The sequence below is a fragment of the Maribacter spongiae genome (genome assembly GCF_047345125.1).
In the GTDB taxonomy this organism is placed as follows: Bacteria; Bacteroidota; Bacteroidia; order Flavobacteriales; family Flavobacteriaceae; genus Maribacter.
Genome location: NZ_JBLFEQ010000003.1, coordinates 115,344 through 173,014, shown reverse-complemented (window position 1 = coordinate 173,014; position 57,671 = coordinate 115,344). Strand labels below are relative to the sequence as shown.

General features: G+C 39.2%; 58 protein-coding genes and 1 tRNA gene (2 of these 59 cut by a window edge). 28 read left to right on the top strand and 31 right to left on the bottom strand.

Features of this window, described 5'->3' with window-relative positions:
- Positions 1–42, bottom strand: partial view of an AAA family ATPase gene (locus ACKWB9_RS05620; RefSeq protein WP_414002020.1) — the 5' portion only. The gene continues 522 nt to the left of window position 1, outside the view; only the first 42 of its 564 coding nucleotides appear in the window; it begins with the start codon at positions 40–42; its stop codon lies off the left edge, out of view.
- An 87-nt stretch (positions 43–129) separates the two neighbouring features.
- Between ACKWB9_RS05620 and ACKWB9_RS05615 the strand changes: the two genes are divergently transcribed.
- From ACKWB9_RS05615 to murA, 3 genes are all read left to right on the top strand, one after another.
- On the top strand, positions 130–417 hold the full coding sequence (locus ACKWB9_RS05615) for a DUF493 family protein (RefSeq protein WP_414002019.1): 288 nt from the start codon (positions 130–132) through the stop codon (positions 415–417).
- 84 nt (positions 418–501) lie between these two features.
- A complete protein-coding gene (locus ACKWB9_RS05610) occupies positions 502–1,155 on the top strand; it encodes a DUF4290 domain-containing protein (RefSeq protein ID WP_414002018.1) in 654 nt (217 codons plus the stop codon).
- Positions 1,156–1,171: 16 nt separating this feature from the next.
- The gene (gene murA / locus ACKWB9_RS05605; protein ID WP_414002017.1) at positions 1,172–2,479 is read left to right on the top strand and encodes a UDP-N-acetylglucosamine 1-carboxyvinyltransferase; all 1,308 of its coding nucleotides are present in this window, start codon (positions 1,172–1,174) and stop codon (positions 2,477–2,479) included.
- 61 nt (positions 2,480–2,540) lie between these two features.
- On the opposite strand, the gene ACKWB9_RS05600 is transcribed toward murA, so the two are convergent.
- Positions 2,541–3,539 carry a pirin family protein gene (locus tag ACKWB9_RS05600; protein ID WP_414002016.1) on the bottom strand — a complete coding sequence of 333 codons (999 nt, stop codon included), beginning with the start codon at positions 3,537–3,539 and terminating at the stop codon, positions 2,541–2,543.
- Positions 3,540–3,607: 68 nt separating this feature from the next.
- Complete coding sequence (locus ACKWB9_RS05595) at positions 3,608–4,054, bottom strand: VOC family protein (protein ID WP_414002015.1); 447 nt, start codon at positions 4,052–4,054, stop codon at positions 3,608–3,610.
- A gap of 356 nt (positions 4,055–4,410) precedes the next feature.
- On the opposite strand from ACKWB9_RS05595, the gene ACKWB9_RS05590 reads away from it, so the two are divergent.
- On the top strand, positions 4,411–5,256 hold the full coding sequence (locus ACKWB9_RS05590; protein ID WP_414002014.1) for a DUF2911 domain-containing protein: 846 nt from the start codon (positions 4,411–4,413) through the stop codon (positions 5,254–5,256).
- A gap of 125 nt (positions 5,257–5,381) precedes the next feature.
- Here the strand turns inward: ACKWB9_RS05590 and galK are convergent, their stop codons facing one another.
- The 9 genes from galK to ACKWB9_RS05545 form a co-directional block, all read right to left on the bottom strand.
- The gene (gene galK, locus ACKWB9_RS05585; protein ID WP_414002013.1) at positions 5,382–6,539 is read right to left on the bottom strand and encodes a galactokinase; all 1,158 of its coding nucleotides are present in this window, start codon (positions 6,537–6,539) and stop codon (positions 5,382–5,384) included.
- Between the two features lie 89 nt (positions 6,540–6,628).
- Positions 6,629–8,422, bottom strand: coding sequence for a sodium:solute symporter family protein (locus tag ACKWB9_RS05580; protein WP_414002012.1), 1,794 nt, complete (start codon positions 8,420–8,422; stop codon positions 6,629–6,631).
- 111 nt (positions 8,423–8,533) lie between these two features.
- Positions 8,534–11,065 (bottom strand): PIG-L family deacetylase, encoded by a 2,532-nt coding sequence (locus ACKWB9_RS05575; RefSeq protein ID WP_414002011.1) that lies wholly within the window; start codon positions 11,063–11,065, stop codon positions 8,534–8,536.
- Positions 11,066–11,311: 246 nt separating this feature from the next.
- Positions 11,312–12,265, bottom strand: coding sequence for a septum formation inhibitor Maf (locus tag ACKWB9_RS05570; protein WP_414002010.1), 954 nt, complete (start codon positions 12,263–12,265; stop codon positions 11,312–11,314).
- A gap of 36 nt (positions 12,266–12,301) precedes the next feature.
- Positions 12,302–12,889, bottom strand: a complete 588-nt coding sequence (locus ACKWB9_RS05565) for a Maf family nucleotide pyrophosphatase (protein WP_414002009.1) — start codon at positions 12,887–12,889, stop codon at positions 12,302–12,304.
- Between the two features lie 3 nt (positions 12,890–12,892).
- Positions 12,893–13,420: a KdsC family phosphatase gene (locus ACKWB9_RS05560; RefSeq protein ID WP_414002008.1), complete on the bottom strand. Its 528-nt coding sequence runs from the start codon at positions 13,418–13,420 to the stop codon at positions 12,893–12,895.
- Positions 13,404–14,168, bottom strand: a complete 765-nt coding sequence (locus ACKWB9_RS05555) for a Rossmann-like and DUF2520 domain-containing protein (protein WP_414002007.1) — start codon at positions 14,166–14,168, stop codon at positions 13,404–13,406. The genes ACKWB9_RS05560 and ACKWB9_RS05555 overlap by 17 nt, the downstream gene beginning before the upstream one ends.
- 108 nt (positions 14,169–14,276) lie before the next feature.
- Positions 14,277–14,654: a hypothetical protein gene (locus ACKWB9_RS05550; protein WP_414002006.1), complete on the bottom strand. Its 378-nt coding sequence runs from the start codon at positions 14,652–14,654 to the stop codon at positions 14,277–14,279.
- 121 nt (positions 14,655–14,775) lie between these two features.
- Complete coding sequence (locus ACKWB9_RS05545) at positions 14,776–15,150, bottom strand: hypothetical protein (protein ID WP_414002005.1); 375 nt, start codon at positions 15,148–15,150, stop codon at positions 14,776–14,778.
- Positions 15,151–15,257: 107 nt separating this feature from the next.
- Between ACKWB9_RS05545 and ACKWB9_RS05540 the strand changes: the two genes are divergently transcribed.
- The 5 genes from ACKWB9_RS05540 to bshB1 all read left to right on the top strand — a co-directional run bounded on the left by ACKWB9_RS05540 (position 15,258) and on the right by bshB1 (position 22,858).
- A complete protein-coding gene (locus ACKWB9_RS05540; protein WP_414002004.1) occupies positions 15,258–15,941 on the top strand; it encodes an RNA polymerase sigma factor in 684 nt (227 codons plus the stop codon).
- Between the two features lie 161 nt (positions 15,942–16,102).
- Positions 16,103–19,285, top strand: a complete 3,183-nt coding sequence (locus ACKWB9_RS05535; RefSeq protein ID WP_414002003.1) for a cytochrome c biogenesis protein — start codon at positions 16,103–16,105, stop codon at positions 19,283–19,285.
- A 170-nt stretch (positions 19,286–19,455) separates the two neighbouring features.
- The gene (locus ACKWB9_RS05530; protein WP_414002002.1) at positions 19,456–20,868 is read left to right on the top strand and encodes an MATE family efflux transporter; all 1,413 of its coding nucleotides are present in this window, start codon (positions 19,456–19,458) and stop codon (positions 20,866–20,868) included.
- Between the two features lie 39 nt (positions 20,869–20,907).
- Positions 20,908–22,086, top strand: coding sequence for a trans-sulfuration enzyme family protein (locus ACKWB9_RS05525; protein WP_414002001.1), 1,179 nt, complete (start codon positions 20,908–20,910; stop codon positions 22,084–22,086).
- A 55-nt stretch (positions 22,087–22,141) separates the two neighbouring features.
- Entirely contained in the window at positions 22,142–22,858 is a 717-nt protein-coding gene (gene bshB1 / locus ACKWB9_RS05520; protein ID WP_414002000.1) for a bacillithiol biosynthesis deacetylase BshB1, read from the top strand.
- Here the strand turns inward: bshB1 and ACKWB9_RS05515 are convergent.
- Both ACKWB9_RS05515 and ACKWB9_RS05510 read right to left on the bottom strand, forming a co-directional pair.
- Positions 22,855–24,945 carry a tetratricopeptide repeat-containing sensor histidine kinase gene (locus tag ACKWB9_RS05515; RefSeq protein ID WP_414001999.1) on the bottom strand — a complete coding sequence of 697 codons (2,091 nt, stop codon included), beginning with the start codon at positions 24,943–24,945 and terminating at the stop codon, positions 22,855–22,857. The two genes, bshB1 and ACKWB9_RS05515, sit on opposite strands and share 4 nt — an antisense overlap.
- Before the next feature lie 239 nt (positions 24,946–25,184).
- Complete coding sequence (locus tag ACKWB9_RS05510) at positions 25,185–27,182, bottom strand: ATP-binding protein (protein WP_414001998.1); 1,998 nt, start codon at positions 27,180–27,182, stop codon at positions 25,185–25,187.
- Positions 27,183–27,419: 237 nt separating this feature from the next.
- Between ACKWB9_RS05510 and ACKWB9_RS05505 the strand changes: the two genes are divergently transcribed.
- Positions 27,420–27,495 (top strand) — tRNA-His (locus ACKWB9_RS05505).
- Positions 27,496–27,617: 122 nt separating this feature from the next.
- Here the strand turns inward: ACKWB9_RS05505 and ACKWB9_RS05500 are convergent.
- The 3 genes from ACKWB9_RS05500 to ACKWB9_RS05490 form a co-directional block, all read right to left on the bottom strand.
- Positions 27,618–29,189, bottom strand: coding sequence for a M28 family metallopeptidase (locus tag ACKWB9_RS05500; protein ID WP_414001997.1), 1,572 nt, complete (start codon positions 29,187–29,189; stop codon positions 27,618–27,620).
- A gap of 315 nt (positions 29,190–29,504) precedes the next feature.
- Complete coding sequence (locus tag ACKWB9_RS05495) at positions 29,505–30,191, bottom strand: SGNH/GDSL hydrolase family protein (protein ID WP_414001996.1); 687 nt, start codon at positions 30,189–30,191, stop codon at positions 29,505–29,507.
- A 15-nt stretch (positions 30,192–30,206) separates the two neighbouring features.
- A complete protein-coding gene (locus ACKWB9_RS05490) occupies positions 30,207–30,659 on the bottom strand; it encodes a hypothetical protein (protein ID WP_414001995.1) in 453 nt (150 codons plus the stop codon).
- Positions 30,660–30,767: 108 nt separating this feature from the next.
- Between ACKWB9_RS05490 and ACKWB9_RS05485 the strand changes: the two genes are divergently transcribed.
- The 4 genes from ACKWB9_RS05485 (at position 30,768) to ACKWB9_RS05470 (ending at position 32,729) form a co-directional block, all read left to right on the top strand.
- Positions 30,768–31,232, top strand: coding sequence for a hypothetical protein (locus ACKWB9_RS05485; RefSeq protein ID WP_414001994.1), 465 nt, complete (start codon positions 30,768–30,770; stop codon positions 31,230–31,232).
- A 155-nt stretch (positions 31,233–31,387) separates the two neighbouring features.
- A complete protein-coding gene (locus ACKWB9_RS05480) occupies positions 31,388–31,900 on the top strand; it encodes a hypothetical protein (RefSeq protein ID WP_414001993.1) in 513 nt (170 codons plus the stop codon).
- Complete coding sequence (locus ACKWB9_RS05475; protein WP_414001992.1) at positions 31,888–32,511, top strand: cytochrome-c peroxidase; 624 nt, start codon at positions 31,888–31,890, stop codon at positions 32,509–32,511. The genes ACKWB9_RS05480 and ACKWB9_RS05475 overlap by 13 nt, the downstream gene beginning before the upstream one ends.
- Positions 32,490–32,729 carry a hypothetical protein gene (locus ACKWB9_RS05470; protein ID WP_414001991.1) on the top strand — a complete coding sequence of 80 codons (240 nt, stop codon included), beginning with the start codon at positions 32,490–32,492 and terminating at the stop codon, positions 32,727–32,729. Before ACKWB9_RS05475 ends, ACKWB9_RS05470 begins: the two co-directional genes overlap by 22 nt.
- Here the strand turns inward: ACKWB9_RS05470 and ACKWB9_RS05465 are convergent.
- Genes ACKWB9_RS05465 through ACKWB9_RS05455 form a run of 3 tightly spaced genes read right to left on the bottom strand, consistent with a single transcriptional unit; the run spans position 32,726 to position 34,739 of the window.
- Positions 32,726–33,490, bottom strand: a complete 765-nt coding sequence (locus ACKWB9_RS05465) for a TIGR02757 family protein (protein ID WP_414001990.1) — start codon at positions 33,488–33,490, stop codon at positions 32,726–32,728. The two genes, ACKWB9_RS05470 and ACKWB9_RS05465, sit on opposite strands and share 4 nt — an antisense overlap.
- Positions 33,487–34,044 (bottom strand): CPBP family intramembrane glutamic endopeptidase, encoded by a 558-nt coding sequence (locus tag ACKWB9_RS05460; protein WP_414001989.1) that lies wholly within the window; start codon positions 34,042–34,044, stop codon positions 33,487–33,489. The genes ACKWB9_RS05465 and ACKWB9_RS05460 overlap by 4 nt, the downstream gene beginning before the upstream one ends.
- Before the next feature lie 14 nt (positions 34,045–34,058).
- The gene (locus ACKWB9_RS05455) at positions 34,059–34,739 is read right to left on the bottom strand and encodes an ABC transporter ATP-binding protein (protein WP_414001988.1); all 681 of its coding nucleotides are present in this window, start codon (positions 34,737–34,739) and stop codon (positions 34,059–34,061) included.
- 147 nt (positions 34,740–34,886) lie between these two features.
- Here ACKWB9_RS05455 and folE point away from each other — a divergent pair, with 147 nt between their 5' ends.
- From folE to ACKWB9_RS05430, 5 genes are all read left to right on the top strand, one after another.
- Positions 34,887–35,486: a GTP cyclohydrolase I FolE gene (folE, locus tag ACKWB9_RS05450; protein WP_414001987.1), complete on the top strand. Its 600-nt coding sequence runs from the start codon at positions 34,887–34,889 to the stop codon at positions 35,484–35,486.
- Between the two features lie 73 nt (positions 35,487–35,559).
- Complete coding sequence (locus ACKWB9_RS05445) at positions 35,560–35,859, top strand: hypothetical protein (protein WP_414001986.1); 300 nt, start codon at positions 35,560–35,562, stop codon at positions 35,857–35,859.
- A 50-nt stretch (positions 35,860–35,909) separates the two neighbouring features.
- Entirely contained in the window at positions 35,910–37,130 is a 1,221-nt protein-coding gene (locus ACKWB9_RS05440; protein ID WP_414001985.1) for a sulfite oxidase, read from the top strand.
- Positions 37,130–37,588 (top strand): monoheme cytochrome C, encoded by a 459-nt coding sequence (locus ACKWB9_RS05435; protein ID WP_414001984.1) that lies wholly within the window; start codon positions 37,130–37,132, stop codon positions 37,586–37,588. The genes ACKWB9_RS05440 and ACKWB9_RS05435 overlap by 1 nt, the downstream gene beginning before the upstream one ends.
- 2 nt (positions 37,589–37,590) lie before the next feature.
- Positions 37,591–38,475 carry a sterol desaturase family protein gene (locus ACKWB9_RS05430; RefSeq protein ID WP_414002214.1) on the top strand — a complete coding sequence of 295 codons (885 nt, stop codon included), beginning with the start codon at positions 37,591–37,593 and terminating at the stop codon, positions 38,473–38,475.
- Between the two features lie 207 nt (positions 38,476–38,682).
- Here ACKWB9_RS05430 and ACKWB9_RS05425 read toward each other — a convergent pair whose 3' ends face one another.
- From ACKWB9_RS05425 to ACKWB9_RS05400, 6 genes are all read right to left on the bottom strand, one after another.
- Positions 38,683–39,000 (bottom strand): DUF6787 family protein, encoded by a 318-nt coding sequence (locus tag ACKWB9_RS05425; RefSeq protein WP_414001983.1) that lies wholly within the window; start codon positions 38,998–39,000, stop codon positions 38,683–38,685.
- 31 nt (positions 39,001–39,031) lie between these two features.
- Positions 39,032–39,499, bottom strand: a complete 468-nt coding sequence (locus ACKWB9_RS05420; RefSeq protein ID WP_414001982.1) for a DUF6146 family protein — start codon at positions 39,497–39,499, stop codon at positions 39,032–39,034.
- A gap of 67 nt (positions 39,500–39,566) precedes the next feature.
- Entirely contained in the window at positions 39,567–40,199 is a 633-nt protein-coding gene (locus ACKWB9_RS05415; RefSeq protein WP_414001981.1) for a DUF937 domain-containing protein, read from the bottom strand.
- Positions 40,200–40,266: 67 nt separating this feature from the next.
- Positions 40,267–41,217 (bottom strand): D-2-hydroxyacid dehydrogenase, encoded by a 951-nt coding sequence (locus ACKWB9_RS05410; RefSeq protein WP_414001980.1) that lies wholly within the window; start codon positions 41,215–41,217, stop codon positions 40,267–40,269.
- A 117-nt stretch (positions 41,218–41,334) separates the two neighbouring features.
- On the bottom strand, positions 41,335–42,399 hold the full coding sequence (serC, locus tag ACKWB9_RS05405; RefSeq protein WP_414001979.1) for a 3-phosphoserine/phosphohydroxythreonine transaminase: 1,065 nt from the start codon (positions 42,397–42,399) through the stop codon (positions 41,335–41,337).
- A gap of 71 nt (positions 42,400–42,470) precedes the next feature.
- Positions 42,471–43,535: an acyl-CoA reductase gene (locus ACKWB9_RS05400; RefSeq protein WP_414001978.1), complete on the bottom strand. Its 1,065-nt coding sequence runs from the start codon at positions 43,533–43,535 to the stop codon at positions 42,471–42,473.
- Between the two features lie 92 nt (positions 43,536–43,627).
- On the opposite strand from ACKWB9_RS05400, the gene ACKWB9_RS05395 reads away from it, so the two are divergent.
- The 5 genes from ACKWB9_RS05395 to ACKWB9_RS05375 all read left to right on the top strand — a co-directional run bounded on the left by ACKWB9_RS05395 (position 43,628) and on the right by ACKWB9_RS05375 (position 51,271).
- A complete protein-coding gene (locus ACKWB9_RS05395) occupies positions 43,628–43,981 on the top strand; it encodes a 4Fe-4S dicluster domain-containing protein (RefSeq protein ID WP_414001977.1) in 354 nt (117 codons plus the stop codon).
- 158 nt (positions 43,982–44,139) lie between these two features.
- A complete protein-coding gene (gene ychF, locus ACKWB9_RS05390) occupies positions 44,140–45,234 on the top strand; it encodes a redox-regulated ATPase YchF (protein ID WP_414001976.1) in 1,095 nt (364 codons plus the stop codon).
- A gap of 346 nt (positions 45,235–45,580) precedes the next feature.
- Complete coding sequence (locus ACKWB9_RS05385) at positions 45,581–47,437, top strand: DNA topoisomerase IV subunit B (protein WP_414001975.1); 1,857 nt, start codon at positions 45,581–45,583, stop codon at positions 47,435–47,437.
- Positions 47,438–47,468: 31 nt separating this feature from the next.
- Entirely contained in the window at positions 47,469–50,147 is a 2,679-nt protein-coding gene (locus ACKWB9_RS05380) for a DNA gyrase/topoisomerase IV subunit A (protein ID WP_414001974.1), read from the top strand.
- Between the two features lie 167 nt (positions 50,148–50,314).
- Positions 50,315–51,271: a sterol desaturase family protein gene (locus ACKWB9_RS05375; protein ID WP_414001973.1), complete on the top strand. Its 957-nt coding sequence runs from the start codon at positions 50,315–50,317 to the stop codon at positions 51,269–51,271.
- A 295-nt stretch (positions 51,272–51,566) separates the two neighbouring features.
- On the opposite strand, the gene ACKWB9_RS05370 is transcribed toward ACKWB9_RS05375, so the two are convergent.
- From ACKWB9_RS05370 to ACKWB9_RS05360, 3 genes are all read right to left on the bottom strand, one after another.
- Positions 51,567–52,370, bottom strand: coding sequence for a TerC family protein (locus tag ACKWB9_RS05370; protein ID WP_414001972.1), 804 nt, complete (start codon positions 52,368–52,370; stop codon positions 51,567–51,569).
- A gap of 2 nt (positions 52,371–52,372) precedes the next feature.
- On the bottom strand, positions 52,373–52,750 hold the full coding sequence (locus tag ACKWB9_RS05365; RefSeq protein ID WP_414001971.1) for a hypothetical protein: 378 nt from the start codon (positions 52,748–52,750) through the stop codon (positions 52,373–52,375).
- A gap of 188 nt (positions 52,751–52,938) precedes the next feature.
- The gene (locus ACKWB9_RS05360) at positions 52,939–53,310 is read right to left on the bottom strand and encodes a helix-turn-helix transcriptional regulator (RefSeq protein ID WP_414001970.1); all 372 of its coding nucleotides are present in this window, start codon (positions 53,308–53,310) and stop codon (positions 52,939–52,941) included.
- Between the two features lie 277 nt (positions 53,311–53,587).
- Between ACKWB9_RS05360 and ACKWB9_RS05355 the strand changes: the two genes are divergently transcribed.
- The 3 genes from ACKWB9_RS05355 to ACKWB9_RS05345 all read left to right on the top strand — a co-directional run bounded on the left by ACKWB9_RS05355 (position 53,588) and on the right by ACKWB9_RS05345 (position 56,047).
- A complete protein-coding gene (locus tag ACKWB9_RS05355) occupies positions 53,588–54,676 on the top strand; it encodes a M14 family metallopeptidase (RefSeq protein WP_414001969.1) in 1,089 nt (362 codons plus the stop codon).
- Positions 54,677–54,792: 116 nt separating this feature from the next.
- Positions 54,793–55,272: an Lrp/AsnC family transcriptional regulator gene (locus ACKWB9_RS05350; RefSeq protein WP_414001968.1), complete on the top strand. Its 480-nt coding sequence runs from the start codon at positions 54,793–54,795 to the stop codon at positions 55,270–55,272.
- Positions 55,273–55,531: 259 nt separating this feature from the next.
- A complete protein-coding gene (locus tag ACKWB9_RS05345) occupies positions 55,532–56,047 on the top strand; it encodes a DinB family protein (protein ID WP_414001967.1) in 516 nt (171 codons plus the stop codon).
- 1 nt (position 56,048) lies between these two features.
- Here ACKWB9_RS05345 and ACKWB9_RS05340 read toward each other — a convergent pair whose 3' ends face one another.
- Complete coding sequence (locus ACKWB9_RS05340; RefSeq protein ID WP_414001966.1) at positions 56,049–56,387, bottom strand: hypothetical protein; 339 nt, start codon at positions 56,385–56,387, stop codon at positions 56,049–56,051.
- 100 nt (positions 56,388–56,487) lie between these two features.
- On the bottom strand, positions 56,488–57,549 hold the full coding sequence (gene aroB / locus ACKWB9_RS05335) for a 3-dehydroquinate synthase (protein WP_414001965.1): 1,062 nt from the start codon (positions 57,547–57,549) through the stop codon (positions 56,488–56,490).
- A 114-nt stretch (positions 57,550–57,663) separates the two neighbouring features.
- Here aroB and ACKWB9_RS05330 point away from each other — a divergent pair, with 114 nt between their 5' ends.
- Positions 57,664–57,671: the beginning of a proline dehydrogenase family protein gene (locus ACKWB9_RS05330; protein WP_414001964.1), read on the top strand. 1,159 nt of this gene lie beyond the right edge of the window; 8 of the gene's 1,167 nt are visible here — the first part of the coding sequence; it begins with the start codon at positions 57,664–57,666; the stop codon falls past the right edge of the window.

Here is a 57,671-nt window from a genome sequence, read left to right as displayed (position 1 = left end):
TGTTCCAGGCCCTCCGGTGACCACTATTTTTTTACCTTTCAAACTATCTGTTTATCCATACAAAAATAGCGAAACGGGGGTTATTAAAAAACTGGGGTTTTCCTCTTATCTTTGCATAAAAGTTGTATAATGGCGGAGCATAAATCCGAAGATTTTTATAAAAGGTTAAAAGAACAGCTTCTAGAGAGCACAACATGGCCTTCTGATTATTTATATAAATTTATAGTCCTTTCCGATGAGGAAAAAATAAAGCAGATCCATAGGATATTCGATAACACGGGTGCGGTCATAGCTTCCAAAAAATCAAAAAAAGGGAAATATACCAGTGTTTCCGTCACGGTAAACCTTGACGGTCCGGATGCCGTAATCCAGAAATATAAGGAAGTGGGGGCAATTAAAGGGGTTATATCCCTTTAAAATAGTATTTGACCCATAATTTTCTTAATTTGCAGCCGTTATAACAATATCTCTTCAACAATTTTTAAGTTAAATTTTTCCAATTTGGATTTAGTAGAAAACCTCGAATACAATACAGAGCGTCCGAAACTTATTATACCGGAATACGGGCGGCATTTTCAGAAAATGGTAGATCATGCGGTCAGTATAGAAGACCGTGATGAAAGAAATAAAGTGGCCCAATCCATTATAAGTGTTATGGGAAACATGCAGCCCCATTTAAGGGATGTACCGGATTTTCAACATAAACTGTGGGATCAAATGTTTATCATGTCCGATTTTAAATTGGATGTGGACTCTCCTTTTCCGATTACTTCAAAAGAGGTATTGCAAAAGCGTCCGGATCCCTTGGAATACCCCCAAAACCATCCAAAGTATCGTTTTTACGGAAACAATATAAAACGAATGATCGATGTTGCCGTGCAATGGGAAAAAGGGGATAAGCGTTCCGGCCTGGAGTATGCCATTGCCAACCATATGAAAAAATGTTATTTGAACTGGAACAAGGATGTAGTGGACGATAAGGCCATCTTTAACCATCTTTATGAATTGAGCGATGGTCAAATAGATTTAGCCTCCGATGGGGAGAACCTTACGGATAGCGGTCAGTTCCTGAAGAACAGGATATCCAAGTCCCAAAGATTCAATTCGGGCAAGAAAAATCAAAGAAACAATAACCGCGGCAAGAAACGCTATTAAACTTCCACCACTATAAATGGGAACATTTAGGATAGAGGGAGGACACCGATTATCCGGTGAGATTACCCCGCAAGGTGCTAAAAATGAAGCCTTACAAATTCTTTGTGCCGTATTGTTAACGAGCGAAGAGGTTACCATAAACAACATTCCCGATATTGTGGATGTAAATAAACTAATTTCCCTGTTAGAGAATTTAGGCGTTACGATCCACAAGAAAAAAAAAGGTTCCTATGTTTTTAAGGCAGATGATGTAAATCTTGAATATTTACAATCTGATCAGTTTAAACAGGATGGCAGAGGATTAAGAGGTTCTATAATGTTGGTAGGCCCGTTATTGGCTCGTTTTGGCAAGGGGTATATCCCCAAACCGGGAGGTGATAAGATTGGCAGAAGGCGTTTGGATACTCATTTTGAGGGATTCATTAAGCTTGGAGCCAAATTTCGTTACAACAAAGAGGAATATTTTTATGGTGTGGAAGCCAAGTCGTTAAAAGGTACTTACATGCTTTTGGATGAGGCATCGGTAACCGGAACCGCTAATATTGTAATGGCGGCAGTTTTGGCCGAAGGTCAAACCACCATTTACAATGCCGCATGTGAACCCTATTTACAACAGTTGTGTAAAATGTTGAATAGGATGGGCGCAAAAATTTCCGGTATCGGTTCCAATCTATTGGTCATAGACGGTGTACGGGAATTGGGTGGCACGGAACATACCATGCTTCCCGATATGATCGAAATAGGAAGCTGGATCGGGCTTGCGGCCATGACCAAGAGCGAGCTTACCATAAAAGATGTAAGTTGGGACGATTTAGGTCAAATACCTTCCGTTTTTAGAAAATTGGGTATCCAATTGGAACAAAAAGGAGATGACATCTATATTCCCAGACACGAAAACGGATATGAAATACAGAATTATATCGATGGTTCTATTTTGACCATAGCCGATGCGCCTTGGCCTGGACTTACCCCGGATTTATTGAGTATTATTCTGGTAATCTCCACACAGGCCAGGGGAGAGGTGATCATTCATCAAAAAATGTTCGAAAGCCGATTGTTCTTTGTGGATAAGTTACTGGATATGGGGGCAAAGATCATACTATGCGACCCGCACAGGGCAGCTGTTATGGGACACGATTTTAAATCGACCTTAAAAGCGACCACAATGACTTCACCGGATATTCGGGCAGGGGTTTCCTTATTGATCGCTGCACTTTCCGCAAAAGGAACATCTACGATACATAATATAGAACAGATCGATCGGGGATATGAAAACATTGACGAACGTTTGCGTGCCATTGGTGCAAGAATAGTCCGTGTTTAAATACTATTATCGAATTTTAGATAAAAAACAATATCAAAAAATTGGTGGAAAGTTTTAGAACCTATTTTTCGATTAAGGTTCCATCCGGGTATTTTGCGAATCGCCCTTTTTTCTTACTATGTACATTGTCCGGATGAGGCCAAGGCCAACCTCCAAATTGGGTAAGTCGGTATTCTTGCATGGCCTGCTGTATTTCCTCATCTGAATTCATAACGAATGGTCCATATTTGGCCACAGGTTCCGAGATAGGTTTTCCCTGAAGCAATAGAAGTTGTGCTTTTTGGGTACCTGCTCTAACAACAATTTCCTGGGCCGGATTTAAAGTGATACCATAATTTGGCAGAATCTTCTCATCGCCTATATAGATTTCGGCACCTTCGTAAAAATATAGTGTACGGGATACATCTGTATCCGCTTTTGGAAGGGCGTATTCTTTTTCGGCATCTACGTGAATGTTCCAAATGGCCACATCATTTTCTAAATTGGACGCCCATGAATCCGGAGCGGGGTCGTTGGCCTGATTACCACGATAATTACCCGCAATTATTTTTATAGTTGCATTTTTTTCATGAACTATAGGAATATCTTCATGCCAGAGCATTTTAAAATGCGGTTCCGCAAATTTGTCCTTTTGGGGAAGATTAAGCCATATTTGGAAAAGCTCCAGTGTATTCTCGGTACCCTCGTTCAACAACGGGAACATTTCGGAATGTTGAACACCTTTACCAGCCGTCATCCATTGTACATCACCTTCTCCGAAACGTCCGGCGGCACCCAAAGAATCTGAATGGTCACAATATCCTTTATTAACAATGGTAATGGTTTCAAATCCGCGGTGCGGGTGCGCTGGAAAACCGGGAATGGTCCTGCCGTGGTACATGCGCCAACCATCTTTTATGGTAAAATCATTGCCCAGATTTCTTCCTTCTAAAGAGGTAGCCGGACCCATTTCACTATTTCCTTTTGGGTAATGATCCAGATGGTAAACACAAAACAAAAATGGATCTTGTGTCTGCCACGGAAAACCCAGGGGAAAAACCTGTATAATCGGATTGCTCATTTTTATTATTGTTTACACACCGTGATTTCTATAGTTAACGGAGTTTTAAATGGAACACTATAAGATTTTTAGTCGTGTTTGGCGGTATTTATTTCGATCCAATACTCATCGGGGTCTTGAATATAGATTTGTTTAACCCCATCTGAACGCAGTCTTACGGTATTTGCCTTGCCTTCCCAATCTGAGAAGGGGATATTGTTTGCCCTTAAATGGCTGATAATTCCATCCAAATCCTGCGTTGCCAAGCATAAGTGCATGGATTTGTTCTTCTCGAAAGGGGTAAATTCCTTTTGAATAAGATGAATCTGGGAATTACCCGAAACTACAAACCATCTAAAACCCGGTTTCCGATCGGGATGGGGAATCTCTTTTAATTTTAAAATATTCTTATAAAAATCGGCGCTTTTATCAACATCATCCACAACTATGGCAAAATGATCAAATTGAAAATCAAAAGATTGTGCTGAAAGTATTCCAGAATGTATAAGAATAATTATAATTAGGATTTTTCTCATGGGACTATTATTGCGTTAGGTTTGGTTCTAATTGGATATATTTTTTAACAAGCTCAAAAACGGATAAAAGATACTTCCAATACCGTTTTTTTAAGAAGCTCTAAAATAATGATTATTTTACTAATTATTGCTTGTGGGTAAAGGACAGATTCATTTATAGATTTGTCTTTTTCCCATTTTAAATGGATTCATTGCCATCCAGACCTTTTGTACGGAAAACCTATTTTTTTTCAGTAGAAATAGAAAATCCGGACATATACGGTAATTGATTTAACCGAAAACTTATTTAGGAGTTTATTAACAAGGCTGATAGAGCTTTATCTTTAAGTTTGTTACAACTTAAAAACAACATTATTATGAACAAAATAGTACTTTTTCTTTTGGCAATTGTGGCAACGCTTTCGTTAGAGGCGCAGATAAATACACCGGCACCTAGCCCGTCATCCAAATTAATACAGACGGTTGGATTAACAGAGATAACTTTGGATTATTCAAGACCTTCCATGAAAGGGAGAACCGTTTTTGGTGATTTGGTTCCTTATGGAAAGTTATGGAGAACCGGAGCGAACGCATACACTAAAATAAGTTTTGATACAGACGTTACTATTGCGGATCAGTCTGTTAAAGCGGGTACGTACTCAATTTTCACAAAACCTGGCGAATCCAATTGGGAAGTTTTTTTCTATACGGATACGCAGGGGGGCGGAACACCCAGAAATTGGGACGATGCTAAAGTAGTGGCAAAAACTACGGTTCCTGTCTACAACATGGAGTTTCCGGTAGAGACCTTTACCGTTTCTATAGATAATATAAAAAACACAGGGGCGAACATTGGCTTTATTTGGGAGAAGGTCTATGTAGCTGTTCCATTTGGTGTTCCTACCGATGCTTCGGTTATGAGAAACATTGAAAATGTACTGTCCGGACCAAGTGCAGGCGATTACTATGCCGCCGCCGTTTATTATGCAAATGAGGGAAAAGATATCAATAAAGCAAAGGAGTGGATGAATAAAGCCATGTCCATGATCGAAAAACCACGTTTTTGGCAGTTGAGACAACAATCGCTGATCTTGGCAAAAGCAGGGGATAAAAAGGGTGCGATTGCCACGGCAAAAAAATCATTGGCCGGGGCAAAGGAAGCCAAAAATGATGATTATATTAAAATGAACACGGATTCCCTTAAAGAATGGGGAGGTAAGTAATCAAAAATAAAATATATAAAAATCCGTAAACTACTTATTTAGTTTACGGGTTTTTACATTTTTAGAAAAGATATGGGCTTATTTATTTACGCAAGTGATTTCAATATTTGAAGGGATGAATTACCTCATTCCATAACGTGTACGCCATCATCAATTTTAAGGTGATAGACCTCTGCATCAATGCCGGTTTTGTCCTTATAATCCTTTACCATTCTTTCCAGATTCTCTTTTAACTTATCCGTTTTAATCAAATTAATGGTGCAGCCACCAAATCCTCCGCCCATCATTCTTGAGCCCATAACGCCTTCCAATCGCTGACCATTTTCGACCAAAAAATCCAATTCCTCTGTAGTAATTTCAAACTCTTTGGACATGGCCCAATGCCCTTCCAAAAGAATGTTCCCTGCGGTTTTGGCATCCCCCGAATTTAAGGATTCCATCATTTTTAGAACCCTGTTGTTTTCCTGAAGGACATAATGAGCTCGTTTATAATCAATGGGATCTACCTCTTTCTGAACGTTTTTCAGATCATCCAGTGTAACATCCCTTAAGGAACTTGTCCCAGGCCGTTTTTCGTTCACGGTATTTACAATGGCCTCGCAGGAACCTCTTCTTTTATTATATTCAGAGTCTACGGCAAGATTGTGCTTTATATTGGAATTGATCAATGCCCAACTGTAACCATCCAAATTTATTGGAATATATTTATGTGTCAAATCTTTACAATCCAGGAAAAGCGCATTGTTCCTTTTCCCGAAAAGAACCGCATATTGATCCATTAAACCACAATTTAATCCAATTCTATGTTCCGCCTTCTGTGCAATGAGCGCTATTTCCTCTTTGGGAATTTCCTTATCGCATACTTTTGAAAGGGCATGGAGATAACCACAGCAAAGCGCAGCAGAAGAGGAAAGTCCGGATCCAATGGGAATATCTCCTCCAAAAACACAATCAAAACCCTTTAAGGGGTATTTTTTTTCTATTAAAATCTCTATGATGGCCTTAAAATAATTGCCCCAGAAAGCTTCAAAAGCAGTCTGGCTTCCCTGTAGGTCAAAAGTGATTTTTTCCGGTGATGATATAAAAGTTTCAATATTGATCTTGTCCGTGTTGTTAGGCGAAACGGCAAAATATATGGCTTTTTCTATGGATGCAGGTAATACATATCCCAGATTATAATCCGTATGTTCTCCTATTAGGTTTATCCTTCCGGGAGATTTTACTATAAGTGGGTTTTTTGCGTAGTTGGTTTCAAAGTAGGTTTTTATTTTAGAAGCGATCATTAAAAAACAATTGGTTTAGTTGCGCAAGATAATCAAAGAAAAAAATAGCACTTGAACTTTTTCATCATAAAATTAATTTTAAACCAATTCTATGCTAAAGGTTTCTTTAATACTCTATCAAAAAGCTCAAAAATAAAGGCAATTACGATGACCAAGGCGGAACCGATAAAATTTAACCACAAATACCCCAATTTCTCATCGCCCGAAGGATGGATATGGATGAGATTGTAATAGACGATACAGATAATGATCTGTGTTACTATGGCCGCAAAAAAGACCGCATTCCCCTTAATGAACTTGAAAAAGAACGCCAAAAGGAATATGCCCAGTACATTGCCATAAAATATACTTCCTATAATGTTCACCAACTGGATCAAATTATCAAAAAGATTGGCTATACAAGCGATGAGAATGGCAATTATGCCCCAAATTAACGTAAAAGCCTTTGATGCCTTTACATAGTCCTTTTCCGTAAATACATTGTTATTTTCTCTTTTGAACCTGCCAAAGGTCACAAGCTGAAAAACTCTTAATATTTTAAGTCTCAGCTTTTCATTTCTTTTATACAAATCCAGCGCGGTAATGGTACCCAGTGCATTTAATTCGGAAGCGGTGGAGGACATGGCAGCGGATAGGATAACGGCCAATAATAAACCAATAAGTCCTTTGGGTAAATTATTCAGGATAAAGTGAATAAATACGTAATCCTTATCATTGATTTCCACGGATTTGTCCGCTTGCCTGATCAATGATTTTGCAGCTATGCGATTGATACTATCTTTTTTATTAATTCTGATGATCAATTGTTTTGCTTCCTCTACGGCGGCATATTCCTTGATTTCCAATGCTGCCGAAAAATCATTTTGTGCAATTCTTTTTTCCGCTTCCAATGTAACTTGACCTTCCTGTAATAATCGATAGTCCTCGGCATACTCCGAATTCAAAACGGTTTTCGTCGCAGAAGGATTGAAATTCAAGGGTGATGGATTGTATTGATAAAAAACAAATACCATAACACCCACCATGAGAATAAAGAATTGCATCGGGATTTTAAAAATTCCATTGAAAACCAATCCTAATTGGCTTTCCCGTATGGATTTTCCGGACAAATACCGCTGTACCTGACTTTGATCGGTACCAAAATAAGCCAGGGCTAAAAATAGCCCTCCTGTAATCCCGCTCCAGAACGTATATCTACTCTTCGTATTAAAACTAAAATCCAGAATATTAAGTTTATCACTGGCACCTGCAATTTTTAAAGCTTTGTCAAATGTAATATCGGACGGGAAATACCCTAAAATGAAGAAAAAGGTAATGAACATTCCAGTCATTATAATGAACATTTGCTGCTTTTGGGTTACGTTTACGGCCTTTGTTCCCCCGGAAACCGTATAAATGATGACCAATGTGCCAATAATCACATTTAAAGTACCCAAGTCCCAACCCAAAACCGCAGAAAGAATGATCGAGGGGGCAAAAATGGTAATCCCGGCGGCAAGCCCCCGTTGCATGAGAAATAGAATGGCGGTCAAGGAACGTGTTTTTAAATCAAATCTGCTTTCCAGAAACTCGTAGGCCGTATAGACCTTCATTCTATGGTATATTGGAACGAATACTATACAGATTATGATCATGGCCAAAGGAAGTCCAAAATAAAATTGAACAAACCCTATTCCATCATGAAAAGCTTGACCGGGCGTGGATAAAAAGGTTATGGCACTGGCCTGGGTTGCCATTACGGAAAGGCCTATGGTCCACCATTTGGCCTCGTTGCCTCCTTTTACATAGTCGTTTACATTCTTACTCCCTTTGGTTTTCCACACCCCATACACTACTATAAACAATAATGTGCCACAAAGAATAATCCAATCCAGTATTCCCATACTATGTGAATGAGGTCATTATGTAATAGAAAATGAGAATATAGATAAGGTTGAGCAGCAGAACAAGGGAATATTCCTTTTTCCAGTTATTACTTTTGTCTTTTTCTTGATTCATCCTTTTATCCTGTCTTGTGATTCGACTTTATCTTTACCAATGGACAACATATTGGAAAATAATTTATAAGCTCCCGGAACACCGGCCGGTAGTTCCCTAAAAAAACTCAGTCCGGTATAAATATAATTACCCTTGCCATAAGGAGCGATCAACAGACTCCCTTTTTTCCAATTTTCGCCATCATCCCTCATTTCTAGGATGGGAGTAAATTCCTTGCTCCATTTATTGGGAAAGTATAACCCTCTTTCCTGTACCCAACCTTTAAAATCATTTAAAGCAATCTTATTGGGGAAATTTACCACGGCATGTTCATTGGCCATTATTTTAACTTCGGAATGCTCATTAGTGACCCGATCTCTGCTAATTTGTAACGAATAGGGCGCTATATTCTCAAATTGGGCGGCCCATCTTCCGGCCGTATTATATTGAACAATGAGATTACCGCCATTCTTTACATAATCCAATATATGTTTTTGCTTAAAATCAAGCTCATTTACTACATTATAGGCCCTAATGCCCAATACTACCGCATCATATTTATCCAACGTGCCTTTTGAAATATTGGACGGATCCAATAAATGAACGGTATAACCAATTTGTTCTAGGCTTGTGGGAACATCGTCCCCGGCACCCATAATATATCCAATGTGTTCCCCGGCCTTTTGGATATCCAAACGTACTACTTTTGCTTCGGAAGGAATTAGTATGGTTTGCGTAGGAACGTGGTCATAAGCTATGGAGACCAATTCCTTGTTAATTTCCTTACCATTAATTTTAATCAGGGGCGATATAAAACCCTCATCTTCAAACTGGGGAGGGGACAAGGTGAAATAAAATGTCCGTTCATCATCTTTTTTTGCAATATGGAAAGGTTTAGTCTCTACATCTACATTCCAGCCTTTATCATAACAGAATTGCACCGTTCCCGAAACATTATCGGCATGCGCTTTGATGGTTACAGGAACTTGCTTTGGGGTGTCATCCGCAAAAATCAATACTTTATCCTTAAAACTGGCGGTAACTTCCGGCACGATTTCAAAAGGTTGATATATCTCACCTTTGTCCGGTCGGGCATATTTATGTATTACAGGCTTGGAAATTGACATCGGAATTCCGTCAAAATTGAGGTTAAAGGTCACTTCAAATGCCCGTGGCGTTTCTGGTTTTCCGATCCATTCGGCATTCTTTACGGTATATACGCCCATAGTGCCTTTTTCCATCAGCCAATACGGACTCGTATATTGAGTGCTTTCCGGAACATCGAGGGAAACATCTTTTTTCACCGTTATATTTGTTGCGAGAACCAGGGCATTGCCAATGACCTCGTTTTTATTTATTTGTACGGATTCCAGGACTATTTTGGCGGCGCATCGGTTTACGGCTTCAATACCAATGGTAGTGGTTTCCCCAGGATTGGCATAGGCAGTTTTGGCGGAGCCTTCCAAATGCAATCCGGCAACCTTAACGATAATCGTCTCCAATTCCCTGGATTTTAATTTTTTCCAATGTTCATCCTCTATATGTTGTAATAAACCATAGGCCTTGAGCAGTTCGGGAAGATGCTTGGAAGGGTTTGTGAAATCGAAATTCTTTTCCACATTATACAAAATAGCACCGATTTTCGTACCTCCCTCAACTCTTGACCAGGTTGTATCGATCCCTTCAAAAGGATCGGTCATATCCTTCGGTAAATCTCCTTTTAGTAATTCCAAATAATCCTGTTGAGCCCCTCTGGTGTTCAACCGGCCGAATCCCTGACAAAGATGTTGACTACTGGCCAAAGAAGCTATTTCATTATTGGAAACCCCCAAGGTTGGGTAATAGGCACCTACATTAATGGAAAGCATATTGGTTTTGTCCGCTTTTTCAAAATTTTCCCGACTGCCGTAAAACCACCAGGAGGTATTAAAGAACAATCGCTTGGGTTGCCAGATTTCCGTTGTTGACAGTTGTTCTGGATATGAATTTGGATCGTTCACTAAATCAAAGGCCTCTACACTGAGCATTGCGGAAGACGTATGGTGGCCGTGGGTCGATCCGGGACTCCTATGATCGAACCGATTAATGATAATATCCGGTTTAAATTTTCGTATCGTTTGGACTACATCGCCCAATATGGTTTCTTTGTCCCATATTTTCAAGGTCTCCTTAGGGTGCTTGGAGTATCCAAAATCATTGGCCCGGGTAAAAAACTGTTCGCCACCATCAATCCTCCTTGCGGCCAAAAGTTCCTGAGTTCTCAATACGCCTAATAATTCCCTAAGTTCCGGACCTATTAAATTTTGGCCGCCATCACCTCTGGTCAGGGAAAGATATCCCGTTCTGGCCTTTACACCGTTGGACAGATAAGAAATCAGTCGTGTGTTCTCATCATCGGGATGTGCCGCAACCAATAATGCGGTTCCCAAAAAATTGAGTCTTTGAATGGAATGATAAATATCTGACGGGGTATTCTTTTCGGGGACTTGGGCACTTAATTTAGTAAACAAAAAAAGCAAACAAGAAAAAAGAACCAGAAGTTGGCGCATATTGATGGTTTTAGACAAAAACCAAAGATAGAAAGATAATATACCTATAGGATTTTTTTTACAACTTCTTTAACAAACTAGTTTTCATCTCGACCGGAAACAGATTGGCCATCACAAGTTGATACAGGTATGCTCTCTTTTGAAGGATCATATTGTTAGAATATGTAGGTGTCCAACCGTTCGGTTTTCTATAATATATTAAGATGCAGTCCTTCTTGAGGATTTATGAAAAAAGGACTCTATAAACTACAATCCCAGGCTATCTCGTAAATACAGATACTTATTGCTGTTTTGTTGCCAATAGGGAGTGTTCAATGATTTCTTTTTTATTCCTTTGGACGCTAGTACCTGCGCATTGGGGCCATAACCGCTTTTAAAGGTCTCCGTCCAACTTTCTATAGTATAGGGGAATGTTTTGGTAAAGTTGATTTTTAACGAACGGTTCAAATCCGGATATATTATTTCGTATGTCTTGACTTCCCCCTGTACGGTTATGGATGCTATCGCCTTGTAAGCCCGTAGTTTTTTGTGTGATAGGCGTATGTATTCCAGTGAGGGAATCATTTCAATTTGACCCACAGGTAAATTAGCCGGATTTATTCTGATTTTATTCCAAATCTCGTTCTCCAAATGTGTTTTGTCCAAACTAAAATTTTGATCGGCCTCGTTTTCAAAATAGGAATGGGACTGTATTTTAAAATTATCCCTATTATTGATCTGTGCATACACCTGCCCGCACCATTCTTGGGAAGAAAAAGCGACTTTAACCGCATGTTGTTGATCGTGTACCGGATAAAAACTACTGCTCATAATGGAGTACGGATAGATTCCCGTTAAATAGTTTTTTGTCGAATTTAATTTTAATACCGGAACATTATCCGCATGATGATTATCTGCTTTTACCTGTTTTCCGAACAAAAACGGTTCCGTAACATAGATTAGTACGGCATTACCTTTTCTAAGTTCCCCATATCTGGCCTGTTCCAGCTCATAAGACGTTATTTCTGCCTTACCGGCATACCAATATTCCTTAAATTCCTGGGAAAGTTCATTTTTTAATATTGTATTTTCATCGGTTTCGGAGTGCATTGCCAACTGCTTCTCGTTTTTAATGATTTTATCCTTGCAGGATTGGATCAGCGTACCGATTGCGATACTGGCGACGATGGAAAATCCTAATTTGAGCCATTTTTTAAACATAATGTTCGGGTTTTTATCAAAATTACCTAAAAACGGTCAGGATACCATGTCCATTAACGTTTTGTAAACCAATTGTGTAGGAAGCCCTACGACATTGGTATAGGAACCTTTGATCTCTTCAATGCCGATCAGGCCGATCCACTCTTGAATACCGTAGGCCCCCGCTTTATCATAGGGCCTATAATTCTCGATATAATAGTCTATCTCGATTTTGGAAAGGTTTTTAAACTTCACCCTGGTCGAATGATTTTTTATTTTTTGTCTATTAATGGTGGTAAAGCATACCGAGGTAATGACCTCATGCCAATCACCGGAGAGTTTTTCAAGCATTTTATAGGCCTCGTCCCGGTCCACCGCCTTTGCCAAAGATTCCCCATTGTGCCAAACAACAGTATCGGAAGTGATCAATATTTCGTGGGTACCTAAACTTTCTTGATGAACGGATGCCTTGAGTACGGACAGGTAGTCTGAAATTTCCGAAGCTCTCAAGTGCTTCGGATAGATTTCCTCTACGGCTTTTAACCGGACCTCAAAATCCAATCCCATTTCTTTAAAGAACTGTTGTCTTCTTGGTGAGCCCGAAGCCAGGATTATTTTATGGTCCCTAAGTTTTTCCTGCAGCATTATTCAGTCGTTGGCAGCACTAAAATGATCCATCCAATCGCCCCTTACTTTCAATACCTGTTCAATAACGTCCCTCACACAGCCTTGCCCTCCATTGATATGTGAAATGTACCGGCTTATCGCCTTTACTTCCGGAACGGCATTTTGAGGGCATGCGGCCAGGGCCACACGCTTCATTGGAGGAATATCCGGAATATCATCGCCCATATACAATACTTGTTGGTCATCTATATCATAAATATCCAAATATTCCTCGAGTGCATCAATCTTGTGATGCGCTCCCATATAGATGTCCGTTACTCCCAAACCACGTAATCGGTTCCTGACACCTTCATTGGTCCCTCCGGTAATGATGCATATATTGTACCCCTTGTTCAGCGCAACTTTTAACGCGTACCCGTCTTTTACGCTCATTTTACGGAGCATTTCACCATTGGTGGTAATTAAAAGGGTTCCGTCCGTGAATACGCCGTCAACATCAAAAACAAATGTGGTAATATTCTTTAAGAAGGTTTTATAACTTTTCTCCATTCGTGGCTTTTATAGCATTGCTCAAAAGTATATATATTTCTCTATGCTTTTCCTCTTTGAGCAAATTTAAGTGTTCGTGCATGGTTTTTTGGTCGCCCCTTCGTGCAGGGCCGGTCTGCGCTTCATTTGGGGTCAAAAAATTTACTTTATTTGCAGTTTCTGAAATCAAAGAATTTAATAGGTTGAATTCCAGTTGATTATCATCACATATTTCTTTTGCTATGGCGTAAAGATAATTGGGGAAATTATTGACGAACACGGCGGTGGCATGCAGTATTTTTCTCTTTTTGGAAGGTATGACCTGCACTTTTGTGCTTAGGGTGGTGCCAAGTTTTAAAAGCAGCCCCAGGCTCTCTTCGGAATTGGCCTCAATACATATGGGAATCGTTGTAAAATCTACTTCTTGCCCGTTCGTAAAGGTCTGTAACGGATAAAAAACACCAATGTTTTTGTTCGGGCCAAGGACTTCCATATTCATGGCACCGGCGGTATGCACCACCAATCCGTTCAAATAACTTATTTTTTTGGCAACCTCATGGATGGCCCCATCTTTTATGGCCAAAATGTAAATATCGGAATCTAACAGTGCATCATAATCGGAAGAAATAGAAGTGAATTTAGAAAATACGTCCAAACGCTTTCTATTTCTCCCTATCACCTGATTTAGCCGAATACCCTTTGCTTTGGAAAAAGCAAAAGCCAAATGTTCCGCCAAATTGCCCGTTCCAATAATGGTGATGGATATCATGCTACAAAATTAGCGATATAATTGCACATATATCCACCCTTTTAAGGTGTGAACAACCTTAAAATTTTAAATCGAATGTTAGAAGGGCTCTTATTTTTCCTTCATGGTTTAGGCACAGGAAACGGTCACATCATGCCTATGGCTATTGCCTCTGGAAGATTCCACTTGTATTGTTTTTGCACTTTTCAAAGTGGTGAAATTCTCCGCGGTAAGCGTAATGTCGTGGTTATGTCCTGAACCACCCTGAATGGAATACGTCTTTTCCACACCTGCTTCTATATCTTCTTTTGATACGGTCAAAGTATGTCCATGATTATTGCTAATAGCCGTGGCATTAGCTCCGTTCTCCGCACAGTCCCTTTGTTCGGGGTCGATCGTTGGGTCTCCATTGGCGCTATCGTCATTGGAACATCCAAGTAGTGAAATTGCCGGGATTCCTATTAAAAGAGTTCCCGCTGCTTTTTTGATAAAAGTCTTTCTGTTCATTTTCATAGTTTTTAGATTTTTACAAGGTGTTGGAATACAAGTTTTTGGTCAGATGATATACATAAACCTAACAGTGCTTGTTGCTTAAGGTCCGCCCAATTTTATTTACCTCATTACAGGCTTAGGCTTTTGGGCCGGTTTCATACAATTTTGATAATGAAAAAGCCCCTATGGCCATTACAAGGTCACGAACGGCAACATCTATAAAATTGCCGCTGATCAATAGTATCAAAGCAATAACTGTTAACCAAACCATTACTACCAAGGCCCCTATCCTTGGCCTTATGAATACCAGTACGCCCGCCACAATTTCTATAAGCCCGACAAGAATCATAAAAGTTCCCGTTTCTACCGGGACTATCCCCGAAAAATTGGAGCCCAAATATTGGCCCCAATCCGTCAAGAGGTTTGTAAACTTGTCCAATCCGGCAATAATCGGTACGAGACCATAAGTGTATTTCAACACTGTTTTCACTAGGTGAATATTTGAATCCATTCGTTTTTTGATTTTATAGTTTAACTTTAGATAAGTGAAGCGCAAAAAGGTTACAAAATTTTGTAACTATTTCTTATAATTTCAATCTAAGACCAAAGCATACGGCAATGGGAACAACCAAACAAGGAGATTTTAGGAATCGCAAAATAGCAGAGGTAGAAATCATCGATAGGATTCTAGCAGGAGAAAAAGAATTGTACGAAATACTTTTAAGAAGAAACAATCAAAAACTTTTTCGTGTTGTAAGAAGCTATATTAGGGATAGTGCCGAAATAGAGGATATTATGCAGAATACATATCTGAAAGCGTTTGAAAAACTAACGCAATTTAAGCGGACCTCCACTTATTCTACATGGCTGATCAGGATCGGTATTAATGAAACCCTGGCCAGGTTGAAGGAAAAGGGAAAAATAATAGATATAAACGGACCCTCTATAGCGATTACCAAAAATACAATTTTGGAAATCCCTGCCGGAGATCAATTAAACCCTGAAAAACGAATGATCAGAAACGAGGCAAAACAACTTTTGGAAAACGCAATAGATACCTTGGACGTAAAGTACCGTACGGTGTATATTTTAAGGGAATTGGAAGAGATGTCCATCAATGAAATTTCGAACTGTCTAAATATTTCCGTTTCCAATGTAAAGGTACGTCTTCATCGGGCTAAAAACAGCTTAAAGGAAAGGCTTTACGAACTCACTATAAATACCGAGGAGGTTTTTGGATTTGGTGCCCATAAATGCGATAATATTACTGATCGCACCATGGAAATTATATTTCGCCCATAGCCTAACCATCTTAAATTGCTTTTATAGGTTTTTATGCCAAATTCCTTTTGTTCCTAAACAAAGAAAAAAAGATTGTTATACCATTCGGAAACAAACCAATTTAAGATATTATCTCTTTAAAATACCCTATTTTTGCCTGTTGAAAATCAACGTTTTTCTTCATGACGGAATTGCTAAAGAAATTTTTTTTCTCCACTCGATTAATGGCCGTTCTTTTTATTGTTTTTGCCACGGCGATGGCCTTTGGTACGTTCATAGAAAGTTGGTATAGTACGGAAACGGCACGTATCTGGATTTACAATACTACATGGTTCGAGGCCATTATGGTCTTTTTTGTCATAAATTTTATTGGAAATATTACTAGATATAGATTGTTCCGTTTGGAAAAATGGCCAGTTCTTACGCTGCATTTGTCGTGGATATTAATTATTATAGGGGCGTTCGTAACACGCTATATAAGTTATGAAGGAATGATGCCCATACGGGAAGGGGTCTCCGAAAATGTTTTTTATTCCGCCAAGACCTATTTGACGGCCCATGTTGATGGTGAAATCGATGGAGAACCCAAACGTAAAATCTTAGAAGATGATTTGATCGTTACGGAGCAGGCCATTAAATCCAATCTGCCTTGGCGGTCGGATTTTAACGGCACGGATTTTTCCATCTCCTATGTAGATTTTATTGAAGGGGCCAAAAAAGGACTTTTGCCCGATCCGGAAGGAAATACGTATTTAAAATTAGTTGAGGCCGGGGACGGCCAACGCCACGAACACTTTCTGGAAAATGGAAAAGTGACCAGTGTGCATAATGTATTATTCGCCCTGAACAAGAAAATGGATGGTGCCATAAATATTTATACGACAGATTCCGTTTATCAAATAGAACCGTCTTTTGGCGGGAATTTTCTGCGCATGGCGGATCAATTTCAAGGTCAGGTGATCAAGGATAGCCTACAACCATTGCAATTGCGTTCTTTGTATCAGCTGGCGAATATGCAATTTGTTATGCCGGATTCGCTTGTCCGAGGCTCATATGGAATAGTGGAAATACCTGAAAAAGAAAAGACCGAAGGGGATTTTGATGCTTTGGAAGTCGCCGTAACTACCAATGGGGAAACTAAGCATGTAAAAATCTTGGGGGGGAAAGGGAATACCAATTTTACGGATAAAATACAGGTTGGTGGATTGGGCTTTTCATTGCGCTATGGATCTAAAGTCCATGAACTTCCTTTTGCCGTTCAGCTCAATGATTTTATAGCCGTAAAATATCCCGGTACGGAAAAAGGGTACGCTTCTTTTATGAGCAAGGTCACGGTAAAGGACAAACGTCCCTATGATTATGATATTTTTATGAACAATATCCTCGATCATAAAGGCTACCGGTTTTTTCAGGCCGGGTTTGACCCCGATGAAAAAGGCACCAGACTATCCGTTAACCATGACCAATGGGGCACATGGATCACGTATGTAGGTTATTTTCTGTTATACCTCGGTTTAGTGGGGATTATGTTCTTTGGGAAAACACGGTTCAAAGACCTTGGCCAATCCTTGAAAAAGTTAAAGACCAAAAAGGCAAAACTGACTACCCTCCTTATTTTTGGCTTATTTTTTAATGCCATAGGGCAGGAGCATACGGTTAACGATGGCCATGATCACAGAGGCAAAATGCCAACTCAGGAGCAGATAGATTCCGTTTTAAGGGCGACCATGGTTTCCGCGTCACATGCCGAGAAATTTGGAAAACTGGTCATACAGGACGAGGGGGGACGAATGAAGCCCATAAACACCTTTTCCTCGGAATTGTTACGGAAATTAAGCCGTAAGGATAAATTTAAGAGTATGAACGCCGATCAGATATTCCTGTCCATGATGATGAATCCTGCGGTTTGGTACAATACCGAATTTATCAACCTGAGCAAGGATGTGAAAAATGATAGCATAAGACACTTGATCGGTGTTCCTGAAAATCAAGAATATGTTAAGGCGACCGATTTTTTTGATGCTAAGGGAAACTATAAATTGGAGTCTGTATTGCGGGAAGCTACATCGACCAATAATCCAGATGCCTTTGAAAAGGATATAAAACAGGCGCATATTAGGGTAAATCTTTTAAATCAGGCCCTTAGTGGAGAAATGATTAAAATATTCCCGTTATTGAATGATGAGAACAATAAATGGATATCCACGGTAGCCTATAGAGGGGGACAATATCCGGTGGCCGACTCACTTTATGCCAACTTTATTAAAAACTCCATTCCCTATTACCTAATGACCTTGCAAAAAGCAAAGGAAACGGGTGATTATTCCGTAGCAGATAAGTTATTGGACGCTTTTAAGCAAAACCAGGAGAACCATGGGAGTGAAATACTGCCCTCCAAGGAAAAAATAGATACCGAGATTATTTACAACAAACTGAATGTTTTCAATCATTTGTATAAGTTGTACGGCTTGTTCGGTTTTTTGCTTTTTATCATATTGATTTTTCAAATCTTTAAAGACCGCTCCATTTGGAGGGTAGCCATATATGCCTTAAAAGGAACGATCATTATTTTGTTTTTATGGCATACGGGCGGGTTGATACTTCGTTGGTACATTTCTGGCCATGCCCCGTGGAGTGATGCCTATGAAAGTATTATTTATGTTTCTTGGGCTACTATGGGTATGGGACTCCTGTTTACCAGAAAAAGTGATATGACCATGGCAGCGGCCGCTTTTGTGACCTGTTTGCTACTTATGATAGCCAACTGGAACTGGGTAGACCCTGCTATTTCCAATTTGGTACCGGTATTGGATAGTTATTGGTTAATGATACATGTTGCGGTCATTGTGGGGAGTTATGGCCCGTTGATCGTAGGGGGGATATTAGGCTTTGTCAGTCTTTTGTTGATATTGTTGACCACCAAAAAGAACCAAAAACGCATGGAAATCAACCTGAAAGAATTGACCATCATCAATGAGTTGGTTTTAACATTAGGTTTGGTTATGCTGACAATCGGCAATTTTTTGGGCGGACAATGGGCCAATGAAAGCTGGGGGCGTTATTGGGGTTGGGATCCCAAAGAAACCTGGGCCTTAATTTCCATTATGGTCTATGCCTTTATTATTCATACCCGCTTGGTACCGGGACTTCGCAGTAAATGGTTATTTAATTTTTTGAGCCTGGCAGCTGTGGGGTGTATTATGATGACCTACTTTGGGGTAAATTATTATTTGGTAGGACTGCACAGTTATGGACAGAGCGGTTCAGCGGCAATAACACCTTATTATGTGAAATATATTGTTTTGGCAGTTTTGGTCTTAGGTGGACTTAGTTATTGGCGGTATCGTGCAAATTATGTTAAATAATGTATTGATCGTGTCCTACTTCTTATTTTTTTACCATCTTTGTTCCATTATGAAGCTGTAAGGATTATGTATTTTATAGATGTCATCGGGTTTTTACCCAAAAAGTAATGGACTTACTTCTGTCCTATTATTGACATTTCTCTTTTTTTATCACATAATTTTACTTCATAATGACAACTGATCATATAAATTTTACGTTTAAAAAACTTTTTAATTATTTCTGGATAGCGATAACGGGCAAGGAATCCGAATTTACGTCTGGGAGTATCCGTAGGGCAATTTTTATGCTTTCCATCCCCATGATATTGGAAATGTTGATGGAATCTATCTTTGCTTTGGTAGATATAGCCTATGTATCCCAGGTAAGTGTTAATGCAGTGGCCACAATTGGGCTAACGGAATCCGTTGTCACTTTAATATATGCCGTGGCCATTGGACTAAGTATGGCGGCAACGGCCGTAGTGTCACGAAGAATTGGGGAGAAAGATATACAGGGTGCTAAGGAGTCCGCTGTTCAGGCTATCGCTCTGGGAATACTCGTTTCTTTGATCGTAGGGGTGTTTGGATTTATTTATGCAAAGGAAATCCTTTCGATAATGGGAGCGGAACCCGATTTGATTTCTGAAGGATATGGTTATACCCAACTTTTATTGGGAGGCAATAGCACCATTATGTTGTTGTTCCTTATCAATGCGATATTCAGGGGAGCTGGTGATGCTTCTATTGCCATGTGGGCCTTAGTGCTCTCCAACGGGCTCAATATCATATTGGACCCTCTCTTTATTTTCGGTTGGGGCCCTATACCGGAATACGGTGTTATGGGCGCAGCGATAGCTACCAATATAGGGAGGGGAACGGCCGTACTTTTTCAATTGGGAATATTATTTTTTGGATGGGGAAGGATAAAACTTGCCTTTACGGACTTGATCTTGAACACAAAGGTGATGTTCAATCTGATAAGAGTTTCCCTGGGGGGCATTGCACAATTCTTGATAGGAACATCCAGCTGGGTTTTTTTAATGCGTATGATGTCTGAATTTGGTAGCGAAGTCCTGGCGGGTTATACTATTGCCATTCGTGTAATGCTGTTTACCTTAATGCCTTCCTGGGGTATGAGCAATGCCGCCGCTACTTTGGTGGGTCAAAACCTTGGTGCCAATAAACCGGAACGTGCGGAAACTTCGGTTTGGAAAACAGGAAAGTATAATGCCTATTTCATGGGATTGGTTTCCGTAATTTATTTGCTTTATGCCAAAAATATCGTGGGTTGGTTCAATGCGACTCCTGCCGTTGTGGAAAGTGGCGGACTCTGTTTGCAAATAATTGCCGCAGGGTATATATTTTATGCATACGGTATGGTGGTCACGCAGGCATTTAACGGTTCGGGCGATACCGGAACGCCTACCCGTATAAATCTGATAGCGTTTTGGGCTTTTCAATTGCCATTCGCATATTTGGCTGCTTTTTATTTTAAGTTAGGGGCCATGGGCGTTTTTATGGCCATTACCCTGGCGGAGGTATTGCTGGCCATAATCTCCATAGTCCTTTTTAAAAAGGGCAAATGGAAATCGTTTCAGGTCTGACTTAAATTAGTACCTTTAAAAGAAATTTTTTTCGTGAAAATGAACAAAAAAGATAAAGGAATAAATACCATTTGCACCCATGTTGGCCAATTAGAGGATAAACAGTATAAGGGTGCGGTTTCCCCCCTTTATATGAGTAGTTCCTATGCATTTGACGATGTTGCCGTAAAACGATATCCAAGATATTTCAATACGCCCAACCAAGAAGGATTGAGCAAGAAAATTGCAGCGCTGGAACATGCGGAGTCCGCATTGATCTTTGGTAGTGGAATGGCTGCCGTAAGTACGTCTTTAATGGCCTTTTTAAGAGCAGGGGACCATGTTATCTTACAACAAACACTGTATGGGGGAACCTATAACCTGATAACAGAAGAATTTTCGAAATACGGAATTGAATATACGTTTACCGAAGGATGGGAACCCAAAGATTTTGAAGCTAAATTAAAGGAAAACACTAAAGTAATCTATATAGAAACCCCGTCCAATCCGCTGCTGACCATTACGGATTTGGAAGGGGTGGTCCGTATAGCCAAAAAGTACGGGTTGATTTCCATGATAGACAATACCTTTGCCAGCCCCATAAATCAAAACCCGATCGATTTTGGAATAGATGTGGTCCTTCATAGTGCGACCAAATATATGGGCGGGCATTCCGATATTTGTGCCGGAGCTGTAGCTTCCACTGCCGAATATATTGAACAGATATTTCATTTGGCAAAGAATTTTGGAGGCAGTTTAAGCGATTATACGGTATGGCTCTTGGAAAGGAGTATCAAAACCATGGGGTTACGGGTAAAAGCGCAAAATGAGAATGCCCTGACAATGGCCAATTTCCTGAATGATTTAGGGGATATAGCTACTGTTTACTATCCCGGGTTGTCGTCTCACAAAGATCATGATATAGCCAAAAAACAAATGAAGGGTTTTGGTGGAATGCTTTCCTTTGAATTGAAACCTCATTTGGATGCTTCTTTATTCCAAAAATCGTTAAAACTGATCAAACCTTCTATGAGCCTGGCCGGTGTAGAAAGTACTGTGCTTTCCCCTACACAAACTTCACATGCTTTGATGACACCAGAAGTTCGGGTAGGGCAGGGGATATCCGATGGATTGATTCGGTTTTCGGTTGGAATTGAAGAACCTGAAGATTTGATGGAAGATATAGAACAAGCACTGACCCATATTAAAACAAAAAATCCGATATCTGCGGACAACTAGTATTTTGTTATAATTATTAAAACGGATAATCGACTAAAACAACTTAATTCAATAAATGAAACTGGACATATTAGTTTTTGGAGCCCACCCGGATGATGCGGAACTGGGAGCGGGAGGCACCATAGCCAAGGAAGTTTCCAAAGGTAAAAAGGTAGGTATTGTAGATTTGACCCGAGGAGAGTTGGGTACCCGTGGTTCTGCAGAGATAAGGGATAAGGAAGCCGTTCTAGCTGCTAATGTTCTGGGAATTAAGATACGGGAAAACCTGGGTTTTAAAGATGGCTTTTTTAAGAACGATGAAAAACATCAACTGGCCGTTATAAAAACGATACGCAAGTATCGGCCGGAAATCGTGCTGTGTAATGCTATTAACGATCGCCATATAGATCATGGAAAGGGAAGTAAACTGGTGAGCGATTCTTGTTTTTTGAGTGGACTTCTAAAAATAGAAACAGAATTGGATGGTCAAGAACAAAGTGCTTGGAGACCGAAATTGGTGTATCATTATATTCAATGGAAAAACCTTGTTCCCGATTTTGTTGTGGATATAAGTGGATATATCGATAAAAAAACAGAAGCTATTTTAGCGTACGCTTCCCAATTTCATGACCCCAAAAACAACGAACCAGAAACGCCAATAAGCAGCAAAACGTTCTTAGAAAGCGTAAATTATCGCGCCAGGGATTTGGGAAGGTTGATCGGAAAGGATTATGCGGAAGGTTTTAATGTAGAGCGCATGATCGCCGTAGACGATCTAGATGCTTTGATCTAGGCCGTTTTTTTGTATTCCTTTTTGGCCTTGGGTATTGTAAAATAGAAACTGGAACCCTTATTAGGGGCACTGTTTACCCATATAACCCCTTTATTTTTTTCTACCATTTCCTTACATAGGGAAAGTCCCAATCCCGTACCTTTTTCATCATTGGTACCGTAAGAACTGTGATTATTTTCTTTTTTGAAAATCTTGCCCATGGTTTCCTCGTTCATACCAATACCGTTGTCCCTTATATAGATTTCCCAGTGTCTCGTTTTTTCGGTCGCACCAATCGTAATCATCCCATTTTCCGGCGTAAACTTTAAAGCATTGCTCACCAAATTACGGATTACGATATCTATTTGGTTGGCATCTGACCAAATATGGGTATTGGCCTCTATTCTGTTAATGAACTTAATAGATTTATTATGTGCTATCTCGGATAAAAGCGCAATATTATCTTCAACTATATTTTCCAGGGCGGTTACACATGGTTTGGTAGTAGCGCCGTTCATTTGTGTTTGCCCCCAGGACAACAGGTTATTTAGGGTAAAGGCTATATGATCTATGTCCGTTCTTAATTTAGGTACGAATGCTAAAAACTCCTTGTTGCTCATTTCACCGTCCTTGAACAATTTCAATAACCCTTGAAAGGCCCCGATTGGCCCTCTTAGATCATGTCCTATTATTGAAAATAGTTTATTTTTAGTTTGGTTTACATCCCTTAGATATTCCTCATTTTTTTCCAAATCGTTTTTCTTGGAAATCAATTCTTTGTTCAAAGTCTTTTGAATTCTTTCATTTCGCCTAATTAAAAGGGTAATGCCCAAGAAAATGAATAAAATAATGAATGCAACGTAAACATAGTTCTTTTGTTTGGCCAGTGCTTTTTCGTTTTTTAATATGAGTTGTTTTTTTTGCTCATCATACTTAAGTTTTGTTTTGAGCATTGTCAGCCCTTTTTGATTTTCCTTTGTAATCAAGCTATCCGATAAGTTTTGGAAAATCTCATGATAGTGTAAGGCGGTTTTAAAATCGCCCTTTTTCTTATTTATGGAATACAGGGTTTTGCTACATTCCAAAGTCCCGTCCATGGATCCGATTTTTTTGGAAAGTTCAAGGGCTTTAAGGGCATATGTTTCCGCTATGCTATCATTTTGAAGATGTAAACTAGCATTGGCCATACCATTTAAAAGGGGTACCTCGGCTCTTTCATCTTCAAGATTCTTGTGAAGAAGCTCGCTTTGTTTGTACCAGTGCATGGCCCATCTGTATTTTTTCTGTTTTAAATAAACTTTCCCTTTTATTTCATAGGCATAGGCCAACCAATCCATTATCTTCTTTTTCTCAAAGGTGTTGATACTACTGTTAATATTGAACATGGCATAATCCAACTTTCCCATATCCGCATAAGCCGCGGCCATATTGCTCATTGTTTCGGCCATATAGATGGGATTCCCTATTTCTTTATTGATTTTTTTTACCTTTTCAAAGAATATCATGGCCTGATCATAATCCTTTTGTGATAAATAAAGATTGGCTATATTTTCATTGATAATGGATTGCATATTTTTATTGTCATATTTTATGGCCAGCTCGGCACCCATAAAATATTCTCTCAACGCCATGGAATAATCGCCTTTGTAACCATATTCTATGGCTAGTCCATCAATGGTATTAAGAAGTACGGTGGAGTTGTTTATTTGTTTAGCGATCAAGGCCGCGGATTTGTAATTTTCTATGGCCAATTTATGATCGCCCTTATCTGAATGGAAACGCCCGAGTGCCAAATGGGCTTTTGCCTTGCCATATGCATAATGGGAAACTTCACTTATTTCCATTATCTTATCCGCCAGCAAGCGTAGGCTGTCCAATTTATAATAACGGTATTCTTTCACCAAATTGGTGAGCGAATTAATATATATAGTATCTGTTTCCTTAAACTCGGGTTTTTGTTTTTGGAATTGGATATTTCTTAGAATGCTATCTCGACTGTTACTTTGACAAAAAGAAATCAAAGAAAAAAAAAGGCCAATTATGAGCGTACCAAATTTTAAAACTTGTTTTCTTGATTTTTTCTGAAAATGTACTTTTTCAGCGAACATATATTTTTACCTATGTTTGGACTATAAAAATATGTGCTCTTATAGGATAAAAATAAATTATGTTGTGAAACGGCTTTTTTTGTGTGTTTTATCCTTAAAAATCAGTTTTTTATCGATTTAAATATTATTATTGACATAAATATTATCATTATTAATAATATATATGTTAAATGTTCCCTGATATAATATTTCTTTTACAATGGGCAATTTGTCTCTTGGGACGTTATGATAAATTTAGATTATATCGCATTTAAAAGTTTGACCGTAAAAGTACTTCCTTCCCCTTTTTTACTATCTATTGAAATAGTTCCATTGTTTTTTTCCGCCATTTCTTTACATAAGAGAAGCCCGAGCCCGGTACCCTTTTCCATATTAGTTCCATAGGTAGAATAATGTTCTTGGGTATTAAATATTTGTTTTAAAGCACTAGGACACATGCCTAGCCCAGTATCTTGGACGTTAATACTGGTATGTTCGGAACCATTGCCGGCCTCTACTATAACTTTTCCGTTTTCAGGTGTAAATTTAATAGCGTTACTGATCAGATTTCTAAAGATGATATTAAAATGATTGAAATCGGCCAAAACCTTTATTTTTTTATCTACTTGATTTTCAAAGGAAATAGACTTTTGTTTTAGGTCCTGTTTGAATAATTGATGGATACTTTCAATTTCTTTCCTAACCTCGATTTTCTCTGTTTGAAGAGACGCTCCCTTCATTTGAGTCTGCCCCCAATTTAACAGATTATCCAAGGTGAAGTGAATATGGTCCAGTTTAATTTTTAGTTTAGGGGCAAATCTTTTAAAATTTGATTCTCCAGATTTTTGTTCTTGAAGGCATAAAATAACCAGCTCTTTTAGAGATACGATAGGTCCTCGTAGATCGTGTCCTACAATAGAAAATAATTTGTCCTGTGTTTTATTGGTTTGGTTCAGTTTTATTTGGTTCTCATACAAAAAACGGGCTTTTTCCTCTAATTTTTTGTTTAACCGTTTTTCCCTTCTATTTGATCTGATTCCTAAAAATACCAGTATGAGCAAGGTGAAAAATGCAGCCGAGACCCATTGGATGATCCTACGTTGTTTTAAAGCATTTTTTTGATTGATGATCTTAATGTTTTCTTTCTCTTTTTCAAAATTCTGTTTAGCCAATAATAGAGCAATGTTCGCCTTGTTCCGTTCCCTTAAAATACTATCCGCATATTTTTCGGCTAACTCCAAATATTCTAGGGCATTGGTAATTTTGCGTTTACGTTTGTTAAGTTCATAGAGTCCTCTATTGCACTTTTCGATTCCTGTTTTAAGTCCAAAAGACCGGTACTGTTCTAGACTTTTATTTAAATGGTTTTCGGATAACTTCAGCTCTTTAAGACCTAAAAAAGCCATACCTAATCCAAAACTTATGTCCGCTTCACCTTTAAGGTCTTTGATGTGTTCATGATTCTTTTTTGCCTTTTTGTAAAAATTAATGGCTTCTGTATATTTCTTTTGAGCTAAATAGAGATCGCCCATAGTAGTATGGGCAAAGGCAAGCCACTCGGGAATCCTTTTTTCTTTGAAAACCGGGATACATTTATTCAAAAATTCCATCGAACTTTCAAAATCGTTGATTTTCATATACAGAAACCCCATATTACTGTGTAATCTGGCCTTTTCGACCTCATCGTTCAGCAGGTTGGAGTGTTTTTGCGCTTCTATATAAAACCCAAGTGCTTCTTTATAATCTCCCAACAAAGAAAACATGGTACCCATATTCATATTCATGGTAAATTTTATAGCTATATCATCTATTTTCTCCGCCAATTCCAAACTAAGCAGAAAGCTTTGGTAGCTTTCCGGGTAATTGGCATTAATAAAATAGGCCTGCCCCATTTGATTATGGATTCTCATTTCCAGTTGAGGAATATTGTAAGATCCGCTTTTTTCCAATATCTCTCGACAGAGCCCTATAGTTTCCTCAATATTACCTTTAAAAAGGTGGTATTGTGCTAAATTTGAAAGAGCGTAGTAAATTCCTTTTGTATAGTTTGTTGTATTACAGACCTTTAAGACTTCTTTTGCAATTATAGGTATGGTGTCGATCTTGTAATAGCGCAATTCCCAACTTAGTTCATTTAATAGGTTTATATAATTGGTATCCTTTATTGAAAAATTGGGGCGACCTTCCAGTTTCTTTATTTTTTTTTCCAAAAAAGTAATACTGTCCAATTGTGAAAAAGCAATAAAACCGGTGAACAATGTAATTAATAATGCAAATGGGAATTTTCTCAGGAGTTCTTTATTTTAAGCTATTTAAGATAAATGGTTCTTTTAATACATACAATTTAATCAAAAACTTCTTTAATCGTACAACAAGTTCGTTCTAAATAATTTCACTATGATTTCCTTTGGGCATCGTCTATTTCCATAAATTCTTTATGAACTAATATTTGTTCGGAATAAGTAAAAAAATTACCTTTGCCACCGCTTCTAAATGGTGGTTGTAGCTCAGCTGGTTAGAGCGCTGGATTGTGGTTCCAGAGGTCGCCGGTTCGAACCCGGTCTTCCACCCTTACTTAAATTAAAAAGCCCTGTGTTTTATTTACACGGGGCTTTCTTTTTTACCATTACTAAAAAGATAAAAAAATCCGTCGTTTTGACGGATTTTTAATGCATTCATCAACAATGTTAATTTTATTTAAAGACCTTGTCAACGGCGATCCGTTGTTCTCTATTGGCAACTTCCCAAGCGGTATGAAATACAAGGCGTGCTCTATTTTGTAATAGGTCATAGTTTATTTTATCGGGAGTATCTCCAGGTCTGTGATAATCATCGTGAGTGCCGTTAAAATAAAATATTATGGGGATATTGTTTTTTGCGAAATTGTAATGATCGCTTCTGTAGTAAAACCGGTTAGGGTCATTTTCATCGTTATAGGTATAATCCAGTTCTATGTTCGTATATTTTGTATTGATTTCCTCGGATAATTCATGAAGCTCCGTACTTAACTTATCGGAACCGATAAGATAAATGTAATTTCTATCTCCCTTTCTTTTAGGGTCTATTCTACCGATCATATCTATATTTAAATTGGCCACGGTTTGGTTTAAAGGGAAAATGGGATCAATATCCGTATAATATTGTGAACCCAATAGCCCTTTTTCCTCTCCCGTAACATGTAGGAATACAATGGAACGCTTTGGACCATTTCCGGCTTTGGATGCTTCCTTAAAAGCTTCGGCAATTTCTAGAAGTGCTACGGAACCCGAACCGTCATCATCCGCGCCATTGTTGATCTCACCATTGGCGGAGATACCGATATGATCCAAATGGGAAGAGATAACGATGTATTCATCGGGTTTTTCGGATCCTTTGATAATGGCTACAACATTTTCGGAATCTACATGGGTATTTGAATTTTTAAAAGCCAGATCAAGGTGTGTTGCAATTGTTTTGGGTTCACTGTCTTCCATTATGGTATTTAATAGGGTGATGGCCAGGGTTTTATCAATAAAAAGACTGGAAAAACTCGTCTTGTCATTGGCCTTTAGACCCATTCTTCCACTGTCATTGGACTTCATACTATTAAACCTCCCTTTAAAGCGGTTAAAGTTTTCATGATCAAAATATAAAACACCTTTGGCTCCCTTATCCATGGCGAGTTGTATCTTTTTGTTCAATGCCTCGGACAAGCTGCTCCATATGGATTTTTCTTGCGTACCGGATAGGGTATAGACACCCTCTTTAGTCCTAGGTTCTCCAGACTTTATCAAAACCATCTTTCCGGTCACATCCAAATCCTTATAATCGGAATAATTGCCCGCTTCAATACCATAACCTACATATACGATGCTTTCCCAAGTAGCTTCTACCGGGTTAAAAGTAAAAACATGTTCCCCAATAGGGTAATCTATTCCGTTTACACTTAATTTTCCTGTGGGCAGTTTGCTTATTTCCAAGGGTACTTTTTGAAAATAATCCCCATTTGTTTTTGCTGCGGATACGCCTATTTTTTCATATTCGGACTTTAAATAAGCAACTGCTTTCTTTTGCCCGGGCTCTCCTGTTTCCCTTCCCTCAAATTCATCGGAAGCATATATGAACAAATGTTCTTTTAGTTCGTTTTCGGTAATCGTAGCCGCATACGCCCTTGAATCTACGATTGGTACCGTATCATTATTATTGATTGCCGATTCTGAAACTGTTTTTTGAGAAGAATTGCAACCAAAAATAATTCCAATAAGAATAAATAGTGTTTTTTTCATTTTATTAGTCATCAAAAATTTTCTAAAAATACTTAAAAGAATATTGGATTTTATGATTCATGGGGAGAATCGATCATATTTTTCATTCAATGCTGAATGCTATTGAAAATCATCAGGATAGTGTTCTATAGCAGTATCGATCCAATACCAAATTATTTGTTCATAACCCTTCTAATAATAATCTAAGTATAATACCAGAACCAAATTTCTTTGCTCTATCATGGGGATAAACAAATTGGTGTAGTTGAATCGGTCAACAACGGTATCTAAAGATAATTATGTATCGTTTTCCTTTTCCCGAACTTTAGTCCTATCTTATTTTAATGCTTCCGCAATTGCTTTTTCAACCAGGGGCTCCATTACTTTATAGCCCGCTATGGTGGGATGCACTTCATCTTCTGCATATTTTTTAGGCAATCCGTTGCGCTCATCGACCATTGCTGAAAAATAATCCAAATAGATATGTCCATGGGTATCCGCATATTCCCTTATCATTTGGTTCAAGCGTATTATTTTATCTGACGGTTCCAATCCCGGTTTCCATGGATAATCAAAAACGGGTAAGATCGAGGATAGGACCACTTTTATATCATTTGAATGTGCCAATTCGGCCATATTCTTAATATTATCGGCTATCATTTCCAATGTAGATGGTCCTGTGTTGCCTGCAATATCATTTGTACCCGCCAGAATAACGACCACCTTGGGGTTGAGATTTATTACATCTTGCCGAAACCTCAATAACATTTGCGGAGTGGTCTGGCCACTGATACCACGGTTTATATATGGCTTGCCCTTAAAAAAAACCGGCCGTGCGTTTAACCAACCAATAGTAATTGAATTACCCATGAAAACCACCCTGTTTTCGTTTGCTTTTGGGACATTTATACCTTTGTTGGCATCTTGAAAATGTTTTAAGTCCGGCCAATCCTGCCCGGTAACGGAGTTCAAATTAAATAACGAAGTTAAAAGTCCCAAAAACAGATAGTTTATTTTTTTCATCGCGTGAAGATCACATTATTTTAATTGTTGTTTTTCATCGGCGGTCAACGGGAGTTCTTTTAAAACTTTCCCCCTGGAAGGCTTTTGGACGAATAAGTATGCCAATAAACATAGTGCTATTAACAAAGGTAGGGCATTGCCGGAATTGTAATAGGTGAAAAGCGCCAGAAAAGCCGGCACTTCTATCAATACATATTTGATATGGGAAGCTGATTGGAATTTTTTCAGTTTTTCCTCCAAAGCATCCATAATCTTTATACCTGAAATCATTTTTTTAAAGAAAAACTGACTTCCGAAATACCCCAATAAGGCAAAAACGGGAACCATGTATAGCAATATATGTTGTTCTGAGGTATCCGTATTAAAACTCTTGACCTGGGAAACCGCGAAAGCCAAAAATATGCAAAGCCCTACTACTAAAGACATGTGGAATATGGATAGTGCTTTTAGATAGTTTTTTATTTTCATAAAATAGGATTAAGGTTTCTAAGATACTATTTTAAAGATCGGTTTTTCCACAGCAAGTTGAAAATAAAAGAATTCTTTGATGATAATATTTGATACTTTTGCAGTATAATGAGAAATATCGTTCTGTTTATTTTTTGTTTTATCGTTATACACTCTTCCCGGGCTCAATTAGAGGAGGATAAGGCCTTGCATTTTTTGGGAGGGAACCTTTATGGCCTTGTGGGGGCAGGTGTGGCCAATCAGATTTCCAAAGGGGACAGGACTTGGACATTTGTTGGTTCCTTGGGAGGCAGTTTATTGATTGGTCTGGCCAAGGAAAGTATAGATGAAAAGCAATATGGCGGTTGGGACAATAATGATTTGTTGGCCACGGTCTTGGGCGGCGCGACTGTAGGGGTTACCATTGATATTTTTAAAAAGAAAAAAAAGAAAAGAAGGGAACGGCGTTTTAAAGAAGCTATCGGTTATGATATAAAAATAGATTTGCCATTAAAACATATCGATACTCCGTTGACCTCACTTCAATTATTAGGTATTTCTTCCGCCATTATGGAAAAATACAGGAACCCTTAGCGCTTGTTTAAAATTATATTGTCTGATTTCCCATACCCTGTTTTTGCGCATTTTTCCATTAGATTCCTATTAAGTAGCGCCGTTATTATTTCCAATTTTGTCTCAAACCATAGCAAACTGCATTAAAAACAATTTAAAAAGGCAATTTTACGTAAATGCGCTTTTTTATTGCCACACAACAGCAATTACTACGGATCATTAGCCATAGTATTTCCGGTTTTGATACACCCGTGAGTCATTTGGGAATAAAGGAGTGTATAGTTTCCATAGAGAGTTTAAAAGAGGTTTATGACTTGACCATAGCAAATAGCATAAAGCGCAAAAATCCAGAATTGGATAATGAATTTAGATCGAATATCGTAAAAGCGATAAGTTATATCATGTCAAATTTAGATTTTGATGCTTTTGATCGTTATACTTTTATAAGGGATTGTTTAAACCCGATTACCAGAAATTGGAAAGAGATTCGTGATTTAAGCGGCTTATGGACCAACGTGGACAATAAACCTTTTAATTTTGATGCCCCTACTTTTTTTGAAAACGGTTCTTTCAATATAAATTATTTTGCTCCACCTACGGACCGAAATCCTTCCAATGAAAAAATAGCTTTTGGGAAAAAACTGTTTTTGAACCAAAACTGGCCCGAAATGGCAATATGGCCTGTGTAAGCTGTCATGCCCCGGAAAAAGCGTATGCGGATGAATTCGTTGTCAATAAGGATAATTCCGGGAATCCGTTACAACGCAATACACCAACATTGATCAATACCATCTTTCAAAAAAACTTTTTTTGGGACGGTCGGTCACCAACACTTTCGGATCAGATTTCTTCGGTCTTTACCAATGAAAAGGAATTTGATACCAACGTACACCAATTCTCCTCCCGAATTTTAAAGGATGCGGTCTATGAGGAATTGTTTGAGGAAGTATTTGGAAAAATCAAACTCAAAAATACCCATGTTATTAAGGCGATATCCGCCTATGTAGGTACGTTGAACGGATTCGATTCAAAGTTCGATAAAAATATGAGGGGGGGGAGAAAACACTTTTACCAAAGAAGAAAAGCACGGAATGAACTTGTTTATGGGGAAGGCCTTATGCGCTACCTGCCATTTTATGCCATTGACCAATGGAACCGTAGCCTTTTTATACAGAAACAGAGAAAGAGGTCATTGGAGTACCCGATACAAGAGAAAATAAAATATTGGATGATAATTTGGGTTTCTATTGGCGGTTTGAAGAAGAGCTGCACCGGGGCATGTTCAAGACCCCGACTATAAGAAATGCAGCGCTCACGGCACCATATATGCACAATGGTGTATATGCTACGCTGGAAGAGGTTATCGATTTTTACAATAAAGGTGGTGGAAGTGGAATGGGATTTAATCTGGAACGACAGACACTGCCCTTTGATAATCTGAATTTGACCCGGAGTGAGCAAAAGGCATTGGTCGCTTTTGTAAAAACACTTACAGATGACAATGTGGAAGTGTATTAGAATTTTTCAAAAACACCCAGTCCAAATAAGGCAAAATCATATTTGACCGGGTCGTTTGAATCTAATTCCCTCAGATTTTTATCCAATTCCGAAAGTGCTTTGGCGTCATTTTGTTTGCGTTTTAAAAGGTTCAGTTTCCGGGCAACATTGCCCGAGTGCACATCTAACGGGCATGATAATATAGAAGTTGGAATATCCTTCCATAATCCAAAATCCACTCCGGTGGTATTATCCCTTACCATCCATCTTAAAAACATGTTGATACGTTTGGCCGCAGAACCTTTCTTAGGGTCGGAAACATGTTTCGTTGTTCGGTTTTCATGAGGAAGCTCAAAAAAAACTTCCTTAAATCTGGAAATGGCCATTTGTAGGGAGTGTTTATTTTGATAATCCGTGAAAATGGATTCCAATCCACCGTGAACGGTATAAATGTTTTTAAGGCTTTTAATGAAATAAGTTAAATCCCTATCATTGAATGTCCGGTGAACAAAATTTTGTAAACTATCCAAATCCGCATCCGTGTGATTCAGGATAAAATCATACGGATTTTCATCCATTAATTTCATAAGTTTGGAAGCATTGTTAATGATGCTTTTCCGATTGCCCCAAGCAATGGTAGCGGTTAAAAATGCACAGGTCTCAATATCTTCTTTTTTAGAAAACCGATGGGGTATTTGAAGTGGGTCGCTTTCTAAAAATTTGGGATTGTTATACAATTCTACCTTAGCATTTAAAAAGTCCTTTAACTCATTCTTTGTCATTCCAAAGGGATATTTAGCATTTTCATAAGGATAATTGGCCCGGCCAAAACAAGATTATAACAAGCGTGTAACGCTATGCTCCAAATTAGTCCAAACCGGATACGGATAAAACCCAATAAACCTCCCACAACCAGTTGGGGAGCTACCAAAATAGGGGAAAGTAGCAGTACACGACCGTTCAGTTCAAAATTGGTGATATGGTAAAACCCGAAAACTAATGTCAACACATAGAAAACAACCCCAAAAAAATGATTGTTCTTAAACAAGATCATAGGCCCCCTAAAAATCAGCTCTTCTATAACAGGGGCTGTAATGACCGCTCCCAAAAGGAAATAGACCGTGGGGTACTTCTCAAAGAACCTATCTAGGGCATGTTCGCCAAGGTTCAAGCCAAATACAGTCTCCAAACTTCCTATAAGCATGCCCAGAACAATGTTTATTGAAACCGAAAGCAACAGCAGTTTTATAAAAACACGAAATCTGTAATTGAAACCCTTGTTTTCATCGGTAACATACATAGGGTTCTTTAAGAAATCCCATACTTGTTTCAACATATTAAAAATCCCGATTATGGTACCAGTACGGCCTTGTCAATAATTTTTCCATCTACCATGGTCAATTTTCGATCTGCCATGTTGGCCAATTCTTCGTTATGGGTTACGATTACAAAGGTCTGTCCAAATTTTTCCCGAAGTTCAAAGAAGAGGTTGTGCAAATTGTCCGCACTTTCAGAATCCAGATTTCCGCTGGGCTCGTCCGCAAATATGATAGAAGGATTGTTGATCAAGGCCCTTGCCACGGCTACCCTCTGTTGTTCCCCTCCTGAAAGTTCGGCGGGTTTATGGTCATATCTTCGGGACAATCCTAAAAAACCCAAAAGTTCTTTTGCCCGTTTTTGGGTTTCAGAAGTATTCGTTTTTTTTATAAATGCAGGAATACAGACATTCTCAAGTGCTGTGAATTCCGGTAATAATTGATGAAACTGAAAAATAAAACCAATATGCTCGTTCCTGAACCGTGCCAATTGCTTATCGGTCAAATTTGTGGTATCCGTACCATTGATAAGCAATTCACTGTCCGTCTTGTTGGATTGAACATCCAAGGTCCCTAAAATCTGCAATAAGGTTGTTTTTCCTGCTCCCGAGGCTCCTACCACAGAAACGATTTCACCTTTCTTAATGTGAAGATCAACCCCCTTTAGTACTTGCAGTTCCCCATAATATTTATGAATATTAGTCGCCTTGATCATATGGTCATATATAAAAAGTGAAATTAGGAAATGGTATGGACGTGACAAAATAGATGGACCGGATAAACTTTATACATTTTATAGTATTCCATGTATTTTAGATATAAATTTGCAGCTTGTATTAATTTTGATAATAATCCACCTTTTATGGCTCCCTATAGAAACTTAGAAGAATATAATTTGGAAATTACGGATGAAGTTAGAAGCAGATACTCTTCAATTATTGATGAAATTGGTGAGGACGTTTCTAGGGAAGGCTTGGTAAAGACCCCGGAAAGAGCCGCTAAGGCCATGCTTTTTCTTACGCAGGGCTATAAGCAAGATGCCGTTAAGATATTGCAAGGTGCCATGTTCGAGGAAGATTATGACGATATGGTCATAATTAAGGATATTGAATTGTATTCCCTCTGTGAACACCATATGCTTCCTTTTTTTGGTAAGGCCCATATAGCCTATATTCCCAATGGTCGTATTGTAGGTTTGAGTAAAATACCGAGAGTGGTGGATGTTTTCGCCAGAAGATTGCAGGTACAGGAACGGTTGACGCACGATATTCTGGAATGTATTAATAATACCCTGCGCCCTAAAGGTGTAGCCGTTGTTATTGAGGCTTCCCATATGTGTATGATGATGCGCGGGGTTCAAAAACAAAACTCGGTCACTACCACTTCTGGATTTAGGGGACAATTTGAAAAAATAGAGACCCGTAACGAGTTTTTAAAATTGATAGGCTCCAAGTTGTCCTGAGCATATCTTCTCTTGAGGTAATTCTTTTTGGCATCTTTGTTGCTTTCCTTTCAAAGATTAATTATTTTTCGATATGCCAAAAAACAAGGACAAAAAAATACGCCATTTACTCTTAGGTATCCTGTTCGATGCTATCGGGATGTTATCTTTTGTCATTCCTTTTATCGGGGATTTTTCGGATATCATCTGGGCACCGCTTTCGGCATGGCTCATGACCCGTATGTATAAGGGAAAAATTGGTCAGGCCGCAGGTCTGGTCACCTTCATCGAAGAAATCGTTCCCGGCTTGGATATTATTCCCTCGTTTACCCTCATGTGGTTCTATACCTATGTCTTCAAAAGAGCCGAAAAGAACGAAACCATTGAAGTTTAAGTCCTCCGAATCCTTATTAATAATGTAATTTTAGCTGAAAATTTTAAGATTTGAAACGCAGGGATTTTACTAAAAAAGTAGGTATAGGCAGTTTGTCCACACTATTGGTGTCGGATATCGTTTATAAAGAATTGATTCCGAATGGGTATGTTCCATTGATCTTTCAAGAACCGGACCCCTTTAAGCTGTTCCATAAGGACCCCGGTATGGTGGTACTTAACAATAAACCTTGGAACATGGAGGCTCGGGCACATTTATTGAACGATGACATTACCCCGAACAAGTATATGTTCATTCGCAATAACGGAATCATTCCTGAAAACCTGGATGTTCAAAAATGGCGGTTGGTGATTGATGGGGAATCGGTAAAGCGTCCTAAAAGCTATACGATCAATGATTTAAAGACAAATTTCAGGCACTACACCTATCAACTTACGTTGGAATGTGGAGGAAACGGAAGAAGTGAGTTTGATCCCCCCGCAAAAGGCAATCAATGGACCGTTGGTGCCGTATCCTGTGCCAATTGGACGGGAATCCGGTTGCGTGATGTATTAGAGGATGTAGGTTACACCAATGATGCAGTTTATATAGGTTATCACGGTGCCGATATGCACTTGAGCAGAAACCCGAACAAGGCGGCCATCTCCCGAGGGTGCCCGATGGCCAAGGCGTTACAGGAAGAAACCCTACTGGCCTTTAAAATGAACGATAAGGATATTCCTTTGGCCCATGGCTACCCACTGCGTTTGGTCGCAGGCGGTTGGCCGGCTTCGGTATCGGGTAAGTGGCTCAAAGGCATCAGTATTAGAAATAAGGTCCATGATGGGGAAAAAATGGGTGGTAGTTCCTATAGGATACCCTGTGAAGCTGTGGCTCCGGGGGAAAAAGTTTTTACAGAGGATATGTGTATCATAGAATCCATGCCCGTTAAATCATTGATTACCGCGCCTAAATCCGGAGGTATGTTACTTCAAGGCAAATCTTTGGACATCCGAGGACATGCCTGGGCAGGGGAGCTAGAAGTGGCCAAAGTTACTTACTCCATTGATTTTGGGTCTTCGTGGAAAGAATGTACCCTGGAGAAGCCCGTAAACCGCTTGGCATGGCAACACTTTTCGGCGATTGTGGACTTTCCGAAAAAAGGATATTATGAAATATGGGCAAGAGCGGAGGATACCCATGGTAACAAACAGCCTATGGTACTTCCGGGCTGGAACCCAAAAGGTTATCTGAACAATGCCTGCCACAGAATTGCGGTTAAAGTGGTATAATGAAAGAAAATAAAGCCCATAACTATAAGAATGCATCCGTTTACCGGATATTGATCATTGTTTGTTCCTTGATCATAATCGCTTTAGCAATAATCGTACATTATAACAATCCCACTAATAAAATAGATTCGGTCAGGATATCCGAGGAAACAAAATTATCCGATTCAAACCATATTGTAGATGGGGTCCATGTAAGGACAGGGTTGTTGGAAGGGGATGGATTGCAAGAGGTCATCAATAATTGTACAAGCTGCCATTCTTCCAAATTGATCATTCAGAACAGGATGAACAAGGAGCAATGGTATGCTACCATACGATGGATGCAGGAAACGCAGGGGTTATGGGATTTAGGTGATGATCAAGAGATTATTGTGGATTATTTGACACAAAACTATCCACCTTTTAAAAAGGGGAGGAGAGAGGTCTTATCAAATATTGAATGGTACATGATCAATTGACAATGGATACCTATTTTGATGCTTTTGTTCATACCTTCAAGGGGAATCTGGATTGGACCTTTAGATCCATCCTGTTCGAGGTTTCCTGGTATACTAATTATTTTTGGGGATTAATTGTTATTTCCCTTTTTATATGGTCTTTGGAAATTGTTTTTCCCTGGCGGAAAGAACAAGCTATTTTCAGAAAGGATTTTTGGTTGGATGCCTTTTATATGTTCTTTAATTTTTTCATTTTCAGTATTGTTATTAGTGGTTTTTATAGTGTCATAGAACTTTTTTTCAATAATGTGGGACTTACTTTGAATCATATTTCATTAATTGATTTATTTCGATTTCCCGGATGGGTCCAATTGATAGTTTTCTTTGTGTTGTTGGATTTTGTACAGTGGTTGACACATATAATGTTGCATAAATATTCATTTTTATGGCGGTTCCATAAAATACACCACAGTGTTAAAGAAATGGGGTTTGCCGCTCATTTACGGTATCATTGGATGGAAAATGTATTGTACAAACCGTTAAAGACTTTGGCCGTTATGGTTTTGGGCGGTTTTGAACCGGAACAGGCGTATATAGTTCATTTTGCGGCTATTACCATTGGCCATTTTAATCACTCCAACATCAAGATTACCTGGGGTCCCCTAAAGTACTTTTTTAATAATCCGGTTATGCATTTGTACCATCATGCATATGAATTGCCAGAGGGTAAATACGGGGTCAATTTTGGAATTAGCCTTAGCCTTTGGGATTATATATTTAAAACGGATTATATTCCGGAAGACAACGGAAAAATAAACCTCGGCTTTACCGGAGATAAAGAAGTGCCAAAGGGATTTTGGAGACAGGTGATCTTTGGCTTTGGAAGATCAAAGCCAAAGGATTCTTGATTTTTACAAAAGAATACTTGTACTAAATTTATATTTCTTCCAATATTGGAAATACCGTTGATTTTTAAACGGGGCAAATGCAAAAATAAGCTTTGTGCAAAATATCTTTAATTTCTATCAAGTTTGGTTTTTATATTGCTTACCACTTTAGGATATAGAAGCCATAAGAATGACCGAAATTAACAGGAGTAAAACTTTTTCTTTAAATTACTTGAAAAGAAAACCCAGCCCCATTCTGCCGAGCATCTTCTTTTCAAAGGACCAGAAGAACTTGAATTGCCCGAACAGCCAACCGTAAATGACCAATAACACTTGATAAAAAGGAAATATCATCAAAATTCTTAAGGTCCAGTACAGGATATTTCCCCACCAAGGTTCAGAAAAACTTTCTTTATGGAGACCTATCAAGTTCAGGAAGGGTTTTGCTACATAAACCGAAGAAGAGCCGGTAATGGCAAAAACGATAAAAATAATAATCAATTGAAAATTGCTGGAAATTCCCCAGCGTTCCTTTAATTTACCCATATAATGGAATCCTAAAAGGCAAAAATACCTTTTAAATGCGAGGAATAAAAGTTCCTAAGCGCTGATTGTACCTACGCTGAAAATAGATGAAATAATTATACAATTTATAATTTACCTCGTATCCATAATCAATATTGGGGATATAGTTTATTTGAAGTTCATAGAGATTGGGACTAAACCGTTGCGGTTGCAATACCCTGTTGTTCCATTCCGTCACCCAGATATAATTTCTATTTTCCAAAAAACCTTGGGAATAATATCCTTCCGGCCTTGCTACGGAATTTAACCAAAAATTGAAGCCGGGTTCAATAATAATGATTTCATATTCGGTCTTATCACTTGCAATTTCGACCGTATCATTTACTACAGATGAAAACACCTCTTTTTCTTTATCGGAAATGTCCAATGCTCGTTGCGGACTTCCACAATTGGATATGAAAACCATTCCAAACCCGACCAGGAATATAACGGCGGTCTTTACAAAAAAAATCTTTTTCATATAAGTAAGGTACAAAAAAAGCCGTTTGCAAATACAAACGGCCTGTGTTAAAATAAGTTAAGGTATATTATTTTCCGAACAACCCTCCAAGAAGGCCTCCGATCCCTCCTTTTTTGTTACCAAGTGCCATAGAGGCCACATCGTCCAAAATACTGCCGTCCCCATCGGAATCCAAGAAAGATTCTATTAAAGATTGTTGCTGATTCCCTGTATTACCGGCTCCCATGAGGCCACCTAACAAGTCACCGATCCCATTGGAACTGGAAACGTTTTGTTGACGTGTCTGTTTTCCTAAATACCCCATTAAAATTGGTGCGGCCACTTTTAATATGGTGGCAATGGTGCCCGCATCCATACCGGACTTACTGCTCAGGGCATTTTCTACCTGTGTCTGTTTTCCGCCAAGGACATGGCTTAGGATTCCCGTTCCGTCTTGCATAACGGAATCGTCCACACCGCCATCAAATAAATTTCCTAAATTGTCCAATATACCCCCATCGTGTTTTCCCGCCAGGGCACTCATCAATCCTTGAGCCCCTTCCGGACTAGCGGCATTCCTTTTCATTGCACCCATTAAAATGGGCAATGCCATACTTAATACGTTTCCGGTCTCACTTTTAGATCGCCCTGTTTGTCCGGCAACACCATTAATGAGTTGTTTACCCATAGGGCCGTTTAGTAAATCCAATAATCCTGACATGTTATAGTTAATTTAATGTTAGGCCCCTAATGTACAAAAAGGGTTTGTACGATGGATAAATAATGGGTTATTTTAAAAGGGAAATAATCTGTTCGGCCAACTCGGCACCAATACGATTTTGGGCCTCGTTCGTTGCGGCTCCAATATGTGGTGTCAATGAAATATTGGAGTTCATAAGGATTTTAATTTCCGGTGATGGTTCCGACTCAAAAACATCCAGTCCGGCAAAGGCTATTTTTCCGCTTTCTATGGCATCTATCAATGCCACTTCGTCCAAAGCACCGCCACGGGCGGCATTTATAATAGCGGCACCATTTTTCATTGATTCCAATTCCGGTTTTCCTATAACATAGTCTTTCTGTGCAGGTACATGAAGCGTGATAAAATCCGATGACCTGAGGACTTCTTCCTTGGACATGCTTTGTAGCCTAAAAGAGATGGATTGTCCATCAAAAAAATCTAAGGAAATATCGGTTTTTTCAAAAAGCGGATCAAAATAAAGAACCTTCATTCCAACGCCCAGGGCAATTTTTGCCGTAGCCCGGCCAATTCTACCAAAACCTATAACACCCAAGGTCTTACCTCTTAATTCTTTTCCCGCACTATAGGATTTTTTTAGCTGTTTGAACCTGCTATCACCTTCTAAGGGCATATTTCTATTGGCATCGTACAGAAAGCGGGCCCCGCCGTACAAGTGGGCAAAAACCAATTCCGCTACGGATTCCGAAGATGCGCCGGGGGTATTGATAACATGGAGGCCCTTTTGTTTGGCATGGGCAACATCAATATTGTCCATGCCTACACCACCGCGCCCAATGAGCCTTAATGATGGGCAGGCATCAATAATATCCTTTCCGACCTTTGTAGCACTGCGGACCAATAAACCATCAATTTTATGTTCATTGATGTAGTTTATCAATTGCTCTTGGGCTACATGGGTTATCAATACTTCAAACCCGCCTTTTTCCAAAGCATTTACCCCAGATTGCGAAATTCCGTCATTGGCCAATATTTTCATATGTTCTCTTTCTGACCCTTTCTTATAAGATGAAGGGGCATTTTTTGGTTAATACTATAGTATAATAGCTTGCTTTTGTTTCCTCTCCTTTGTGGAGGACATTAATTAGGGAGCGCTTTATCCCTTTCGTTCCATTTCGCTCATCACATCTACCAGTACGCCTACACTTTTCAACGAAAGGGCATTGTACATGCTTGCCCTATATCCACCTACACTACGATGGCCGTTCAACCCATTGATTCCCGCTTCTTGCAGCATTGTATCAAAGGTTTCCTTTAGCCCTTCTTCCGTTAAATTGAACGTAGCGTTCATAGTGGAACGATCGTCTTTGTTGGCAAATCCTTCGAATACGGGATTTAGGTCTATTTCTGAATACAAGAGTCTTGCTTTCTTTTCATTTTCTTCCTCGATCGCAGAAATACCCCCCATGTTCTTTAGCCATTCTAAAGTCAACATTGAGGTATATACTGCAAAAACAGGGGGTGTATTGAACATACTATCCTTGCCAATATGAACTTGGTAATCTAACATAGAAGGTATTTTTCGGGATACCTTGCCCAAAATATCTTCTTTCACCACAACTAGGGTAGTACCTGCAGGTCCCATGTTCTTTTGAGCCCCTGCATAAATCAGGTCAAACTGGGAGAAATCCAGCACCCTTGAAAAGATATCGGAACTCATATCGCATACGAGCGGGGCATCACTTTTTGGAAATTTTTTCACCTGGGTGCCAAAAATGGTATTGTTGGACGTTAAATGGAGATAATCCAATCCTTTGGGAATAGCATAACCTTTTGGGATGTAATTAAAGTTTTCATCTTTAGAAGATCCAACTTCCAATATCTCCCCAAATAATTTTGCTTCTTTAATGGCTTTATTGCTCCAGGTGCCGGTGTTCAAATAACCGGCCTTTTTTTCCAATAGGTTATAGGCTACCATCAAAAACTCCATACTTGCACCTCCTTGAAGGAAAAGTGCCTGATATCCTTGACCTTCCAAGCCTAAAAGTTCCAGTGCCAAAGCCCTTGCTTGTTCCATTATGGCTACAAAATCCTTACTGCGATGCGATATTTCTATCAATGAAAGTCCGGATCCGTCAAGGTCCATTACGGCCTCCGAAGCCTTTAACATTACCTCTTTGGGCAAAATACAGGGCCCTGCGCTAAAATTATGTTTCTTCATTGTCCTCATATAAATTAAGCCATTAAAGGTCATGAATTTCTTGCAAAACAGAAAGGGGAAACAAAATAATTCTAGGATGTTCCTAACAAGAATTCAACAGTATCCAATCCATCCGCATAATCGGAGAGTGATGGACATTGGGTTTTCCCAAAATTTACTTCTTCGGGAACAAACCCCGAAGCCACGATACATTGAATATGTTCTTTATCGTTCCTTAAGCGCTCCTTGAGCGATTCCTCGGATTCATATCTTTCGTAAAACAGGGATGCGATGGGGGAGGCATAACTGTTATCTTCTTTCAATATGAGAAAACCATTATCCAAAATCTTGAATTCGCTCATCAGATAGACCGCTTTATTATAATCATAATTATTGGCATACTTGGCCTGTTGGACGATTTCACTAAAAGGGAAAATTGCATTGAAAAAAGCATCAAAATTGTAATCTTTTGGAACAAAAACCTTGGATACACTTCTACAGCCCAGGCCATAATATCTAAAAACATCCTCACCAAGGGCCTTTAACTCGTTTTCGTTTTCATTTCCCGTAAGAACGGCAACGGAATTTCTGTTTTTTCGTATGATATTGGGCCGTTGTCCAAAATAATACTCAAAATAACGTGCGGTATTGTTGCTTCCCGTGGCGATTACGGCATCAAAATTTGTGAGTTTTCCTTCGGTAAATTCTACCGAACCCTTTAATAAAGGTTCTGTTTTTTCCAAATAGTTGGCCAAGAGAGGCATTAATATACGATCATTGCTGGACATTTTTACCAAGGCCTTGTTTCCTGTGATCAAAACCACCAATAAATCATGAAAACCAACAAGGGGAATATTCCCGGCCATGATCAAGGCGACCGTTTTTTTTATGTTTTTATCCAAATCGTAGCCAGACAACCAATTTATAAGATTCTTTTCGTTTAATAAGTCCGCCCATTGCGAGAAGGCGTAGAGTATATTTTCGGTCGTGAACCAACCATTATGCAGATGGGCCAGCCGCAATCCGTCATCAAATCTTTTATGCCATTTTGAGTGAATAGCTTCGGAAGGGGGGGAAGTATTGATAAATTCACAAAATTGTGCCAAGAATTCTCCGAGTTTAACAAAAGCCTTAACCTTACGATCCTGTTGTGTCATTATATTTGTAAAAGGAAGTATTAGAGATTACCTTTGTGCAAAAGTAAAAATGCTAGTGGGCTGAAACAAGTTCGGTATCAAAAAAGAAAATTATGGCAATTATTATAACCGATGAATGTATCAATTGTGGGGCATGTGAGCCAGAATGTCCAAATACCGCTATTTATGAAGGTGCCGATGAATGGCGTTATGGCGATGGTACTTCCTTAAAAGGTGATGTTGTCCTGCCCGATGGAAAAGCGGTAAATGCGGATGAGGTCCAGGAACCTGTAAGTGACGAAATATATTATATTGCCCCGGATAAATGTACCGAATGTATGGGCTTTCACGAGGAGCCCCAATGTGCTGCCGTTTGCCCGGTAGATTGCTGTATTCCCGATGAAGACCGGGTAGAATCCGAAGAGGTTCTTTTAGGCAAACAAAAATTTATGCATCCAGAAGATTAACGTTAATATATTCCGGCGTTTAAAAGATAGGATCAAAAGAATTGTTATACCCAGGTTTTGCTTGGGTTTTTTGTTTATTTGTTTTCGCCTTAAAACACACGTAAAAAACTATCTTTGCACCCGAATTTTAAAAGTTCAGCATCTAACTTCCGAAAATAATGAAAGCAGGTATCGTAGGATTGCCCAACGTAGGAAAATCCACTCTTTTTAATTGTTTGTCCAATGCCAAGGCGCAAAGTGCCAATTTTCCCTTTTGTACCATAGAACCCAATATCGGTGTAGTGAACGTACCGGATTCCAGATTGGAAAAACTGGAATCTTTGGTTGGTCCGGAACGTGTTTTGCCCGCAACCGTTGAGATTGTGGATATTGCAGGTTTGGTAAAGGGAGCGAGTAAGGGCGAAGGATTGGGAAACCAGTTTTTGGGCAATATTAGGGAGACCGATGCCATTCTTCACGTACTCCGTTGTTTTGATAATGACAATATTGTACATGTAGATGGGAGTGTAGATCCCATACGGGATAAGGAAACCATTGATATGGAGTTACAGCTCAAGGATTTGGAGACGGTAGAAAAGAAGTTGGACAAGGTTAAAAGGGCTGCAAAAACTGGGAACAAAGAAGCCCAAAAAGAAGAAGTCGTTCTTTTAAAATTGAAGGAAGGGCTGGAATCGGGAATTTCTGTCCGGGCCATTGAAATTGCCGAAGAGGCACATAACGAATATGTAATGCCGTTACAGTTCATTACGGACAAACCCGTTATGTATGTCTGTAATGTGGACGAAGGTGCTGCGATAGACGGAAACACCTACGTGGAGAAAGTGAGGGCCGCCGTTGCCGATGAAAATGCCGAGGTAATCGTTTTGGCGGTAGGGACCGAAGCTGACATTACGGAGTTGGAGACCTATGAAGAACGCCAAATGTTCCTAGAAGACCTGGGGCTTTCCGAACCGGGATCTGCCAAACTCATTCGCGGAGCCTATAAACTGCTCAATCTGGAAACCTATTTTACGGCCGGGGTCAAAGAGGTCCGGGCGTGGACCATTCCGATCGGGGCCACCGCACCGCAGGCAGCGGGGGTTATCCATACCGATTTTGAAAAAGGCTTTATCCGTGCAGAAGTTATTGCTTATAATGACTACGTACAATACGGTAGTGAAAGTAAAGTGAAAGAGGCAGGTAAGATGCGGGTGGAAGGCAAAGAGTATATCGTGAAAGACGGTGATGTCATGCATTTTAGGTTTAATGTATAGAGCGTTCCAGGCGTAATAGAAGCGTCTTAATAATGCGTTTTGATACTGTGGATTGTGGTATCATGTACTTTATTGACATGAATTTTAACCAAAAATCCCCCCTGGCTTTCCATCATATCTTCTTTTGGGAAGAGGTCGTAATTGCGAAGGTGATTTCCGAGAGCGGGACAAACAACGATTTCGTTTTTTGATTTTTAGAAGGAAGGGGATACATCTCTACGGGAACCGGAATGCTTTTGCTATCAACAATCCTATCCATCATATTGTTAATTAATTTACCATAGAGGGTTTTTATCTTTATATGGGGCTTGCTATCTTTAGCAACACTTTCATAAATTTTAGTTAAATGTCCGCCAATAATCAGTACACTGAAGATAATATCCGCTCGTTAGATTGGAAGGAGCATATCCGATTACGTCCGGGTATGTATATTGGTAAGTTGGGCGATGGTTCCTCTGCCGATGATGGTATCTATATCCTCCTCAAAGAAGTCATAGACAATTGTATCGATGAATTTGTTATGGGTGCGGGCAAGACCATTGAAATCAGTATCAAGGACAAAATGGTGAAAGTACGGGATTATGGCCGTGGCATTCCCCTGGGAAAAGTAGTGGACGTTGTTTCCAAAATGAATACGGGAGGGAAGTATGACAGCAGGGCATTTAAAAAATCGGTCGGCCTCAATGGTGTAGGTACAAAAGCCGTAAATGCACTCTCCAGTTTTTTCGAGGTACAATCCTCCAGGGACAATAAAATAAAGACCGCCCAATTTAGTCATGGTAATCTCAAAATGGAGGAGGGGCCCGAAGAAACGACAAAACGAAAAGGCACCAAAGTTTCCTTTACACCGGATGAGACTATTTTTAAAAATTATAAATACCGTAACGAGTATGTTGAGCGTATGCTCAAAAATTATGTGTACCTGAACCCCGGCCTGACCATTGTTTTTAACGGGGAAAAATTTCATTCGGAAAATGGATTAAAAGACCTTTTAGAGGACAATAATAACGTAGAGGATATGCTCTATCCCGTTATTCATTTAAAGGGCGATGACATAGAAGTGGCCATTACGCACAGTAAAACACAGTATAGTGAAGAATACCATTCTTTTGTCAACGGGCAGCATACTACGCAAGGAGGTACGCACCAAGCGGCATTTCGCGAGGCTATTGTAAAAACGGTCCGTGATTTTTATAATAAGAATTACGATGCTTCCGATATCCGGAAATCCATTATCTCCGCCATTTCCATAAAGGTAATGGAGCCCGTTTTTGAAAGTCAGACCAAAACAAAGCTAGGTTCGACCGAAATGGGAGGGGAATTCCCCACCGTTCGTACTTATATCAATGATTTTGTGGGCAAGTACCTGGATAATTATTTACACAAGAACCAGGAGACAGCAGATAAGCTGCAGCGCAAGATCATCATGGCGGAAAAAGAGCGCAAGGAACTTTCCGGAATACGTAAGCTTGCAAAAGACCGTGCCAAAAAGGCAAATCTACATAACAAGAAACTACGCGATTGCAGGGTGCATTTGGGCGATATGAAGAATGACCGCAGATTGGAGAGCACCCTATTTATAACAGAGGGCGATTCGGCTTCCGGATCCATCACCAAATCAAGGGATGTGAACACCCAGGCCGTATTCAGTTTACGGGGCAAACCATTAAATTCCTATGGGATGTCCAAAAAGATCGTTTATGAGAATGAAGAGTTCAATTTGCTGCAAGCCGCTTTGAACATTGAGGAGTCCATGGAGGATTTGCGCTATAATAATATTGTAATCGCGACGGATGCCGATGTTGACGGTATGCACATACGCCTGTTATTGATTACATTTTTCCTTCAATTTTTCCCTGAATTGATCAAGGAGAACCACCTGTATATTTTACAGACCCCTTTGTTCAGGGTAAGGAATAAAAAGGAAACCATCTATTGTTATAGTGATGAAGAGCGGCAATATGCCATAAACAAACTTTCCGGGAAACCCGAAATAACCCGATTTAAGGGCTTGGGCGAGATTTCTCCGGATGAGTTCAAACATTTTATAGGGGATGACATCCGACTGGAACCGGTAATGTTGGACAAGGCCATGTCCATTGAGGAATTACTGAGCTTTTACATGGGTAAAAACACTCCGGACCGCCAAGAGTTCATTATTGAAAACCTTAAAGTGGAAATAGATTTAATTCACGAAAACTAATTATAAACCAAGTAAATACGATTGTTTCTGAATGGAAGAAAATGAGGATTTGAATGAGGAACGGAACGAAAATCTATCTGCTGGTGAACCTATCAATGAGGATTCCTCGGATGCTTTGACCCGTGTTACGGGCATGTACAAGGATTGGTTTTTAGATTATGCTTCCTATGTGATCCTGGAGCGGGCGGTACCTGCTATTGAAGACGGATTTAAGCCCGTACAGCGCAGGATTATGCACGCGCTAAAGGAATTGGACGATGGGCGTTATAATAAAGTAGCGAACGTAGTAGGGCATACCATGCAATACCACCCCCACGGCGATGCCAGTATTGCCGATGCCATGGTACAGATAGGTCAAAAAGACCTGTTGATCGACACGCAGGGCAACTGGGGGAATATACTCACTGGGGATAGGGCCGCGGCTTCACGATATATTGAGGCCAGACTCTCCAAATTTGGACTGGAAGTAGTTTTTAGTCCAAAAATTACCGAATGGCAAATGTCCTATGACGGTAGGAAAAAAGAACCCGTAAATCTGCCGGTAAAGTTTCCGTTGTTATTGGCCCAGGGCGCAGAAGGTATCGCGGTAGGACTATCTACCAAGATTTTGCCCCATAATTTCGGGGAACTTATAGATGCCTCCATCAAACATCTAAAAGGGCAAAAGTTTAAACTTTTTCCGGATTTTCCCACGGCGGGCATAATCGATGTCACCAATTATAACGATGGCCTAAGGGGAGGTAAGATCCGTGTGAGGGCAAAAATAGCCAATAAGGACAAGAATAAATTGATAATCAATGAGATACCATACGGAACCAACACCTCTTCTTTAATAGATTCTATCTTAAAAGCCAATGATAAAGGCAAAATTAAGATTAAGAAAATTGAGGATAATACGGCAGCCGAGGTTGAAATAATAGTGCATTTGCCTTCGGGTATTTCACCGGACAAGACTATTGATGCTTTATACGCCTTTACTTCCTGTGAATCCTCCATTTCACCTTTGGGCTGTATTATTGAAGATAACAAACCATTGTTCATAGGGGTTTCGGAAATGTTGCGTCGTTCCACGGAAGCCACGGTGGAGCTCTTAAAACGCGAACTGGAAATCCAACTTTCAGAATTAGAGGAACAATGGCATTTTGCTTCTTTGGAACGTATTTTTATAGAAAACAGGATCTATAGGGATATTGAGGAAGAAGAAACTTGGGAGGGTGTGATCAAAGCCATAGACAAAGGACTGAAGCCACATATCCAGCATTTGCGCAGGGCGGTGACCGAAGCGGATATCGTAAGATTAACGGAAATCCGCATCAAACGTATTTCCAAATTCGATTTGGACAAAGCACAACAACATTTAGAATCCCTCGAGGAAAAAATAGCTCAGGTGAAGTATCATCTGGAGCACCTTATCGAATTTGCGATCGATTATTTCAAAAACCTGAAAACCACTTACGGAAAGGGTAGGGAGCGCAAATCCGAGATTCGCATTTTTGATGATATCGAGGCGACTAAAGTGGTCATCAGAAATACCAAGCTCTATGTGAACAGGGAGGAGGGTTTTATAGGTACTTCGTTAAGGCGGGATGAATATGTTACGGATTGTAGTGATATAGATGATATTATTGTTTTTACCAATGATGGTAAAATGATGGTGACCAAAGTAGATGCCAAAACCTTTATCAGTAAGGGAATACTGCATGTCGCCGTTTTCAAGAAAAAGGACAAACGCACCACGTACAACATGATTTATAAGGACGGTAGCCGTGGTCCTACCTATATTAAACGGTTTAACGTTACGAGCATTACCCGGGACAAGCCGTATGATCTTACGGCGGGCAACACCGGTTCCAAGGTATTGTATTTTTCGGCAAATCCTAATGGGGAAGCGGAGGTGATAACGGTCAATTTGCGTCAGGCGGGGAGCATAAAAAAATTAAAATGGGATATGGATTTTGCGGACGTGCTTATAAAGGGCAGGGCCTCAAAAGGTAATATTGTAACTAAATACACGGTCAAGCGCATTGATTTAAAAGAGAAAGGGGTCTCTACCCTAAAGCCCAGAAAAATATGGTTCGATGATGTGGTAAGACGATTGAACGTTGATGGCAGGGGAGAATTGCTCGGTGAATTTAGGGGAGACGACCTGTTGCTCATCGTAACCCAAAAAGGAGTGGTGAAAACCGTCGCCCCGGTACTGACCTCACGTTTTGATGACGACATGGTCGTTTTGGAAAAATGGAAGCCTTTAAAGCCCATATCGGCAATATATTGGGAAGGGGAGAAGGAACGTTTTTATGTAAAACGCTTTTTGGTGGAAAATGGCAACAGAGAAGAATTTTTTATTACGGAACACCCAAAGTCTTATCTGGAATTGGTTTCTACGGATTGGCGACCGGTAATCGAGGTAGAATTTCCGAAACCAAGGGGCAAAGAACCCAAAGACAATCTTAATGTAAAGATCGAAGATTTTATCGCGATCAAGGGCATAAAGGCCCAAGGGAATCAGTTAACGACCGATAAAGTAAAGAATATCAATTCTTTAGACCCTTTGCCCTATGAGGAGCCGGAGCAGAAAGAAACTACGGAAATAGAAGTAGTGGACGAAGAAAATGTAACATCCAATACCAAGGGCATCATCTCAAGCACGTCTACCAATGACAAGCTAGATACCGATAATGATTCCGAGACGCAAACGACTTTATTTTAAACCGTCCATAATTTTCAAACCGAATAACAGATCAAATAGTCTCAAAATAAGAAAAATCATAAGCTTGTTCAGGATAAACCCACAAATGAAATAATTTATAAGATTAAAGATCGGGCAAGTTAGATAATAAGGAACTTTTATAACTATATTAGCCAAAATTGAATTGAATGGATTTTACCAACCCCCTGGTTTACGGAGTACCCTGTTTTATTATCTTTATTTTATTGGAATTGACCTATAGTAAAACACATGGGGACAATGATCTGTATGAATGGAAAGACCTATTCGCCAGTGGTTTTATGGGTGTTGGTTCAGCTATAATCGGCCCACTTTTCAAGGTGATTTTTGCCATTGTTCTGTTCAAGTTCACTTTTGAGTTTTTTAACCCGGAAGTAGATGGGGTTCGTACGCATCTTTTAGGATACCGGTCATTTGGTTATGCCTGGTGGGTATTCTTACTTTGCCAGCTTGCGGACGATTTCACCTATTACTGGTTTCATAGGGCAAACCATGAAGTCCGGGTGTTATGGGCCGCACATATCGTGCATCATTCCTCCGATAACTATAATTTGGGTACGGCGGTGCGTAATGGTTGGTTCACGATTCTATACAAGCCCCTTTTTTATATGTGGATGCCGGCGGTAGGATTTCCACCCGAAGTGGTCATGGTATGTTTGGGAATAGAGGCGTTATGGCAGTTTCAGTTACACTCGGTATACGTCCCGAAAATGGGAATTATAGAGAAAGTTTTCAATACCCACACCATGCACCAGGTACACCATGCCCAAAACGTGGAATATTTGGATAAGAACCACGGAGGGTTTTTAAATATTTTTGATAAAATATTCGGCACCTGGAAAGAACTGGATGATGATATAGATGTAAAATACGGAGTAATCCACCCGCCAAAATCCCATAATCCTATAGAGATTTTAACACATGAGTACCGTGATATCTGGAAAGATGTAAAGAAGTCACCTAAGCTATATCATAAACTCATGTATATCTTTGGGCCTCCCGGCTGGAGTCATGACGGCAGTACCATGACCGTAAAACAACAACAACGCCTATTTGAAAAACAGAAAGAATTAAACCCTCAGGTGGTATTTGAAAGACCTAATTAGGAACTAAAAAACTTTAAAGGTTAATAATAAATAATAAACCGTCTTCTCCTTCCTAAGGTCAATGTGGATAAACCATGGAACTTGAGAGTATGTAATCTGGACTCAATTTATAATAATCGTTTTTAACGTAATGTGTTGAAAAACACGATGTGTCATTCGATAGCTTGAAAGTATGAGCGAAGAGAAACCTCAATGTGTTGGGATTCCTCTTCGTGCCTCATCCGGAATGACAGGCGAACTCTAAAAAGAATTCTATTCTTTTGTTTAAAACTACGGATTTAAAATCCATAATGATTTATTCCTGTTGATTGCCGGATTTATTCTTCTTCATCCTTAGGTCAAAGAACTCTACCATAAGCGAAAAAGCTATGGCAAAATAAAGGTATCCTTTAGGAATGGTTCCTATTTCATTGTTAAATACAACCAAATGGCTTAAATGGGCCGCTTCCGCAATAAGCATAAAACCGATCAGGATCAAAAAAGACAATCCTAAAATTTGTACGGATGGGTGCTTGTTTACAAAGTTGCCAACGGGATTGGCGAAAAGCATCATGATAACCACGGAAATAACCACGGCCACGACCATAAGGATCAGGGCATCGTTCGGGTTGGGCGAAATACCATTGGTCATCCCGATAGCCGTTAAAATAGAGTCAAAAGAGAATACAATATTGATTACGGTAATTTGAACGATGGCATTGGTCAACGAACTGGAACGGGCTTTTTTCACTTCGCGTTCATCATGGCCCTTATCCTCTACTTTTTCATGGATTTCCTTGGTACTCTTGTAAAGCAGGAAAAGCCCGCCGCCAAATAATATAAGGGCCTGGCCACTTATTCCGCCCGTTATCCAATTTAGGTCCAGTGTCCAAAACGGTTTTTTCATTGAAGTAAGTAACGATATTCCAAAAAGGAGCAGGATACGCATGGCCATGGCTAATACCAGACCAATACTGGTGGCTTTCTTTCGTTGGCCTTTTTCCAGTTTTCCTGCTGCTATGGAGATAAAGATGATATTATCGATCCCCAATACAATTTCTAAAAAGGTAAGTGTCAATAACGCGATCCAGGCATCTGGACTTGTAAAGATTTCAAACATGGTCAATTGGTTTTGTAGGCGGTTCCCTTTTCCACTCTTAATTTTCTATTTGGATCCTTAACGGCACTTTTATATTCAAAGACATAGGAACTATCCGTTGTACTAATGATTTTATACTGGATGGCGACCTTACTGTTTACATCTTGCAATACAAATTCACAATCATTGAACCATCGTATGGTGGCACTATCCACTTTATTGTCGTAATGATCGATACTGTATTTTTCATCCCGAACGAATTTTCCGATTTTCAAAGTATCCCCGATCGTATATTCAAACTTAAAAGTTCCCGTTCTGTACGATTTACAATCCCTTTCTGGTCGATAACAGGAAGTTAGGATCCACAGGATGCAAAAACTGCCGACTACTTTTTTTAACATCTTTGCAAAATAAACAAAATAGCAATGATCACGATTCTTTTACCTTGTTTTCTTTAAAGGTGAAACCTGATTTTGCAAAATTCGTAAATCACGTTTAAAATTTTAAGTGGAATCTATGGTCGGCAACCATCTATTCATCATAAAGAGAGAGGGGGCTACTTTAGTATTTTGACCCTATAATAAAATTGCTAATGATCCCGGAAAGATTTGAAACTACCGTCCCTGTAAAAAATAACGATACGTTCTATAGTGTCTTTTGATGTGCTTTCGTTCAGATTCCCTTTAACATCACCGGAAAGGTTGGGCAGTGTATTCGATTTTTTGATATGATTCGCTACGGATGGGAATTCTCCTTTGCCATACAATAACCAATAGAGGTCTATTTCCGGAAAGCCATCAATAGTTTTTAAGACAAATTCCAAGCTGGGTTTGTTACGTCGTTTTAGTAAATGCGAAATACCCGATCGTTGCACTCCGATCTTATCTGCAAAATTAGCGGCGGACAGTTCGTAATGTGCAAGAATCCTTTCAATTCTTTTGATGATGGCTTCCGTATCCATAAGCGATTACAAAGTTAAATAATAAGAAGGTCACTTTGTGCGAACAATATGTATAATTTTAAAAATTAAATATATTATAATTAAATTTTTAATATAAATAAAATAATATAAATTACTGATTATAAATAATCTATATTCGATAATGTTCAATAATTTAATATTGTAAACATATGCATTGGAACATGCGATTGGATTTTTAAATAATAGTTTACAATTGTAATTTATATCTGTAGTAGCTTTGCGTTTTTAGATATACTACATGATGGTGTCACAAAAAATGTATTTAGAAATAAAAGTTTCCGAAATTCAGGGAAGGCATATTACCCATGAGCATCTATCCGGATTTTTGAACAATTTGAGCTTTCCCTTTAATGTAGCGAAAATTGGAAGTTCCGTGAACGGGGAACCCATTCATAGTATAAGTTTTGGAACAGGCCCAAAAAAAATTCTGATGTGGTCCCAGATGCACGGCAATGAATCTACTACGACAAAGGCTGTCCTGGATTTTATCAATCTATTGAAATTGAGGAAGGACGATTTTGGACATTTACTACAAATGTGTAGTTTTAAGATTATTCCGATCTTAAATCCCGATGGAGCAAAAGCATATACCCGGGTAAATGCCAATAGTATCGATCTAAACAGGGATGCCCAGGACCTTTCCCAACCGGAAAGTAAGATTTTGAGAAATGTTTATGATCAATTTCGGCCCCATTATTGTTTTAACCTGCATGATCAGCGCACAATATTTAATGTAGGCGAAACTGAAAAACCGGCTACGGTCTCATTTTTGGCCCCCGCGTTTGATGCCCAAAGGAATATATCTCTCTCACGTAAAGAAAGTATGCTGTTGATCGTAGCCATGAACCAAACCTTGCAAAAGCTGATTCCCGGTCAGGTAGGTCGTTATGATGATGCCTTTAACCCCAATTGCGTTGGCGATGCCTTCCAAATGCTGAAAACCCCCACGATACTTTTTGAAGCAGGGCATTTTGAAAATGATTATGATAGGGAAAAAACCAGGGAATATATATTCCATGCCTTATTTACAGCTGTAGATGCCATAACAAAAAATACGATAGTAAACTATGCATTGGAAGATTATCAAAGCATACCGGAAAATGCCAAGCAATTCTTTGACGTTCTTATTCAGAATGCCTCACTTTACAGTCCTTCGCTAAGTTCAGAACGTATCGGGGTTTTATATCAAGAGGTTTTAAAAGAAGGTGAGATCAATTTTGAACCAAAAATAGAAAAGAAAGTCGCAGATTATGAGACTTATTACGGTCATGTAGTTAAGGATTGCTCCAAAAAAGACGATTTGGAATGGTTGTCCGACAAGGGTATTTTAAAATTATTACAATAGATACTATTTGTTTATATACGCTGAAATATGATAATGTTTACATTTTCATTAAAAAATAATGACATTCTTTAAATTTAATTTCATAATTTTTTATTTTTGCCACAAAATCACTAATCATGGGAAAAGTAAAACTAGACGAAATAGATCATCAGATTCTGGATATGTTAATTGACAATACCAGAACTCCATTTACCGATATAGCAAAAAAATTACTGATTTCAGCGGGTACGGTACATGTACGGGTTAAAAAAATGGAAGAAGCCGGAATTATAAGAGGTTCTTCATTAACGTTGGACTATGTAAAATTGGGGTATGCCTTCATAGCCTATGTAGGTATATTTTTAGAGAGAACACACCAGACAAAGTTTGTACTGGAGCGTTTGAACCAAATCCCTAATGTAACCATAGCCCATATTACTACAGGGAAATTCAATATTTTCTGTAAGATCAGGGCAAAAGATACTACGCATGCTAAAAATATTATTTTCAAAATTGACGATATAGAGGGCATCAGCCGTACAGAGACCATGATTTCCTTGGAGGAAAGTTTTAACGACAAGAAACGATTGATGCATACGATCTTTAACGAGATGTAATGAATTTTTAAAAACCCGGTAAGCCCAATTATATTTGATTGGGCTTTTTTGTTTCAAACAGGTTTAATTGGGTTCATAGGCGTTTTATCCAAAAAACAATGAAGTGCTTTATACTTTCTGCATTTAAGCGAGAATTAACTATATTTTGTCTGTTTGATGGTTTTTTTGAGTTGCATAGCATTGCTACGGAAGAAAAAAAAGAAGAAAAACAGCAATTCTTTAGCAAATGGAAAAAGTTTAAATTACTTCAATAGCACTTATGAGAATATCTGATTTAAAAGCGGCCGAATTTAAACACTTTTACAGAACGTACCTGAACGTTTTGGACGATGTGGAATTGATGGATTCCCTTCAGGATGGAAGGAAATGGTTTAAGAAGTTTATGGATAAACTGCCGGATGAAAAGCTTCAATATCGATATCAAGAGGGAAAATGGACAATTGCGGAAGTATTGTTACATATTATTGATGCGGAACGTGTATTTCAGTACAGGGCTTTCCGGTTTTCAAGAAATGACAGGACCGCATTGTCCGGATTTGATCAAAACGATTTTGCAGCGGAATGTGAAAGTGAAAAGAGAAACAAAGAAAGTATTCTTAAAGAATACCTATCCGTTCGGAATGCCACTTTACGGCTTTTTGAAACAATGGATGCTATAAAATTGAAACGTGTTGGAACGGCGAGCGGAATGCCCTGGAGCGTAGCGGCCCTGGGTTTTGTTATTAGTGGTCACCAAAAACATCATGCCGATATTTTGGAAGACCGTTATCGTTAACTCAATCTATATTCAGGAAATCTTCAGATTCCGAATCAAAATTTATTTCCATTTCCTGTTGAATGGATTTTTCCACTTCCTTATTGGATGAAGTGGGTTTGGATTCCATTTCCCGTTCTATGGTCTCCTCGAAATTGGCAATGAAATTAGATAGGTTCTTGCTTATTTTGACCAGGTATAGCGTATCCGCCGTTCTTAATTCAACAGCTTCGACAAGTTCACCGTGCTGGTTTTTAAAAACGATAATATCATCATCGCCATAGCCATAGGGGTAGGTATCTATCAATAATGCGGCCAATTGATGGTCCAATTTTTTGTAATCTATCAAACGTCTTGTCATAGCGGATAAGGTTGGTCATATTTCCGTTACCTAAACTAGCCTTTTTATAGATGTACAAACTAAAAGAGTTGTGAAATCGATGATTTAGTATATGAAGTTTTTATTCCATGTAGTATGCAAAAGCCTCCTTAAAAAGTTCTTGGGGAATTTGAACATCGATTGCCGTTTTTCCAATGGTCGTAAGCAATACAAAATTAATCCTACCATGGGAATTCTTTTTATCGTATTTCAACAGCTCCAGAATATGGTCAATATCATCATCGGAAAATATAACCTTATCAAAATAGTTTAAAAAGGTAGTTTTAATATCCTCCAGTTCCTTTAGGGGAAGATTACAAGTTTTATAGGACAGAAAACCTTCCAGAATCATGCCAATGGCAATGGCTTCACCATGTAACAGTAATTCCTGGTCCTTGTGTTCCAAAAAATAAGATTCGATGGCGTGGCCCAAGGTATGGCCATAATTCAATACTTTTCGAAGATTTTGTTCCGTGGGATCCTTGAGTACCACCTCATTTTTTATTTGTACCGATTTAAAGATATGCGCTTTCATATCGGAAAGGCCCGACACTTCTTTCAACTGTTTCCAATACCCTTGATTTCGGATAAGTCCATGTTTCAACATTTCGGCAAAGCCACTGGTTATTTGCCTTTCCTCCAAAGTATCCAAAAATGGGGGAATGATCAATACCATAACAGGCTGGTTGATTACGCCTATCTGGTTTTTCAATAAACCCAGATCAACCCCGGTTTTACCACCGACCGAAGCATCTACCATAGAAAGTAGGGTAGTGGGGACATTTATAAAATCTATTCCCCTTTTAAAGGTAGAGGCTACAAACCCTCCTAAATCCGTAAGGACACCACCGCCCAAATTGATCAGTAGGCTCTTTCTGTCCGCACCAAGGTCGGACAAGGCTTCCCATACCCCAACGCAGGTATCTATGGTTTTGTTGATTTCACCCGATGCTATTTCTATAATCTCAAAAACATAATCCCCGGATATTTCTCCCATAAAAGGAGCCAGGCAATATTCGTGGGTATTTTCATCTACCAATATATAGATGATGGAATACTTGTTCTCTGCCAATGTGGTGTTCAATGCATCAAAGGCACTTTCGTTAAAATGAACCGCATATGAATCTGAAATTATGGACTCCATAGTGTCTGATTGATCGTTTTATAACAAAAAATTAAAGCACAAAATAAAGGTAAATTTTAATCAAAGGAATAGAATTACTGTGTTTATATTTGACCACTAAAAAAAACGTTATAAATGAACAG

Coding starts and splice junctions, on each gene's coding strand:
- ACKWB9_RS05615 (WP_414002019.1), top strand. CDS start 130: ATGGCGGAGCATAAATCCGAAGATTTTTATAAAAGGTTAAAAGAACAG.
- murA (WP_414002017.1), top strand. CDS start 1,172: ATGGGAACATTTAGGATAGAGGGAGGACACCGATTATCCGGTGAGATT.
- ACKWB9_RS05600 (WP_414002016.1), bottom strand. CDS start 3,539: ATGAGCAATCCGATTATACAGGTTTTTCCCCTGGGTTTTCCGTGGCAG.
- ACKWB9_RS05595 (WP_414002015.1), bottom strand. CDS start 4,054: ATGAGAAAAATCCTAATTATAATTATTCTTATACATTCTGGAATACTT.
- ACKWB9_RS05590 (WP_414002014.1), top strand. CDS start 4,411: ATGAACAAAATAGTACTTTTTCTTTTGGCAATTGTGGCAACGCTTTCG.
- galK (WP_414002013.1), bottom strand. CDS start 6,539: ATGATCGCTTCTAAAATAAAAACCTACTTTGAAACCAACTACGCAAAA.
- ACKWB9_RS05580 (WP_414002012.1), bottom strand. CDS start 8,422: ATGGGAATACTGGATTGGATTATTCTTTGTGGCACATTATTGTTTATA.
- ACKWB9_RS05575 (WP_414002011.1), bottom strand. CDS start 11,065: ATGCGCCAACTTCTGGTTCTTTTTTCTTGTTTGCTTTTTTTGTTTACT.
- ACKWB9_RS05570 (WP_414002010.1), bottom strand. CDS start 12,265: ATGTTTAAAAAATGGCTCAAATTAGGATTTTCCATCGTCGCCAGTATC.
- ACKWB9_RS05565 (WP_414002009.1), bottom strand. CDS start 12,889: ATGCTGCAGGAAAAACTTAGGGACCATAAAATAATCCTGGCTTCGGGC.
- ACKWB9_RS05560 (WP_414002008.1), bottom strand. CDS start 13,420: ATGGAGAAAAGTTATAAAACCTTCTTAAAGAATATTACCACATTTGTT.
- ACKWB9_RS05555 (WP_414002007.1), bottom strand. CDS start 14,168: ATGATATCCATCACCATTATTGGAACGGGCAATTTGGCGGAACATTTG.
- ACKWB9_RS05550 (WP_414002006.1), bottom strand. CDS start 14,654: ATGAACAGAAAGACTTTTATCAAAAAAGCAGCGGGAACTCTTTTAATA.
- ACKWB9_RS05545 (WP_414002005.1), bottom strand. CDS start 15,150: ATGGATTCAAATATTCACCTAGTGAAAACAGTGTTGAAATACACTTAT.
- ACKWB9_RS05540 (WP_414002004.1), top strand. CDS start 15,258: ATGGGAACAACCAAACAAGGAGATTTTAGGAATCGCAAAATAGCAGAG.
- ACKWB9_RS05535 (WP_414002003.1), top strand. CDS start 16,103: ATGACGGAATTGCTAAAGAAATTTTTTTTCTCCACTCGATTAATGGCC.
- ACKWB9_RS05530 (WP_414002002.1), top strand. CDS start 19,456: ATGACAACTGATCATATAAATTTTACGTTTAAAAAACTTTTTAATTAT.
- ACKWB9_RS05525 (WP_414002001.1), top strand. CDS start 20,908: ATGAACAAAAAAGATAAAGGAATAAATACCATTTGCACCCATGTTGGC.
- bshB1 (WP_414002000.1), top strand. CDS start 22,142: ATGAAACTGGACATATTAGTTTTTGGAGCCCACCCGGATGATGCGGAA.
- ACKWB9_RS05515 (WP_414001999.1), bottom strand. CDS start 24,945: ATGTTCGCTGAAAAAGTACATTTTCAGAAAAAATCAAGAAAACAAGTT.
- ACKWB9_RS05500 (WP_414001997.1), bottom strand. CDS start 29,189: ATGAAAAAAACACTATTTATTCTTATTGGAATTATTTTTGGTTGCAAT.
- ACKWB9_RS05495 (WP_414001996.1), bottom strand. CDS start 30,191: ATGAAAAAAATAAACTATCTGTTTTTGGGACTTTTAACTTCGTTATTT.
- ACKWB9_RS05490 (WP_414001995.1), bottom strand. CDS start 30,659: ATGAAAATAAAAAACTATCTAAAAGCACTATCCATATTCCACATGTCT.
- ACKWB9_RS05485 (WP_414001994.1), top strand. CDS start 30,768: ATGAGAAATATCGTTCTGTTTATTTTTTGTTTTATCGTTATACACTCT.
- ACKWB9_RS05480 (WP_414001993.1), top strand. CDS start 31,388: ATGCGCTTTTTTATTGCCACACAACAGCAATTACTACGGATCATTAGC.
- ACKWB9_RS05475 (WP_414001992.1), top strand. CDS start 31,888: ATGGCCTGTGTAAGCTGTCATGCCCCGGAAAAAGCGTATGCGGATGAA.
- ACKWB9_RS05470 (WP_414001991.1), top strand. CDS start 32,490: ATGTTCAAGACCCCGACTATAAGAAATGCAGCGCTCACGGCACCATAT.
- ACKWB9_RS05465 (WP_414001990.1), bottom strand. CDS start 33,490: ATGACAAAGAATGAGTTAAAGGACTTTTTAAATGCTAAGGTAGAATTG.
- ACKWB9_RS05460 (WP_414001989.1), bottom strand. CDS start 34,044: ATGTTGAAACAAGTATGGGATTTCTTAAAGAACCCTATGTATGTTACC.
- ACKWB9_RS05455 (WP_414001988.1), bottom strand. CDS start 34,739: ATGATCAAGGCGACTAATATTCATAAATATTATGGGGAACTGCAAGTA.
- folE (WP_414001987.1), top strand. CDS start 34,887: ATGGCTCCCTATAGAAACTTAGAAGAATATAATTTGGAAATTACGGAT.
- ACKWB9_RS05445 (WP_414001986.1), top strand. CDS start 35,560: ATGCCAAAAAACAAGGACAAAAAAATACGCCATTTACTCTTAGGTATC.
- ACKWB9_RS05435 (WP_414001984.1), top strand. CDS start 37,130: ATGAAAGAAAATAAAGCCCATAACTATAAGAATGCATCCGTTTACCGG.
- ACKWB9_RS05430 (WP_414002214.1), top strand. CDS start 37,591: ATGGATACCTATTTTGATGCTTTTGTTCATACCTTCAAGGGGAATCTG.
- ACKWB9_RS05425 (WP_414001983.1), bottom strand. CDS start 39,000: ATGGGTAAATTAAAGGAACGCTGGGGAATTTCCAGCAATTTTCAATTG.
- ACKWB9_RS05420 (WP_414001982.1), bottom strand. CDS start 39,499: ATGAAAAAGATTTTTTTTGTAAAGACCGCCGTTATATTCCTGGTCGGG.
- ACKWB9_RS05415 (WP_414001981.1), bottom strand. CDS start 40,199: ATGTCAGGATTATTGGATTTACTAAACGGCCCTATGGGTAAACAACTC.
- ACKWB9_RS05410 (WP_414001980.1), bottom strand. CDS start 41,217: ATGAAAATATTGGCCAATGACGGAATTTCGCAATCTGGGGTAAATGCT.
- serC (WP_414001979.1), bottom strand. CDS start 42,399: ATGAAGAAACATAATTTTAGCGCAGGGCCCTGTATTTTGCCCAAAGAG.
- ACKWB9_RS05400 (WP_414001978.1), bottom strand. CDS start 43,535: ATGACACAACAGGATCGTAAGGTTAAGGCTTTTGTTAAACTCGGAGAA.
- ACKWB9_RS05395 (WP_414001977.1), top strand. CDS start 43,628: ATGGCAATTATTATAACCGATGAATGTATCAATTGTGGGGCATGTGAG.
- ychF (WP_414001976.1), top strand. CDS start 44,140: ATGAAAGCAGGTATCGTAGGATTGCCCAACGTAGGAAAATCCACTCTT.
- ACKWB9_RS05385 (WP_414001975.1), top strand. CDS start 45,581: ATGTCCGCCAATAATCAGTACACTGAAGATAATATCCGCTCGTTAGAT.
- ACKWB9_RS05380 (WP_414001974.1), top strand. CDS start 47,469: ATGGAAGAAAATGAGGATTTGAATGAGGAACGGAACGAAAATCTATCT.
- ACKWB9_RS05375 (WP_414001973.1), top strand. CDS start 50,315: ATGGATTTTACCAACCCCCTGGTTTACGGAGTACCCTGTTTTATTATC.
- ACKWB9_RS05370 (WP_414001972.1), bottom strand. CDS start 52,370: ATGTTTGAAATCTTTACAAGTCCAGATGCCTGGATCGCGTTATTGACA.
- ACKWB9_RS05365 (WP_414001971.1), bottom strand. CDS start 52,750: ATGTTAAAAAAAGTAGTCGGCAGTTTTTGCATCCTGTGGATCCTAACT.
- ACKWB9_RS05360 (WP_414001970.1), bottom strand. CDS start 53,310: ATGGATACGGAAGCCATCATCAAAAGAATTGAAAGGATTCTTGCACAT.
- ACKWB9_RS05355 (WP_414001969.1), top strand. CDS start 53,588: ATGTATTTAGAAATAAAAGTTTCCGAAATTCAGGGAAGGCATATTACC.
- ACKWB9_RS05350 (WP_414001968.1), top strand. CDS start 54,793: ATGGGAAAAGTAAAACTAGACGAAATAGATCATCAGATTCTGGATATG.
- ACKWB9_RS05345 (WP_414001967.1), top strand. CDS start 55,532: ATGAGAATATCTGATTTAAAAGCGGCCGAATTTAAACACTTTTACAGA.
- ACKWB9_RS05340 (WP_414001966.1), bottom strand. CDS start 56,387: ATGACAAGACGTTTGATAGATTACAAAAAATTGGACCATCAATTGGCC.
- aroB (WP_414001965.1), bottom strand. CDS start 57,549: ATGGAGTCCATAATTTCAGATTCATATGCGGTTCATTTTAACGAAAGT.